This is a genomic window from Streptomyces longisporoflavus, from assembly GCF_014649775.1.
In the GTDB taxonomy this organism is placed as follows: domain Bacteria; phylum Actinomycetota; class Actinomycetes; order Streptomycetales; family Streptomycetaceae; genus Streptomyces; species Streptomyces longisporoflavus.
In genome coordinates, this window is record NZ_BMTR01000003.1 from 519,044 (window position 1) to 576,714 (window position 57,671).

The following is a 57,671-nucleotide window of genomic DNA, read 5'->3' on the forward strand; positions in this document are numbered from 1 at the left end:
TGCAGGCGCCGCGCCGCTTCACGGCCCGTGTCACCTCGCGCAGCGCCTCCAGGGCGGTGGGGCCGCCGCCGTCCAGGACGTCCGCGAGGCCGCGGGCCGCCGCGGGAAGGCCCAGATAGCAGGGGCCGCACTGGCCCGCGCTCTCGGCGGCCAGCCAGTTCGCCACGTGCAACGACTCCCCGAGCGGGCAGGTCGCCGGGCCGATCGGCAGGATCGCGCCCGCGCCGAGCGCACCGCCGCAGGCCTCCAGGGACGCGCGTGAGACGACCGCGTCATGAGCGGTGACCGCGTCGAGCCACTTGCCGTGATAGCCGCCCGTCAGGACGCCCTGGGGGAGCGGCGGGGCGCCGGCCAGTTGCAGGACGTACCGCAGGGGCACTCCCGTGGGGACCTCGACCACCATGGGCCGGGCGACGGCTCCGGAAACGGTGAGCAGGACCGTGCCGGGCTCCTCGCGCAGGCCGGTGCGGCAGTAGCGGTCGGGGCCGATCCGGGCGGCGATCGCGAGCTGGGCGAAGGTCTCCGCGTTGGAAAGCAGGGTGGGCGCGCCGCCCACTCCGGAGTCGGAGGTGCGCACCTTGCGCCCCGGAGGCACCGGCGGGCCGCCGTCCGCCGAGCGCACCAGGGCCGAGGACTCTCCGGTCACCATGCGCACCGGGTTGCGCTGCACGCGCGCGCGGATGCTCGATCCGCGCCGATTGGTCAGGCCGCGTTCGGAGAGCGCCGCGAGCATCGAGGACTCGGTGGAGTCCCGGGTCACGCCCACGACCAGCGTGCGGGCGCCCAGGGCCTCGGCGGCAAGGAGGGCGCCGTCGAGGATGAGGTGCGGGGCGCGGTTGATCAGGACGGTGTCCTTGCGGCAGGCGGGTTCGTCCTCGCTGCCGTTGACGACGACCACGGGGCGCACGCCCCGGCGTATCGCCGCGTCGGCGACCGCGCGCAGCTTCTTGGCGAAGGGGAAGCCCGCGCCGCCCCTGCCGCGCAGCGAGATCGCCTCGGAGAGGGAGGCGAGGGCTTCGCCCGCCATGGGTTCGAGCGGTCCGTGCACCTTGAGGTGCATCGCCAGGTCGAGACGCTCGACCAGATCGAAGCCCGAGGTCAGGAGCGGAAGCCCGACGACGCGGACTTCGGGGACGTCGGGCAGCGACGCGTTCACTTGGGGCCTCCGGTGGCGGCGTTCCAGGGCTCTCCCGAACTCGGCGCCTGGAAGGTGTGGGGCAGCGGTTCAGTGGCGGGGCCGCTGTCGTACGGGGCTTGGTGGGGAACTTCGTACGGAGGGTTGTGCGGGGGGTCGTACGGGGGGGCGTACGGGGGGTTGTGGGCCGCGTCGTACTGCGGGTCGTACGCGGCGTCGTGGGATCGGTAGGAGGTGGTCTCGGCGTCGTACGCGGTGGTGTGGGTGTCGTACGGGGTGGTGTCGTACGGGGTGGCGTTGTGCGAGGACGTGTCATACGCGGTGGTGTCGTACGGGATGTGGGGTGCCTCCGCCGGGGGAGGCGGGGACGGGGACGGCCAGCGGGGCGGCGGGTCGGTGCTCTGCACGACCTGCGTGGGCCGGTCCGTGGAGGCCAGGACGCGGTAGGCCGCGGCGATGCCGACCACCGGGGGGTCGGGCGCCGGGTCGGAGGCGCGGCCGGGAGAGGCGGCGGCCGTGCCGGGGAGCGGGGACTCGGCGGTGTCACGGCGGGCGGGCTCCCTGCCGCCCGCCCGGCCGTCCGGTTCGAGGAGCGCCAGAATCCGGGCGGCCACCTTCCGCTTCAGTGGCAGCGGGGCCGCGCGCAACGCGACCGCACCCGCGACGGCGACCAGGCACAGGCAGTACATGACGATCACCCACGGCTTGGGCGCGCGTCCCGCGTACAGACCGTGGACGAGCGCCGAACACCAGGCGGGGTAGGCGAGCATGTGCAGCGCCCGCCAGCGCGAGGCGACCTGGGCTGGCGAGGCGAAGGCGCTGCGCAGGGCCCCGGTGACGCCCGTGACCACCATCAGGAGCCCCGCGAGCGAGCCGAGGCCGATGAGGCCGTCGCTGCCCGAGAAGCCGAGCCCGAAGGGGATGAGGGCGCCGACCGGCGACACGTGATCGAGCGCGAGTTTGACGGTGACGTGGAGCAGCAGGAACCCGATGGAGGCGACGGCGGTGGCCCGGTGCACGGCCTGGGCGAGCAGTCGCTGACGGGAGTGCAGGAAGAGGCGGTCCGTGGCGACCAGGCCCCAGACGACGGCGGCGGTCAGGGAGACCAGGGACAGGACGCCGGTGGTGAAGTCGAGGGCGGCGCGGAACGCGTCGCTGCCGAGTATCACGATCAGGGGTATCAGCAGCAGCGCGGCGGTGGTCAGGACGCCGCGCGTGGTTCTGCTCGGTTCGGGGAAGGCTGCGAACGTACGGCTTTGGCGGCTGGTGCGGGCGGAGCTGTCGGTGCGGCTCTTGCGATGAGGATTCAGAGGGTTCATGGGGGCGACTCCGAAATGGCTCGATCGCCGCATGCTAAGTGGCCTCATACCAGTGAGTACGAGGTTTGAGTTATTGCGTTGTTATCCAATCGCGACTCGATCTTGGTGTTGCCCCGATAGCGGGCGGTACGCGGAGTAACCCTTGGCCAAAGGTGGAGCTCCGGGCCTTTCGCGGCTCGGCGAGCGGCGCGGCACCGTGCGGTGGAACCTCGTCGCGGGCCGCCTGAGCGCTGCGGTACCCTGACGCCATGCGTGCCGTACGCCTTCTGCTTAGCGGGCCGCGCTGATCAGTCCCGACCGCCGGAACATCGCGGTCGGCATCGGCGCGGCGTCCCCTCCTGTGTGAGGGGCTTTTTCATTTGGCCGGGACGGTCATTTCCGCAGGCAGAGACGATCGATGGAGCTTTGAGGATCATGAGCGAGACGAATTCTGCTGCCGCCTCCGAGGTGGCCGCACCGCACCGCTACACGGCCGCCCTGGCCGCCGAGATCGAGGCACGCTGGCAGGACTTCTGGGACGCCGACGGCACGTACGAGGCGCCCAACCCGAGCGGCGACCTGGCGCCGCGGGACGACGCGCAGGCGGCGCTGGCCGCCAAGCCCAAGCAGTTCATCATGGACATGTTCCCCTACCCCTCCGGAGCGGGCCTGCACGTCGGCCACCCCCTGGGGTACATCGCCACGGACGTCTACGCGCGCTTCCAGCGCATGACGGGCCACAACGTCCTGCACACCCTGGGCTTCGACGCCTTCGGCCTGCCCGCCGAGCAGTACGCCGTCCAGACGGGCACGCACCCGCGGGTCTCCACCGAGGCCAACATGGAGAACATGCGGACGCAGCTGCGCGCCCTGGGCCTGGGCCACGACAAGCGCCGCACCTTCGCGACGATCGACCCGGACTACTACAAGTGGACCCAGTGGATCTTCGTACAGATCTTCAACTCCTGGTACGACGCCGACGCCGCGAAGGCCCGCCCGATCGCCGACCTGGTCGCACAGTTCGACAGCGGTGAGCGTGCCGTACCGGGCACCACGCGCGCGTGGAGCGAGCTGGACGCCGCGGAGCGCGCGGAGGTGCTGAGCGACTACCGCCTGGCGTACGCCTCCGACGCCCCCGTCAACTGGTGTCCCGGCCTGGGCACCGTCCTGGCGAACGAGGAGGTCACCGCCGACGGCCGGTCCGAGCGCGGCAACTTCCCCGTCTTCAAGGCCAAGCTGCGCCAGTGGAACATGCGCATCACCGCGTACGCCGACCGCCTGCTGGACGACCTGGACGGTCTCGACTGGCCCGAGGCCATCAAGCTGCAGCAGCGCAACTGGATCGGCCGCTCCGAAGGCGCGCGCGTCGACTTCCCGGCCGGCTCCGAGGGCGATGCGATCACCGTCTTCACCACCCGCCAGGACACCCTGTTCGGCGCCACCTACATGGTCCTGGCGCCCGAGCACGAGCTGGTCGAGAAGCTGATCCCGGAGGCCTGGCCCGAGGGCACCCACGAGGTGTGGACCGGCGGGCACGCCACCCCCGCCGAGGCGGTCGCCAAGTACCGCGCGTTCGCAGCGTCCAAGTCCGACGTGGAGCGCCAGGCCGACGCCAAGGAGAAGACCGGCGTCTTCACCGGCGTCTACGCCACCAACCCGGTCAGCGGCGAGCAGGTCCCCGTCTTCATCGCCGACTACGTCCTGATGGGCTACGGCACCGGCGCGATCATGGCCGTCCCGGCCCACGACAGCCGCGACTTCGCCTTCGCGCGCGCCTTCAACCTGCCCATGCGCTGTGTGGTCGAGCCGTCCGACGACCGCGGCACCGACACGTCTACGTGGGACGACGCCTTCTCCTCGTACGAGGCGAAGCTGATCAACTCCACGAACCCGGAGATCTCGCTGGACGGTCTGGACGTCGCCGGCGCCAAGGCGCGCATCACCGGCTGGCTGGCCACCCGCGGCATCGGCGAGGGCACCGTCAACTTCCGCCTGCGCGACTGGCTGTTCAGCCGCCAGCGCTACTGGGGCGAGCCCTTCCCGATCGTCTACGACGAGGACGGCGTCGCCCACGCGCTGCCCGAGTCGATGCTGCCCCTGGAGCTGCCGGAGGTCGACGACTACTCCCCGCGCACCTTCGACCCGGACGACGCGGAGACCTCTCCGGAGACGCCGCTGTCCCGCAACGAGGACTGGGTCAACGTCACCCTGGACCTGGGCGACGGGCCCAGGAAGTACCGCCGCGAGACCAACACGATGCCCAACTGGGCCGGTTCGTGCTGGTACGAACTGCGCTACGTGGACCCGCACAACGACCAGAAGCTGGTCGACCCGGCCATCGAGCAGTACTGGATGGGCCCGCGTGAGGGCCAGCCGACGGGCGGCGTCGACCTGTACGTGGGCGGCGCCGAGCACGCCGTGCTGCACCTGCTGTACGCCCGTTTCTGGTCGAAGATCCTGTTCGACCTGGGGCACATCTCGTCCAGCGAGCCGTTCCACAAGCTGTTCAACCAGGGCATGATCCAGGCCTACGTCTACCGTGACAGCCGCGGCTTCCCGGTGCAGGCCACCGAGGTCGAGGAGCGCGACGGCAAGTACTTCTTCCAGGGCGAGCCGGTCAAGCGCGAGCTGGGCAAGATGGGCAAGTCCCTGAAGAACGCGGTCACTCCGGACGAGATCTGCGAGGAGTACGGCGCCGACACCCTGCGCCTGTACGAGATGGCGATGGGCCCGCTGGACGTCTCGCGGCCGTGGGACACGCGCGCGGTGGTCGGCCAGTACCGTCTGCTGCAGCGCCTGTGGCGACTGATCGTCGACGAGTCGACCGGTGAGGTCACGGTCGCCGACGTCGCGGAGTCCGACATCGCCGAGGGCACGCTGCGCGCCCTGCACAAGGCGATCGACGGCGTGCGCCAGGACCTGGACAACATGCGGTTCAACACCGGTATCGCCAAGATCACCGAGCTGAACAACTACCTGACCAAGGAGGGCGGCACGCTGCCGCGCTCGGTCGCCGAGCGCCTGGTGCTGCTGATCGCCCCGCTGGCCCCGCACGTCGGCGAGGAGCTGTGGCGCAAGCTGGGCCACACCGACTCGGTCGTCCACCAGGACTTCCCCGTGGCCGACCCGGCGTACGTCGTGGACGAGGCCGTGACCTGCGTCGTGCAGATCAAGGGCAAGGTCAGGGCGCGTCTGGAGGTCTCCCCGTCGATTTCGGACGAGGAGCTGGAGAAGGTGGCCCTGGGTGACGAGAGGGTGGTGGCGGCGCTGGACGGCGCCGGGATCCGCAAGGTCATCGTGCGCGCGCCGAAGCTGGTGAACATCGTTCCGGCCTGACGCCGGGCGCTGCACGCGTGCGAGGGGGCATGAGGGTAGTCCCCTACGGGCAGGTTGGGGGTTCCGCTGGAACCCTCGGCCTGCCCTTTGCGTTTACCGTTGAAGAGTCGATGCGGAACTAGCCGCAGGACCCGGGAGGAGCGTCATGGAGGCCGTGGGCGTGATCGTGGCGCTGCTTGTCGTGCTGTTTCTGGTTTTTGGTGTGTACATGACGGTGAAGGCGGTCGGTGCCGCCAAGCGGAGCGTGGACCGCACGATCTCGCAGGCCCGCCGGTCGGTGGAGGACACGACCCTGCGCGCGAAGAGCTTCGCGCAGGTGGGCCCGGCCGCCGAACTGGCCCAGCTGCGACTCTCGTTGCGTACGTCGATGCGGGCCACGCAGGACGCTTTGCAGGCAGGCGCGGTCGAAGACACCTCGCTCAAGGAGTCCCTGGGACTCTTCGAGCGGCTCAGCGCGCACGGGCACGAGCTGGACGGAGAGCTCCGGCGTCTTGAGCGGGACCCCGACAGGACGGCCCTGGCCGAGCGGCTGCCCGCACTGCGTGAGCGCACGGCGCAGATCACGAAGTCGGCGGACTCGCTGCGGTGGGTGGTGCGGGACCGGGCCCACCGTTTCGCGGACGACGACCTGGACTCGCTGAGCTCCCAGATCGACCTGGAGACGGGCGCGCTGCGGCACTGGACCAAGGAGCCCGCGCCCGCGCAGACCCCCGCCGCGTGGCCCGAGCCCGAGCAGGCTCCGGACGCGGGCAAGGCGGAGCAGACCTGGCCCGAGCCGTCGGCGCCGTCGGAGCAGCAGGGGCGGCCGGAGCAGGCGAAGCCGTCCGCATCGGAGGAGCGGCCCGCCATCACGCCGCCCGCTGCGCGGCCCTCGTACCCCTGGGAGAAGCGCGCCAGGCCCGAGAGCACGACGTGATGACGCGGGGGACCCGGCAGGCGATCCCGCAGGCGATCCGGCGGGCGGTCTGGCACGGCAGGGAGCGCGGCTGGCAGACTGGTCGGCACGAGACCGGGCTGCCGTCGGCCGCTCCCGGCAGGTAATCTCCACCGCATGTCCCGTCATGTCGCGATCGTCACGGATTCAACGGCCTATCTGCCGCAGCGGACGATGGAACGGCACGGCATCACAGCGGTACCCCTGACCGTGGTCCTCGGTGACCAGGCGCTCGAAGAGGGTACGGAGATCTCCGCCCGCTCCCTGGCCCTCGCGCTGCAGAAGCGGCGTTCCGTGACGACCTCTCGGCCGAGCCCGGAAGTCTTCGCGCAGACCTATCGCAGGGTCGCCGAGTCGGGCGCTTCGGCCATCGTCTCGCTGCATCTGTCCGCCGAGTTCTCGGGCACCTACGACGCGGCGGTCCTGGCGGCGAAGGACGCTCCGGTGCCGGTACGGGTCGTGGACACCGGAATGGTCGCGATGGCACTGGGCTTCTGCGCTCTCTCCGCGGCGGAGGCGGCCGAGGCCGGTGGTTCCGCGGACGAGGCGGTGACCGCGGCGGAGAAGCGGGCCGCGAACACGTCCGCGTACTTCTACGTCGACACGCTGGACTATCTCCGCCGGGGCGGCCGGATCGGCGCCGCACAGGCGCTGTTGGGCTCGGCGCTCGCGGTGAAGCCGCTGCTCGAGCTGGACGGCGGGCGCATCGAGATGCTGGAGAAGGTGCGGACCGCGTCCAAGGCGATCGCCCGCCTGGAGGAGATCGCGGTCGAGCGGGCCGGGTCGGACCGCGTCGACATCGCGGTGCATCATCTGTCCGCTCCCGAGCGGGCCTCGACCCTCGCGGACCGGCTCAGGGACCGGCTGCCCGACCTGGCGGAGCTGCACGTCAGCGAGGTCGGCGCGGTGATCGGGGCGCACACTGGGCCGGGGCTGCTGGGGGTTGTGGTTTCGCCTCGGTGAGGTGCGCCGGGCTTGCCTCGGTGAGGGGCGTGGGGCTCGTCTCGGGGTGAGGGGTGCCTTTCGGGTGATGGGGTTATCCACAACTGGTGGGTAATCCACGGTAATTGCCCAAGATCAACAACTTTCCGCCGTGGTGCCTAGCGTCGTCGGCATGACACTTCGATCTCTTCCACGCACACCTGCCGCAACGAGCGGACCGGGGCGCGGTCCGGCGTCCGACGGTCGCTCCTCCGATGGCCGCGAGCGATATCAGCGCGCCCGCAGGCGGGCGGCCCGGCGCAGACACACTGCGGGGGAGGCGCGGGCTTCGGGCGAGGCGCGGGCGCTGGCGTTGCGGCAGCGGGCGGAGGCGCTCTTCGCCGAGCCTGTACGGGGGGACGGCGGAGGGGGGTTGAGCCCGGGGGCGGCGCTGGGTGCTGGGGGGTCGGATGCCTCGGATGTGGGAGGTCAACCGCAGCCGATGTTGTCGGCTCGAAGCTCCGTTCCGGCTCAGGAGCCCGTGTCGAACGCGGACGGGGGTGAGCAGGCGCCGCCGTCGCGGGGGCGGGTGGGGCTTGCTGTGCGGGAGCGGTTGCCGTTGTGGCTGCAGACGCGTTGCGGACTCGAGAAGCGGAGCGTCGTCGCCCTCGTGGTGGTCATCGCCCTTGCCGGAGTCTTCGCCGTCCAGCATTTCTGGGCGGGGCGGACGCAGCCGGTGCGGGCGCCGGACGTGGTCGGTGCGGCGCCCGATCAGGGCGCGGAGCCGTCTGCGTCTCCCGGAGCCTCGCCTGTTCCAGGGGGCGGTGGTCAGGCGGTGGCCGGGGCGGGCGGCGAGGTCGTCGTGGACGTCAGCGGGAAAGTCCGTAGCCCGGGGATGCAGCGGCTGCCCGCGGGCTCCCGGGTCGCCGATGCGCTGAAGGCCGCGGGCGGGGTCCGTCCAGGTGTGGACACGGTCGGTCTCAACCGTGCTCGTCTGCTCGTCGACGGTGAACAGGTGGCGGTGGGCGCGCCGGCTGCGGATCCGGCTGCTCCGGCGGTGCCTGGCGGCGCGGGGTCGGCCGCCGGGTCGGCGGGGGCGAGTCCCGCCGCACAGGTCACCCTCAACACGGCCACCATCGACCAGCTCGACGAACTGCCCGGCGTGGGACCCGTGCTGGCCCAGCACATCATCGACTACCGCACGGAACACGGCGGTTTCCGCTCGGTGGACGAACTGCGCGAGGTCAATGGAATCGGCGACAAGCGCTATGCCGACCTGCAGAATCTTGTGCGGCCATGAGGTCGGGGCGGCGGAGGGCCGTGGGGACGGCCGGGGGTGCAACGCCGCCGGGTGCCGTCGCCGCTGACGGTTTGTCGGGGAATGGCGGTTCGTCGGGGGGTGACGGTTCGTCGGGACGCCCGCTCGGAGATTCCCAGCCCCGGCAGGAGGGCCCGCTGGACCTGCGTCTTGTTCCGCCCGCTCTGGCGGCTTGGGGAACGGCGGCGCTGGCCCTGGACGCCCCGCCCCGGTGGGTGATCGCCGCCGTGGTGGTCTGTGTGGTGGTGGCAGGCGCGCTGTTGGTGACGTGGACGGTGCGGGGGCGGTTGACGGGGGAGGGGGCGGGGAGCGGCCAGGGGCGTGCCCGACGAGATACCCGGCGGAGGGATGCGCCGGGGCCGGAGGGACTCCGGGGCGAGCGGCTCCTGGATGTGCGGCTCTCAGACGGGCGGCTTTCGGACGTGCGGCTCGCGGGCCGGCGGCCGTCCTGGAGGCGGGTTTCGGTGGCGGCCGCGCTGCTTTGTGCTGCGGCCGGAGGTGCCTCGGCTGCGCTGCACGGGGCCGACCTGCACAGGGGCCCGGTCCCTGAACTGGCCCGCGAGTACGCCCATGCGGAGGTCGAGGTGGAGGTGACTTCCGATCCCCGGCTCACGCGTCCCCGCGTCACGGGGGCCCATGCGGTGCCGCCCTCCGTCATGCTGGACGCGGAGATCGTCCGCGTTACGTCGGCCGAGGGCAAGACCGCGGTGACCCGCACGCCGGCGCTGCTCTTTGCGGAGGACGGAGACGGGGGTTCGGGCGACGCCCCCGCCCACAGGGGCCCCGCCCGTGAGGACACCGCCGACCCCTGGCCCAGGGAGCGCTGGCTCGGGCTCCTCCCCTCGACCAGGCTCCGGCTCCGGGCGGACCTCGCGCCTCCCCTGCCGCAGAGTGACCGCATCGCGGCGGTTGTCCGGGTGGCCGGAGGGCAGGCGCCGCGGGTGATCGAGGCGCCGTCAGGGCCGCAGCGCCTGGCGGGGCGATTGCGCAGCGGGTTGCGGGAGGCCACGAACGGGTTGCCGCCCGATGCCCGCGCGCTGTTGCCCGGTCTCGTGGTCGGGGACACCTCCCGCGTACCGCCCGATCTCGAGGAGGCCTTCAGGGCGACCGATCTGACCCACCTGCTCGCCGTCAGCGGGGCCAATCTCACGATCGTCCTCGCCCTGCTCATCGGCCCGCCCGGCCTTGCGCAACGTGCCGAGCGGCGGGGTATCGCACCCCGGCTCGGGATCTCGCTCCGGGCGACCGCGCTGATGGGCGGGGTGCTCACCCTCGGCTTCGTCATCGTCTGCCGTCCGGACCCGAGCGTGCTCCGTGCTGCGGCCTGCGGTCTCGTCGCGCTGCTCGCTCTCGGAACGGGGCGACGCCGGTCGCTGATCCCGGCCCTGGCCACGGCCGTACTGCTGCTGGTCCTGTACGACCCGTGGCTGGCCCGCAGCCCCGGCTTTCTGCTCTCCGTACTCGCCACCGGCGCCCTGCTCACCCTCGCTCCGGGGTGGAGCGCCGCCCTGCGACGGCGCGGGGTTCCGCCGCGCCTGGCCGAGGCGTTGGCCGCGGCGGGTGCGGCGCAGGCGGTGTGCGCGCCAGTCGTGGCCGTCCTCGCGGCGCGGGTGAGCCTGGTGGCGGTGCCCTGCAACCTCCTCGCGCAGGTCGCCGTCGCGCCCGCCACGGTCCTCGGCTTCGCCACGCTTGCCATCGCTCCGTTCGCGATGCCGGTGGCCAAGGTCTTCGCCTGGTGCGCGGGTTGGCCGGTCGCTTGGATCGCGGACATCGCCCGTACGGGGGCGGCTCTGCCGGGGAGCGGAGTCGACTGGCCCGGCGGATGGCACGGCGGTCTGCTGCTCGCCCTCGCCACGGTCGGCGTGGTCCTTGTCGGCCGCAGGCTCCTGCGGCACCCCTGGCTCAGTGCGGCCTGCGCCCTGCTGCTCCTCCTCGCCATCGTGCAGCCTGCGCCCCTTACCAGGGTGATCGCGGGGTGGCCGCCGCCGGGGTGGCGGTTCGCGATGTGTGACGTCGGCCAGGGAGACGCCACCGTGCTCGCCGCCGGTGACGGGGCGGGGGTGGTCGTCGACGCGGGCCCTGACCCGGTGCTCGTGGACCGCTGCCTGAGTTCGCTCGGGGTGACGCGCGTGCCGCTCGTCGTGCTGACCCACTTCCACGCGGACCATGTGGCGGGCCTGCCGGGGGTGCTGCGAGGGCGTTCGGTCGGGGCTATCCAGACGACGGGGTATCAAGAGCCGCCCGAACAGGTGCGGTTCGTACGTGAGCAGGCTGCCGTCCATCGCATTCCGGTGAGCCGTGCCGTGGCGGGGGAGCGGCGCCGCACGGGCGGGGGCGTTCTCGACTGGCAGGTGCTGTGGCCCGGGGCGGAGGGGCCGGGCGCGGTGTCGGCTCCCGAGGGGCCGAACGACGCCAGCGTCACCCTGCTCGTCCGCGCCCGGGGAGTGACCCTGCTCCTGCTCGGCGATCTGGAACCGCCGGCCCAGCGAGCCCTGTCGCGCACACCGGCAGTGGCGGCGTTGCCGCCCGTGGACGTGCTCAAGGTCGCCCATCACGGCTCGGCCTATCAGGACCCCGGCCTCCTGCGGCGGACCGCGCCACGCCTCGCCCTCATCTCCTGCGGCAGGGGTAACTCGTACGGGCATCCGGCGCCCCGTACGGTCGCGGCGTTGCGGGCCGGGGGAGCGGAGGTGCTGCGGACGGATACGAGCGGTGCGATCGCGGTGATCGGGCCGCCCGGCGGTTCGGCGGCCGGGTCGGCGGACGGAAAGGCTCCGACCCTGCGGGTGGCGACACGACCGCCCTAGGGGACGGTGAGCGGCGAGCGGCGAAGTGGCGAGCGCCGTATGAACCCACGAGCCGACGAGCCCATGAGCTCACGACCCCATGAGCCCACGAGCCCACGAGCGCATGAGCCCACGAGCCCACGAGCTGACGAGCCCACGAGCCCACGAGCCGACGAGCCCACGAACCTATGAGTCCACGAGCGCACGACCCCATGAGCCGACGAGCGCACGACCCCATGAGCGCACGAGCGCACGACCCCATGAGCGCACGAGCCGACGAACTCACCAGTCCATGAGCCCACAATCCGATGATCTGCCAAAACACCCTTCGCGGGCATCAATTCGGTTACTCGCGACACTTCAAGCGCTAGCGCTGTATTCCAGCGAAGTGGGTTCGTGTTGCATCGAATGCCGCAACGGTGATCGAATGCACCTTCGGGACAGGAGTTGTCAAGGTGCGCGGGGGTGTGTCGCATATGTTCGGCCGCTGGCTGAGAGACCGTACGGGCCGTGGCGGTCGGGCGAACCGAGCCGCTGGAGCGGGGCCGGCTGCCCGGCCGGTCCGGGCGGGCAGGACCGGAGGGCCCTTGTCCGCCGTGGCAGTTCCGCCTCGCGCGGGCGTGCTCAGTTGCCGGGTGCTCGACCCGGTCAACGAGCCGGTGCGGCACGCGGAGTTTTCGATCAGTGATGCCATGGGGCGCAAGGTCATCGGCGGGGGACTTGATCCGTTCGGCTCGTTCGTCGCGACCGTTCCGGCCGGGGACTACCGCTTGGCGGTCTCGGCGGAAGGGTTCACTCCGTACCGGGCGAACGCCACCGTCGGGGAGAGCGCGCACGCCTCGCTCGGCGACGTCATGCTCCAGATAGCGCCTGCCCTGCCGTTGCCCGAGTCCGGTGACTGGGAGATCGATCCGCTGCACTCGTCCGTCGCCTTCACCGCGCGGCACATCGGGCTTGCCCGTATTCACGGACGGTTCAACAGCTTCGCGGGCGCGGTACGGCTCGGGGAGCGCATGGAGGACTCCGCGATGCACGTCGTCATCGACGCCGCTTCCATCGATACCGCGGTGAAGATGCGCGACGACCACCTGCGGTCCGGCGACTTCCTCGACGTCGAGCGCTTCCCGACGATGGAGTTCTACAGCGACCGCTTTGTGCACAAGGGCGGCAGCCGCTGGGCGATCACGGGCGGCCTGACGCTGCACGGTGTGACGCGCACGGTCACGCTCGAGACGGAGTATCTCGGGGTGGGCCAGGGTCTTGAGGGCGAGACCCGTGTCGCCTGTCGTGCCTCCACCGAGTTGCACCGCGACGACTTCACGATCAACTGGCAGACGATGCTCGCCCGCGGTATCGCGGCGGTCGGGCCCAGCATCTCCATCGACCTCGACATACAGGTCCTGCCCAAGGGCTGACGCCGCGCCTCGGCGCGGGCAGGCGGGCGGTGCCCCGTCAGGGTGCCTCGAGCCAGCCCTCGTACTCCTCGGCCAGCTCGTCGAGTGCCGCGCGGTCGAGACGCCGCTCGGGGTCCTCGACCACGACCAGCCACTGGGCGTCCTCGGCGTCGTCCTCGCCGGCCAGGGCGTCACGGACGAGCTGAGGCTGCTCGCGCACGCCGAAACGGTCGGGGAGCTCTTCTGCCACTTCCTCCGCGGCATCGCGGTCGGGCAGCACCAGGACATGTCGTACGTCGGTCACCTGGCCATTCTCCGGTACGGGACGAGCCGCCGGGCAACCGGCCGTACGGACCGACGTACGGACCGACGTGCGGAACCGACGTGCGGAACCGGCTGTACGGGACGGGCTGTCAGTGCCGCGTGGGATGCTTTACCGCGATGGCCAGGAAGACAGATACCGCCGACCCGCTCGCTCCTCTCACGCTCGCCGTGGGCCAGGAGGACCTCCTTCTCGACCGCGCCGTGCAGCAGGTGGTCGCGGCCGCCCGTGCCGCCGACGCCGACACGGACGTGCGCGACCTCACCTCCGACAAGCTGCAGCCCGGCACGCTCGCCGAGCTGACCAGCCCCTCGCTCTTCGCCGAGCGCAAGGTCGTGGTCGTACGCAACGCGCAGGATCTGTCGGCGGACACCATCAAGGACGTGAAGGCGTATCTCGCGGCGCCGGCCGAGGAGATCACCCTCGTCCTGCTGCACGCGGGCGGGGCCAAGGGCAAGGGTCTGCTCGACGCCGCCCGCAAGGCGGGGGCCCGCGAGGTCGCGTGCCCCAAGATGACCAAGCCCGCGGACCGGCTCTCGTTCGTGCGCGGCGAGTTCCGCACCCTGGGGCGTTCGGCCACACCCGAGGCATGTCAGGCCCTGGTCGACTCCATCGGCAGCGATCTGCGGGAGCTCGCGTCGGCGGTGTCCCAGCTGGTCGCGGACATAGAGGGCACGATCGACGAGGCCATCGTCGGCCGCTATTACACGGGCCGCGCCGAAGCCTCCAGCTTCACCGTGGCCGACCGTGCCGTGGAGGGGCGGGCTGCCGAGGCTCTCGAAGCTCTGCGCTGGTCCCTGTCGACCGGCGTCGCCCCCGTTCTGATCACCAGCGCCCTTGCCCAGGCCGTGCGGGCCATCGGGAAGCTCTCCTCCGCGCGGGGCGGGCGTCCTGCTGACCTCGCCCGCGAGCTCGGCATGCCGCCCTGGAAGATCGACCGGGTCCGGCAGCAGATGCGGGGGTGGTCTCCCGACGGGGTGGCGGTGGCTCTGCGGGCCTGTGCGGAGGCTGACGCGGGGGTCAAGGGCGGGGGCGATGATCCTGAGTACGCCCTGGAGAAGGCCGTCGTCACCATCGCCCGTGCGGCGAGGTCCGGTCGCTGAGGTTCTCTTTCAGACCTAGGGCCACCGCCCCCGCCGGTTCGGAAGCCGCGGGTCCGTCGTGGCTGGTCGCGCAGTTCCCCGCGCCCCTGACGGGGCCCCTCAGCCCCCGGCACCCCCGCCCCCCATGGCAGAACCCCGTCCGGACACAGCAATGCCCCCGGAGTGGGCCGGGGGCATCGTCGCAGCGTGGCGTACTGCGTGGTCTGTCCGCGATTCGAGGTAGAGGGCTCGAATTACCCTCGCGGGAGGATTGATCAACGCCCCGGCGAGCCGGGGCAAGGGCTTCAGCCCTGGAGGGTCGCGACCTTCGAAGCAAGCGCCGACTTCTTGTTGGCGGCCTGGTTCTTGTGGATGACGCCCTTCGAGACGGCCTTGTCGAGCTGACGCGAAGCCTCGCGCGTCGCCTCGACGGCCTTCTGGGTGTCACCGGCGGCAACGGCCTCGCGGGCCTTGCGGATCGCGGTCTTCAGAGAAGACTTGACCGCCTTGTTGCGCTGACGCGCCTTCTCGTTGGTCTTGATCCGCTTCATCTGGGACTTGATGTTCGCCACGAAAGAGCCTTTTCAGGTTCAGGTACTGCAGAGGTACTGCAGATGGGTTTTTTGACATGTGCCCGCAGTGCCGAGAGGGCAAGGAGACACAGCTGCCCAGATTACCAGCCACCCCACGGAGGACCCAATCCGGGCCCAGCACCTCACCCCGACCGGCCCAAACCGGGCCCAGTGCCCCACCCGTGGGACGATGGAATCTACGTATAGATCCGACCCGAGGCGACAGGCGCCTCAAGAGACAGGACCCTGCGTGCCCGCGACCCCTAAAAATGTGCCCGAGCCGAGCCGTACCGACCCGGCTCTGATCCGTAATTTCTGCATCATCGCGCACATCGACCACGGCAAGTCCACGCTCGCCGACCGGATGCTCCAGCTGACCGGTGTGGTCGAGCAGCGGCAGATGCGTGCTCAGTACCTCGACCGCATGGACATCGAGCGCGAGCGCGGCATCACGATCAAGTCCCAGGCGGTGCGTCTGCCCTGGGCCCCCTCGGAGGGCCCCGAGCAGAGCAAGACCCACATCCTCAACATGATCGACACCCCGGGTCACGTGGACTTCACGTACGAGGTGTCGCGCTCGCTGGCGGCCTGTGAGGGCACGATCCTCCTGGTCGACGCGGCGCAGGGGATCGAGGCGCAGACTCTCGCCAACCTCTACCTGGCGATGGAGAACGACCTCAAGATCGTTCCGGTGCTCAACAAGATCGACCTGCCGGCCGCCCAGCCGGAGAAGTTCTCCGAGGAGCTCGCCAACCTCATCGGTTGCGACCCGGAGGACGTGCTGAAGGTCTCCGCGAAGACCGGTATGGGCGTCGAGGCGCTGCTCGACAAGGTCGTCGCCGAGGTCCCGCCGCCGGTCGGCGTCGCCGACGCGCCCGCGCGCGCGATGATCTTCGACTCGGTGTACGACTCGTACCGGGGCGTCGTGACGTACGTCCGTGTGGTCGACGGCCAGCTCAACAAGCGTGAGCGGATCCGGATGATGTCCACCGGCGCCACGCACGAGCTGCTCGAGATCGGTGTGTCGTCCCCCGAGATGACCCCGGCCGACGGCATCGGCGTCGGCGAGGTGGGCTACATCATCACCGGCGTGAAGGACGTCCGTCAGTCCAAGGTCGGTGACACGATCACCTCCCTGCACAAGGGCGCGACCGAGGCCCTCGGCGGCTACAAGGACCCGAAGCCGATGGTCTTCTCGGGTCTGTATCCGCTGGACGGCTCGGAGTACCCCGACCTGCGCGAGGCCCTGGACAAGCTGCAGCTCAACGACGCCGCGCTCGTGTACGAGCCCGAGACGTCGGCGGCGCTCGGCTTCGGCTTCCGTGTCGGTTTCCTCGGTCTGCTGCACCTCGACGTGATCCGTGAGCGGCTGGAGCGCGAGTTCGGGCTCGACCTCATCGCCACCGCTCCGAACGTGGTCTACCGCGTGATCATGGAGGACGGGACCGAGCACACGGTCACGAACCCGAGCGAGTTCCCCGAAGGCAAGATCGACCAGGTCTACGAGCCCGTCGTACGCGCCACGATCCTCGCCCCGAGCGAGTTCATCGGTTCGATCATGGAGCTGTGCCAGAACCGGCGCGGCGTCCTGCTCGGCATGGACTACCTCTCCGAGGACCGCGTGGAGATCCGCTACACGCTGCCGCTCGCCGAGATCGTCTTCGACTTCTTCGACCAGCTGAAGTCCAAGACGCGCGGTTACGCCTCTCTGGACTACGAGCCCACGGGCGAGCAGTCCGCCCAGCTCGTCAAGGTCGACATCCTGCTGCACGGCGACAAGGTCGACGCCTTCTCGGCGGTCACGCACAAGGACCAGGCGTACGCGTACGGCGTGCGGCTCGTCGCCAAGCTGCGCGAGCTCATCCCGCGCCAGGCCTTCGAGGTGCCCGTCCAGGCCGCGATCGGCTCCCGGGTCATCGCCCGCGAGACCATCCGCGCCATCCGCAAGGACGTCCTCGCCAAGTGCTACGGCGGTGACATCTCCCGTAAGCGCAAGCTCCTGGAGAAGCAGAAGGAGGGCAAGAAGCGCATGAAGATGGTCGGCTCCGTCGAGGTGCCGCAGGAAGCCTTCATCGCGGTGCTCTCCAGTGACGACAGCGGTCCGGGCAAGGCGAAGAAGTAGCCCCGCCGCAACCGCGGCCCCGTCGGGCACGGGCGTCACGCAGGCATCACAGCGGGTCCGTCGCGCTCTTGCGCGGCGGACCCGTTCTTGTATGAAGTGACAGGCAGAAGCCCCTTACGTGGCGGGCTTCAGCGCTCTACTCTGATCACTGCTCGTAGGTTACTCGCAAGTTAAACAAGACCAGCAGCCGCCAGCCAGTCGCCGCATAGTCGCGGGTCCGGAGGATGTCGTGAGCGACACACAGACCTTGATCGAGAACCGTCCGCCTTCCGTGGCCCACCTCTTCCTTGAGCGCGTGGCGGCCACGCCCGGTGCCGAGGCCTACCGCTATCCGGTGCCGGCCGCCTCCGGCGAGGGCCCCGACGAATGGAAGTCGCTGAGCTGGGCGCAGGCGGCCGAGCGGGTCTACGCCATCGCGGCGGGCCTGATCGAGCTCGGCCTCGCGCCCGAGGACCGGGTGGCGCTCGCCTCGTCCACGCGGGTCGAGTGGATCCTCGCCGACCTCGGCATCCTCTGCGCGGGCGCGGCCACCACCACGGTGTATCCGCAGACCAACGCCGAGGAAGCCACCTACATCCTCTCCGACTCCGGCAGCCGGGTGCTCATCGCCGAGAACGCCGAGCAGCTCGCCAAGGCGCGCGAGAAGCGGGCCGAGCTGCCCGATCTGCGGCATGTCGTGGTGATCGACTCCGAGGGCGCGGGGACCGCCGAAGGCGACCCCGAGGGCTGGGTGCTCTCGCTCGCCGATCTGGAGGCGCGCGGCGCCGCCCACCTGGAGAAGAACCCCGAGGCCGTCAAGGAGCGGATCGCGGCGATCACCAAGGACCAGCTCGCCACGATCATCTACACCTCCGGCACCACCGGTAGGCCCAAGGGCGTGCGTCTGCCGCAGGACAACTGGTCGTACATGGCCAAGGCCATCGCGGCGACCGGTCTCCTCGGCGCGGACGACGTGCAGTACCTGTGGCTGCCGCTCGCACACGTCTTCGGCAAGGTGCTGACCTCGGGCCAGATCGAGCTGGGCCACGTCACCGCCGTCGACGGCCGCGTGGACAAGATCATCGAGAACCTGCCGGTGGTGCAGCCGACGTACATGGCCGCGGTGCCGCGCATCTTCGAGAAGGTCTACAACGGCGTCGCGGCCAAGGCGCGGGCCGGCGGCGGAGCCAAGTACAAGATCTTCCTGTGGGCCGCGGGGGTCTCCCGCGAGTACGCGAAGGTCAGCCAGGACAACTTCCGCAGGACCGGCTCCGCGTCGGTGCCCTTCGGGCTCGGCGCCAAGCACAAGGTCGCCGACGCGCTCGTCTACTCCAAGCTGCGCGAGGCCTTCGGCGGCCGGCTGCGCGCCGCCGTCTCCGGCTCGGCCGCGCTCGCGCCCGACATCGGCTACTTCTTCGCCGGCGCGGGCATCCACATCCTGGAGGGCTACGGCCTCACCGAGTCCTCCGCGGCCTCCTTCGTCAACCCCGGCGAGGCCTACCGCACCGGCACCGTCGGCAAGCCGCTGCCCGGCACCGAGGTCCGGATCGCGGACGACGGCGAGATCCTGCTGCGCGGCCCCGGCATCATGGAGGGCTACCACGGCCTCGACGACAAGACGGCCGAGGTCCTGGAGTCCGACGGGTGGTTCCACACCGGGGACATCGGCGAGCTGTCCGCGGACGGCTATCTGCGGATCACCGACCGCAAGAAGGACCTGATCAAGACGTCCGGCGGCAAGTACATCGCGCCCGCCGAGGTCGAGGGCCAGTTCAAGGCCGTCTGCCCGTACGTCTCGAACATCCTGGTGCACGGCGCCGACCGGAACTTCTGCACCGCCCTGATCGCGCTCGACGAGCCGGCCATCCTGGCCTGGGCCAAGGACAACGGCCTGGAAGGCAAGAGCTACGCGGACGTGGTCGCGGCTCCGGCGACGGTCGAGCTCGTGGAGGGTTACGTCAAGCAGCTCAACGAAGGCCTGCAGCGCTGGCAGACCGTCAAGAAGTTCAAGCTGCTGCCCCGCGATCTGGACATCGAGCACGGCGAACTGACGCCGAGCCTGAAGCTGAAGCGACCGGTCGTCGAGCGGGAGTACCAGCACCTGATCGACGAGATGTACGCGGGCTCGCGCGAGGCCTGAGTCTGCCGGATGCGTACGCGGGCGGGGGCCGGGCCGGACCCGGTCAGACGCCCCGCCCGCGCCGCATCTCCTTCACGAGCTCCTCCATGTGCGCCACCTGATGACGCAGTTCGAGGACGTCCTTGAGGCCGCTGGCCGCCATGTGCGACTCGATCGCGGAGAGGCGGACGGCAAGTTCGTCGAACTGCTGCTGCTCGCGCGCCAGCATCTTCTCCAACTGCCGGTTCTTGCGGTGCAGTTCGAGGAACACGGTGACCTTGGCGCGCAGCACCCAGGGGTCGAACGGCTTGGTCATGTAGTCCGCGGCGCCCGTGGCATAGCCCCGGAAGGCGTAGCCCGAGTCGTTGTCGGTGCCCGTCAGGAAGATGATGGGCACGTCCTTGGTCTGGTCGAGCCGTTTGATGTTCGACGCGGTCTCGAAGCCGTCCATCCCCGGCATGCGTACATCCAGGAGGATCACGGCGAATCGTTGCCTCAGCAGGGCCTTCATCGCCTCCTCACCCGAACGAGCGCGCACCAGAGGCTCGTTGAGTGACCCCAGGACGGCTTCGAGCGCCATCAGGTTGTCCTCCATGTCATCGACCAGGAGGATGCTTGCGCGGTTGTCGGTCATGACCTCTGTGCTCATGGTGACAGTGCCTCACTCGGACGTCGGCGGAACAGCGGCCTCCCCGTGAGCGCCTGCCGGTTCCACTGCAACGGGTTTCTCTTGGGTCGTGGGTGTGTCGGGCTCTTCCGTTTCGCCGCTCTCGGGGGCAAGGAGGGCACAGGCGACGGTGAGCAGTTGGTCGACGTCCACAGGTTTGGGTACGTAGTCGGTCGCACCTTGTTCGATGGCCTTCTCGCGGTCGCCGGGCATCGCCTTGGCGGTCAGCGCGATGATGGGCAGCCCGCTCCAGCGCGGTGTGCGGCGGATCGCGGCGATCGTTTCATAGCCGTCCATCTCCGGCATCATGATGTCCATCAGGATGAGGTCGGTGTCGGGGTTGCGCTCCAGGGTCTCGATTCCTTCGCGCCCGTTCTCCGCGTAGAGGACGGGCATGCCGACGCGGCTCAGTACATGGGTGAGCGCGAAGACGTTGCGGATGTCGTCGTCCACGATCAGGACGCGGCGCCCGCGCAGTATCCGGCCGGCCGCTCCCGCGCGGTACTCCTCCAGTTTCGTGGGGGTGGGCCAGCTGTCGTTCTGTTCGTGGAAGGTGTGCGGGGCCATGGTGACCCGCTCGTCGTGGTGCTCCGGCGTCGTCAGCGCCCTGGTCGCCGCGTACGCGGCGGCGGCCGGCCCATGGCCGGGGTGCACCACGGGGACGTACAGCGTGAAGGTGGAGCCCTGGCCCGGGCTGCTCTCCGCGGTGATACGGCCGCCGAGGAGTCCGGCGATCTCGCGGCTGATGGAGAGGCCGAGGCCGGTGCCGCCGTACTTGCGGTTGGTGGTGCCGTCGGCCTGCTGGAACGCCTCGAAGATGGCGGGCAGCTGGTCGGCCGGGATGCCGATGCCGGTGTCCTTGACGGCGAAGCAGAGCCGGTCGCCGCCGCCGTCGTGGGGCAGCATGTCGCCGGTGTTCTTGACCCGGCTCACGCGGAGCTCGACGCGGCCGCTCGCGGTGAACTTGACCGCGTTCGACAGGAGGTTGCGCAGGATCTGCTGGAGCCGCTGTTCGTCCGAGAACATCTCGCGCGGCACGTCATCGCCGACCGACACCTCGAAGGCGAGCCCGCGGTCGAGGGTGAGCGGGCGGAACGTCGCGTGGACGTAGTCGAGGACCTTGATCAGGGGGAGCTTCTTGGGCCGTACGTCCATCCGGCCTGCCTCGATCTTCGACAGGTCCAGGATGTCGTTGATGAGTTGCAGGAGATCGGACCCCGAGCGGTGGATCGTCGTCGCGAACTGCACTTCCTGGTCGGAGAGGTGGTTGTCGGGGTTGTCGGAGAGCAGCCTGGCCAGGATGAGCAGGGAGTTCAGCGGGGTGCGCAGTTCGTGCGACATGTTCGCCAGGAACTCCGACTTGTACTGCGACGACGTGGCGAGCAGCGCCGCCTTCTCCTCAAGCTCCGCGTTCGAGCGCTGCAACTCGGCCTGTTGGAGCTGGAGTTCGTCCGAACGGTCCTGGAGCTGGGTGGCGAGCCGCTGGGACTCGCTGAGCAGTGATTCAGTACGGGAGTTGGCGATGATGGTGTTGATCGCGACGCCGATGGTGCTCACGAACTGGTCGAAGAACGCCAGGTGCACGTCCGAGAAGCGGGAGAACGTGGCCAGCTCGATGACGCCGAGCAGCTTGTCCTCGAAGAGGATGGGGATGATCACCAGGCTGGCCGGCGCAGCGTCCCCGAGCCCCGAAGTGATCTTGATGTAGTCGGGCGGCACCTCGTCGACGAGGATCCGCTTCTTCTCCAGGGCCGCCTGGCGCACCAGGCCGTGCGCGGGCATCGCGCCCGTGTCGACGACCGAGCTCTGTGCGGAGCCGTACCCGGCGATGAAGGCAAGCCCCTTGACCGGCGGAGTCTGCAGCGTCGTGGCGTCCCCGGCCTCCGGGTCGGCCAGGAAGAAGGCGCCGTACTGGGCGTTCACCAGCGGCGTCAGCTCGCGCAGGATCAGGTCGGCGACCTCCATCAGGTCGCGGTGGCCCTGCATCAGGCCCGCGAGACGGGCGAGGTTCGACTCAAGCCAGTCCTTGGCGCGGGTGGTCTCGCGGAGGTTGGAGACCATGACGTTGATGTTGTTCTTGAGCTCGGAGACCTCGCCCCGCGTCTCCACGGTGATGGAGCGGGTCATGTCGCCCTGGGCCACCGCCGAGGCGACCTCGGCGATCGCGCGGACCTGGGTGGTGAGGTTCAGGGCGAGTTCGTTGACGTTCGTCGTCAGGCGCTTCCACGTGCCGTAGACGCCCTCGACCCGTGCCTGGCCGCCCAGCTGGCCCTCGGAGCCGACCTCGCGGGCCACCCGGGTGACCTCGGAGGAGAAGGAGGACAGGGTGTCCACCATGGTGTTGATGGTGGTCTTCAGCTCCAGGATCTCGCCGCGCGCGTCCACGTCGATCTTCTTGGAGAGGTCGCCCTGGGCCACCGCGGTCGCGACCTGGGCGATGTTGCGGACCTGGCCCGTGAGGTTGTCCGCCATGTAGTTGACGTTGTCGGTGAGGTCCTTCCACACGCCCGAGACGCCGAGCACCTGGGCACGGCCGCCGAGCCGGCCGTCCGTGCCGACCTCGCGGGCCACACGGGTCACCTCGTCCGCGAACGCCCGCAGCTGCTCCACCATCGTGTTGACGGTGTCCTTCAGCTCCAGGATCTCGCCGCGCGCCGTCACCGTGATCATCTTGGACAGGTCGCCGTTGGCTACGGCCGTGGTGACCTGGGCGATGTTGCGCACCTGGGAGGTGAGGTTCAGCGCCATGAAGTTGACGTTGTCCGTGAGGTCCTTCCACACGCCGGACACGCCGCGCACCTGGGCCTGACCGCCGAGGTTGCCTTCCGTGCCGACCTCGCGGGCGACGCGGGTCACCTCGTCGGCGAACGCCGAGAGCTGGTCCACCATCGTGTTGATGGTGGACTTCAGTTCGAGGATCTCGCCCTTCGCCTCGACCGTGATCTTCTTGCCGAGGTCGCCCTGGGCGACGGCCGTCGACACGAGGGCGATGTTGCGCACCTGGGAGGTGAGGTTGTCGGCCATGAAGTTCACGTTGTCGGTGAGGTCCTTCCAGACCCCCGACACCCCGCGCACCTGAGCCCGGCCGCCGAGGTTGCCTTCCGTGCCGACCTCGCGGGCGACACGGGTCACCTCGTCCGCGAACGCCGAGAGCTGGTCCACCATCGTGTTGACCGTCGACTTCAGCTCCAGGATCTCGCCCCGGGCGTCAACGGTGATCTTCTGGCTCAGGTCGCCGTTGGCTACGGCCGTGGTGACCTGGGCGATGTTGCGCACCTGGGAGGTGAGGTTCGACGCCATGAAGTTGACGTTGTCCGTGAGGTCCTTCCAGACCCCCGACACGCCGCGGGCCTGCGCCCGGCCGCCCAGCTGGCCCTCGGTGCCGACCTCGCGCGCCACGCGTGTCACCTCTGCCGCGAAGGCGGAGAGCTGGTCGACCATCGTGTTGACGGTCAGCTTCAGTTCGAGCAGCTCGCCCGTCGCCTCGACGGTGACCGTCCGTGTCAGGTCGCCCTGCGCCACGGCCGTCGTCACCAGGGCGATGTCACGCACCTGGGCGGTGAGCCGGGCCGCCATCGTGTTGACGGCCTCCGTCACGTCACGCCAGCTGCCGGACAGACCACGCACTTTGGCGCGCCCGCCGAGCCGCCCCTCCGTGCCGACCTCGCGCGCGACGCGGGTCACCTCGCCCGTGAAGAGCGAGAGCTGGTCGACCATCGTGTTCACCGCGCGGCCCAGGCGCCGCAGGTCACCCCGCAGTTCGCGGGAGCCGTCGTGCAGGTCCACGCGCTGAGTGAGGTCACCGCCCGCGACCGCGTTCAGGACCCGGGTGGCGTTGGCCGCCGGAGCCACCAGCGAATCGAGCAGGGAGTTGACGTTCTGGACGCGGGTGGCCCAGCTGCCCTGCCCCGGACTCGCCGAGAATCGCTCGTCGAGGTGACCGTGCCGGATGATCTCCCGGCGCACCCGGGCGAGCTCGCCGTCGAAGTGCAGGGAGCGGTCCAGCATTTCGTTGAACACGGTGTGCAGCTCGGCCGTCAGGCCGTGGCCGGTCACCGCGACCTTGGTGAAGTCCCCGTCCCGCGCCGCCCGCATGGCGGCGAGCAGCGGGCGCAGGTCGGAGACGGCGTCCGGAACTGACGCCGGGGCGGTCTCCGCGGCCGTGTCCGGACCGGGTCCGGAAACAGGGGGAGGTGTCGGAGTAGGTTTTGGTGCCGGAATCCGACCGTAATCGAGCGCGGGCATAGCACTGTTCTCACTCATAGCGGCCCACTTCAGTAACTCGGTGCTTATGGGCGTGGCCAGTCTGTCACTCTGTCGGTGTCGCCTGAGGCGTATTCGACCGAACTGCTCAGGAGCCGAAACGTGGGGTCCATTCCGATGCAACGGGAGACCACTTTCCGTGCGTCCGCCCAGCCGGGGCACCAGCCCGGCCCGCCGGCGGTGGTGTGTACATCACTGCCCGGCAACCCGTTGGCGCCCGCCGCCGCACGAAGGTTTGTGCGCGCCGCGCTCGCCGACTGGAGCGAACTCTCGGTGCCCGCCGCCGCGGGCGTCACCGACCGGCTCACGGACGATGCCGTGCTGCTGGTCAGCGAGCTCGTCACGAACGCCGTCGTGCACGCGGGCACCAACGTCGAGCTGCTGTGCCGGCTCGACGAGGCGGGCCTGGGCGAGAGCACCGACTCCCTGGTCATCGAGGTGTCCGACCACCACCCCGCCCGCGCGGTCCGCAGCGAGCCCGCGCCCCAGCTGCCGGGCATGCCCGAGTACGGCCGGGGTCTGCAGCTCGTCGCGGCACTCTCCGAGTCCTGGGGCATCACCTACCGCACCGGCACCAAGTCCGTCTGGGCCCGCCTGCCGGTCGAGGGCGTGCAGGCGCCCCAGGAGATCGAGACGTACGCGAGCGAGCAGGCGATACAGCGCGGGCTGCGCGGCATCGACATCCTCGCGCCGATGCCCCGGCGCGTCACGCACGACACCGAGTGGGTCAACCGCGGAGCGCTCACCTTCCTCGCCGAGGCGTCTGATCTGCTCGCCGGGCAGTTCGACGAGGAACTGGTGGCCGCCCTCGCCGGGCAGCTGCTCGTGCCGCGGCTCGCGGACTGGTGTGCCGTGTGGCTCGACGACGAGGCGGAGGCCGCGCCTCGCGGCGACGGGAGCAGCGGCAGCGCGAGCCGGCTCGCCCGCGTCTGGCACGCCAGCGAGCAGCGCATGGAGGAACTGCGCCGCAACCTGGAGAAGAACCCGCCCCAGCTGTCCGCGTCGGCGGGCTCCGGAGCCGTCCCCGTGCCGTGGCCCGGCGAGGCGATGACCGGCGAGGAGACCGGCACGGCCCTGGCGTACCGCCTGACGGCGGGCGGGGGCACGCTGGGCACGCTCGTCATCGGGCGGGCCGGGCTGATCCGCTTCGCCGACGAAGTCACGGGCCTCATCGAGGACTTCGGCCGCCGCGTCGCGCTCGCCATCAGCGCGGCGCGGCGCTACCAGCGCCAGGCCACCATCAGCCAGGTCCTGCAGCGCGGCCTCCTTCCGAGTTCCGTCGCGGACATCCCCGGCGTGCACAGCGGTGTGGTGTACGAGCCGCGGGACAAGGGCGGTCCCGGCGGCGACTTCTACGACGTGTTCCAGGCGGGCAAGGACCGCTGGTGCTTCGCGCTCGGCGACGTACAGGGCAAGGGCGTCGAGGCGGCCGTCGTGATCGGCCTGGCCAGACCGTGGCTGCGGCTGCTCGCCCGCGAGGGGTACGAAGTCGCGGAGGTCCTCGACCGCCTCAACCAGCTCCTCCTCGACGACGCCACCGAGGCGGCCGACGCGGCGGCGGCGGTGATCGCGGTCGCGGGCGGCCAGGGCCTGCCGCCCGACGGAGCCACCTCCCGGTTCCTCTCCCTCCTCTACGGCGAGCTGGTGCCCATGGACGGCGGCGGCGTCCGCTGCACGGTGGCGAGCGCCGGCCACCCCCTGCCGCTCCTTCTCTCCCCCGACGGGAAGGTCCGGGACGCGGCCACGCCGCAGCTCCTGCTCGGGGTCGACGACGCGACGTACATCAGCGAGACCTTCGAGCTGGAGACGGGCGACACGCTGCTCTGCGTCACGGACGGCGTGACGGAGCGGCGCTCGGGACGCCGGATGTTCGACGACGGCGACGGCCTCGCGACGGCGCTCGCGAGCTGCGCGGGCCTCGACGCGGGTCTGGTGGCGGAACGGATCAAGAGGCTGGTGCACGAGTTCTCGGAGAGGCCGCCGGACGACGATCTGGCGGTGCTGGTGCTCCAGGCGCAGTAGCGACAGCAGTAGCAGCAGGGGTGCGCGGGCGGCCCGGCGGCATGCGGCTTTCCGCCCGGCGTTCGCTTCGCCCGCGGTGCGGGACAATCGAAGGTATGCCTTCCGCACTGCCCGATGGTGAGCCCATGCCCGAAGACGGCGCGCTGCCCGCGTCCGCTCTGCAGGGAGCGGGTGCCCGCCCGCTCGGCTTCTACCTCCACGTCCCGTACTGCGCCACGCGCTGCGGCTACTGCGACTTCAACACCTACACGGCGACGGAGCTGCGCGGCTCCGGCGGCGTGCTCGCCTCGCGCGACAACTACGCGGACACCCTGATCGACGAGGTGCGGCTCGCACGGAAGGTGCTCGGCGACGACCCGCGCCCGGTCCGGACCGTTTTCGTGGGGGGCGGTACGCCGACGCTCCTGGCCGCGGCCGATCTCGTACGCATGCTGGGCGCGGTCCGCGACGAGTTCGGGCTCGCGGACGACGCGGAGATCACCACCGAGGCGAACCCGGAGTCCGTCGATCCGGCCTACCTGAGCGAGCTGCGGGAGGGCGGCTTCAACCGCGTCTCCTTCGGGATGCAGAGCGCGAAGCAGCACGTACTGAAGGTGCTCGACCGTACGCATACCCCCGGCCGGCCCGAGGCGTGCGTGGCCGAGGCGCGGGCGGCGGGCTTCGAGCACGTCAACCTCGACCTCATCTACGGCACACCGGGGGAGACGGACGACGACTGGCGGGCCACCCTCGACGCGGCGATCGGAGCCGGGCCCGACCACGTCAGCGCCTATGCCCTGATCGTCGAGGAGGGCACGCAACTGGCGCGGCGGATCCGGCGCGGGGAAGTGCCGATGACGGACGACGACGTGCACGCGGACCGGTACCTGATCGCCGACGAGGTGCTCGGGGGCGCGGGCTTCTCCTGGTACGAGGTGTCCAACTGGGCCACTTCCGAGGCGGGGCGGTGCCTGCACAACGAGCTGTACTGGCGGGGGGCCGACTGGTGGGGGGCCGGGCCGGGGGCCCACAGCCATGTGGGGGGCGTCCGGTGGTGGAACGTCAAGCATCCCGGGGCCTACGCGGGGGCGCTTGCCGCGGGGCGGTCGCCGGGGGCGGGGCGGGAGGTTCTCGCCGCGGAGGATCGCCGGGTGGAGCGGATTCTGCTGGAGCTGCGGCTGCTCGAGGGCTGCCCGTTGTCGTTGCTGCGGCCCGCGGGGCTTGCGGCTTCGCGCCGGGCGTTGGGGGAGGGGCTGCTTGAGGGCGGGCCCTACGAGGAGGGGCGGGCGGTGTTGACGCTGCGGGGGCGGTTGCTGGCCGATGCGGTTGTGCGGGACCTGGTGGACTGAGGTTCGGTCGGTCCCTGCGGGGCTCTCCCCAACCCCGCCCCTTCCCGAAACTGGGGCTCCGCCCCAGACCCCGCTCCTCAAACGCCGGAGGGGCTGAAAAGCGAACGCGCGGCCCCGACAGCCGGGTGGGCGGGCTAGTCCTCCGTCCCCGTGACGAAGTCGATCAGTTCCTCCACGCGGCCCAGGAGCGCCGGTTCCAGGTCCCGGTAGCTGTGGACCGAGCCCAGGATCCGTTGCCACGCGGCGCCCGTGTTCGGGGGCCAGCCGAGTGCCGTGCAGACGCCCGTCTTCCAGTCCTGCCCGCGCGGGACACGGGGCCACGCCTCGATCCCCACCGACGACGGCTTCACCGCCTCCCACACGTCGATATAGGGGTGCCCCACCACCAGTGCGGAGGAGGAACTCACCTCCGCCGCGATCCGTGACTCCTTGGAGCCGGGCACCAAGTGGTCCACCAGAACGCCCAGGCGGGCGTCGGGTCCGGGGGAGAACTCCGCGACGATCGCCGGGAGGTCGTCGATGCCCTCCAGGTACTCGACGACCACGCCCTCGATCCGCAGGTCGTCGCCCCAGACCCGCTCGACGAGCTCCGCGTCGTGCCGCCCCTCGACGTAGATCCGCCCGGCGCGTGCCACGCGGGCCCGCGCCCCGGGGACGGCCACCGAACCGGAGGCGGTGCGCGTGGGACGTACGAGAGGCGCGGCCGCCGACGGGCGGACCAGGGTGACCGTGCGGCCCTCCAGGGCGAAGCCCCCCGGCGTCATCGGGAAGACGCGGTGCTTGCCGAAGCGGTCCTCCAGGGTCACCGTCGGGCCCTCCGCCGTCTTCTCGCAGCGGATCACCGCCCCGCAGAAACCGGTGCTCAGCTCCTCCACCACGAGATCCGCCTCCGCGGCGACCTCGGGCACGGGCTTCGGCTTCTTCCAGGGCGGCGTTAGGTCGGCGGAGTACTGGCGCATTCGCATGACGATAAGAGAAGCGGCGTGCGCAGGGTTACGACACGCCGAAGCGCGCCGCCAGTGTGGCGCGTTGCGCACGGACAAAAGCCGCATCGACCACCGCGCCGTGCCCCGGCACGTACAGCGCGTCCTGCCCGCCCAGATCGAGGAGCCGGTCGAGCGCCGCCGGCCACCGCTCCGGTACCGCGTCGTCGCCCGCCTGCGGCTCGCCCGACTCCTCGACCAGGTCGCCGCAGAAGACGATCTCCGGGCTGTCGGGGCCCGCCGGGACCAGGACCGCGAGGTCGTGGGCCGTATGGCCGGGGCCGACGTTCGCGAGCAGGACCTGCACCCCGCCGCCCAGGTCGAGCGTCCACTCCCCGCACACCGCATGACGCGGGCGGACGAGCAGGTCGGCGGCCTCCGCGGCGGCGTCCGGAGCGACCCCGTGCCCTACCGCCGACGCGCGCAGCTCCTCGCGGCCCTCCGCGAGGAGCCTGTCGAGGCCGACCGCGCCGTACACCTCCACGCCCGCGAACGCCGCCGCGCCGAGCACGTGGTCGAAGTGCGGGTGCGTCAGGGCGAGGTGCGTGACCCGGCGCCCTCCGCCGAGAATGCCGCGGGCCTGGGTGCGCAGCTCCGCGCCCTCGCGCAGGGTCGCCCCCGCCTCGATCATCAGCGCCGCGTCCCCGCCGACGACAAGTCCCGCCGTGCAGTCCCAGACAGGGAGGCGCCGCCGCCCCACATGCGGCGCGAGCCGCTCCCAGCCCGCCTCGTCCCAAGCCAGTGCCACGTCCATACGCCGACGCTAGCCCCACGGCGGGCGCCCGGCAGCCGCTGCCCTTGCCGGGTCCGTACCTCACGGCCGTACACTGGGCGCGGCGCAGGCTGGCACTCGCCGGTGGGGAGTGCCAGGCAGAGCCGCAAGGCAGGCAGGTTTCAGGGCAAAATGGTGGAGGTGTGCGCGGATGCTCAGTGAACGCAGGCTCGAGGTGCTGCGTGCCATCGTCCACGACTATGTCGGCACCGAGGAGCCCGTCGGCTCCAAGGCGCTCACCGAGCGGCACAGCCTCGGGGTCTCACCGGCCACCGTCCGCAACGACATGGCGGCACTGGAGGAGGAAGGGTTCATCGCCCAGCCTCACACGAGTGCGGGGCGCATCCCGACCGACAAGGGGTACCGCCTCTTCGTCGACAAGCTCGCGGGCGTCAAGCCGATGGCGGCGCCGGAGCGCAGGGCCATCCAGAACTTCCTCGACGGCGCCGTCGACCTCGACGACGTCGTGGCGCGCACGGTGCGGCTGCTCGCGCAGCTGACCAGGCAGGTCGCGGTCGTGCAGTACCCGTCGCTCACGCGCTCGACGGTGCGGCACGTGGAGCTGCTCTCGCTGGCTCCCGCCCGCCTGATGCTCGTCCTGATCACGGACACCGGCCGGGTCGAGCAGCGCATGATCGACTGCCCCGCCCCCTTCGGCGAGACCTCGCTCGCCGATCTGCGGGCGCGGCTCAACAGCAGGGTCGCGGGCCGCCGCTTCGCGGACGTGCCGCAGCTGGTGCAGGACATGACGGAGTCCTTCGACGCGGAGGACAGGGGCACGGTGGCGACAGTGCTCTCCACGCTCCTCGAAACCCTCGTCGAAGAGACCGAAGAGCGGCTGATGATCGGCGGAACGGCCAATCTCACCCGCTTCGGACATGATTTTCCCCTCACCATCAGGCCCGTCCTCGAGGCCCTCGAGGAGCAGGTCGTCCTGCTCAAGTTGCTTGGCGAGGCCACCGATTCGGGCATGACCGTACGGATCGGTCATGAGAACGCCCATGAGGGACTCAGCTCTACGTCAGTGGTCTCCGTCGGCTACGGTTCGGGCAGCGAGGCAGTAGCCAAACTCGGCGTGGTCGGCCCGACCCGCATGGACTATCCGGGAACGATGGGAGCAGTACGCGCAGTGGCACGTTACGTCGGACAGATCCTGGCGGAGTCGTAAGTGGCCACGGACTACTACGCCGTACTAGGCGTGCGCCGCGACGCTTCCCAGGACGAAATCAAGAAGGCCTTCCGGAGGCTTGCGCGAGAGCTTCACCCGGACGTGAATCCGGATCCGAAGACTCAGGAGCGCTTCAAGGAGATCAACGCCGCGTACGAGGTGTTGTCGGACCCGCAGAAGAAGCAGGTCTACGACCTCGGCGGCGACCCGCTTTCCCAGGCGGGCGGCGGCGGTGGCGCGGGCGGTTTCGGAGCCGGTGGCTTCGGCAACTTCTCGGACATCATGGACGCGTTCTTCGGGACGGCGTCGCAGCGCGGCCCCCGGTCGCGCACGCGCCGTGGCCAGGACGCCATGATCCGGCTCGAGATCGACCTGGACGAGGCGGCCTTCGGGACCACCAAGGACATACAGGTCGACACGGCGGTCGTCTGTACGACCTGCAGCGGTGAAGGCGCCGCGCCGGGGACGTCCGCCCAGACGTGTGACATGTGCCGCGGTCGCGGTGAGGTGTCGCAGGTCACGCGGTCCTTCCTCGGCCAGGTCATGACCTCCCGTCCCTGCCCGCAGTGTCAGGGCTTCGGCACGGTCGTGCCCACCCCGTGCCCGGAGTGCGCCGGTGACGGCCGCATCCGGTCGCGGCGGACGCTCACCGTGAAGATCCCCGCCGGTGTAGACAACGGCACCCGGATCCAGCTCGCGGGCGAGGGCGAGGTCGGCCCCGGCGGCGGCCCCGCCGGTGACCTGTACGTGGAGATCCACGAGCTGCCGCACGCCGTGTTCCAGCGGCGCGGGGACGATCTGCACTGCACGGTCACCATTCCGATGACCGCGGCGGCTCTCGGCACGAAGGTGCCGTTGGAGACGCTGGACGGCCTGGAGGAGGTCGACATCCGGCCGGGCACGCAGTCCGGTCAGTCGGTGCCTCTGCACGGCCGCGGCATCACGCATCTGCGGGGCGGCGGACGGGGTGACCTCATCGTGCACGTCGAGGTCCTCACGCCGACCAAGCTGGACGCGGAGCAGGAGCGGGTCCTGCGGGAGCTTGCGCAGCTGCGCGGCGAGGAGCGGCCCACGGGGCAGTTCCAGCCGGGGCAGCAGGGTCTGTTCTCGCGCCTCAAGGACGCGTTCAACGGGCGGTAGCGCCTTGAGCGGCTTCTCTTTGTGCCCCCGGTAGCGGATACCCGCCGCCGGGGGTGCTTTGTTGTCTTCGGCCGCGGGACGTCCGTGGTTGCTCGCGCCCCGCGGCGGAGCCGCATATGTCACAGCCCCGCGCCCCTTCGGGGCGCGATTCGGTTGCCCACAAAAGGCATGGCACGATGCGTTCATGTCCTCCGCACTGACCGATCTCTGCCGCCTTCCGATCGTGCAGGCCCCCATGGCGGGCGGCGCTTCGTGCCCCCAGCTCGCCGCGGCCGTCTGCGAGGCCGGAGGGCTCGGTTTCCTCGCCGCCGGGTACAAAACGGCCGACGGGATGTACCAGGAGATCAAACAGCTGCGCGGGCTCACGAGCAGGCCGTTCGGCGTGAACCTCTTCATGCCGCAGCCCGAGTACGCCGACGCCGCCGCCGTCGACGTCTACCGCAACCAGCTCGCCGGTGAGGCCGCCTGGTACGAGACGCAGCTCGGAGACCCGGACAGCGGGCGCGACGACGGCTACGACGCCAAGCTCGCGATCCTCGTGGAAGACCCGGTGCCGCTGGTGTCGTTCACCTTCGGCTGCCCCACCCGCGACGTCTTCGACGCCTTCGCGCGCGTCGGCACCATCACCGTCGTCACCGTCACCACGCCCGAAGAGGCGCAGACGGCCCAGTGGTCCGGCGCCGACGCCGTGTGCGTCCAGGGCATCGAGGCGGGCGGCCACCAGGGCACGCACCGCGACAACCCCGAGACGGACGGCGCCGGGCTCGGCCTCCTCTCGCTCATCGCGCAGGTCCGCGAGACCGTGCAGATCCCGGTCGTCGCGGCCGGCGGTCTGATGCGCGGCTCGCAGATCGCCGCGGTGCTCGCCGCCGGCGCCGACGCCGCGCAGCTCGGCACCGCCTTCCTGGTCTGCCCCGAGTCGGGCGCGAACGCCCTGCACAAGCAGGCCATGACCAACCCGCTGTTCACCAGGACCGAGCTGACCCGTGCCTTCTCCGGCCGCCCCGCACGCGGCCTGGTCAACCGCTTCATGCGCGAGCACGGTCCGTACGCCCCCGCCGCCTACCCCCAGGTCCACCACCTGACCAGCGGCCTGCGCAAGGCCGCCGCCAAGGCCGGTGACGCGCAGGGCATGGCGCTGTGGGCGGGACAGGGACACCGCATGTCGCGTGATCTCGCGGCCGGGCAGCTGGTGGAGGTGCTCGCGGCCGAACTGGCCGAGGCGCAGGCCGCGTCGGCGCCCGCCGGGGAGCAGGGAACGCGCTCCGGCGGTCAGGCATGACCGCGCCGGTCTTCGTCGTGGAGACCTTCGAGAACGCCGGCGCGGGCGACGGCGGACGGTTCGTACTCGACGGTCCCGAAGGGCGGCACGCCGTCTCCGTGAAGCGGCTGCACGCCGGTGAGGACGTCGTCCTGACCGACGGGGCCGGGCGCTGGGCCGACTGCGTGGTGACGGACACCGAGGGCAAGGACCGGCTGATCCTGCGGATGGACTCCGTACGGGACGAGGCGCCGCAGGAGCCCCGGATCACCGTCGTACAGGCGCTGCCCAAGGGCGACCGCGGCGAACTCGCCGTCGAGACCATGACCGAGACCGGCGTCGACGCGATCGTGCCCTGGTCCGCGGCACGCTGCATCACGCAGTGGAAGGGCGAGCGCGGCCTCAAGGCGCTCGGCAAGTGGCGCGCGACGGCGCGCGAGGCGGGCAAGCAGTCCCGCCGGGTGCGCTTCCCCGACGTCGCGGAGGCCGCCTCGACCAAGCAGGTGGCGGCGCTGCTCGCCGGGGCCGACTTCGCCGCGGTCCTGCACGAGGAGGGCAGCGAGCCGCTGGCCACGGCCGATCTCCCGGCGGCCGGGCACATCGTCCTGGTGGTCGGCCCCGAGGGCGGCGTCTCCCCGGACGAGCTCGCCGCGTTCGCCGACGCGGGCGCGAAGCCGTACCGCCTGGGGCGTAGCGTGTTGCGTACGTCGACCGCGGGGACGGCGGCGGCCGCCCTGCTGCTCGGGCGCACCGGCCGCTGGTCCTGAACTCCCGCTCCGGACAAAGGGGATGCCGTGGAACTCGCCCAAGTGCGCCTGCTCGTATCGGACTTCGGGGCCTGCTACCGCTTCTACGCCGAAACCCTGGGCCTCAGGCCGCAGTCGGGGGCGACGGACGGACCGTACGAGAAATTCAGCCCGGCGACCGGCTCCGCGGGGATCGCGCTCCAGGACCGCTCGATGATGGCCGGGTTCCTCGACGAGCTGGAGGAGCCCGCGACCGGACACCGCTCGCTGGTGGTGCTGCGCGTCGACGACCTCGACGCGTACTGCGCACAGATCACCGAGCGCGGCGGAGCCGTCGTCCACGGCCCCGCACCGCTGACGGAACGCATGCGCGTCGCCCACCTCAGGGACCCGGAAGGCAACGTGGTGGAGTTGCAGGAGTGGCTGCTGCTGCGCGGCTGAGGGCGCCGGCGAAGAGCGGTCGGACGGACCCCGGCTCGTAGAGGTTGAGCCACTTCCCGTCGTGTTCCGGTCGTCCTCCCGTCGCCCTCTGCCGGTCACGTCCACTGGCCGGCCGTTCGCCCGGACCTCCTCCGGTGTTGTCGTGGCGGCGTTGGAGCTGCCGCAGGTCGTCGACGGCGAGGTGCCGGGTTCGGCGGTGGTTTCCCGCCCGGGGCGGCCGCGGGCGGGGCGGGCGTCCGGCACGTCATGTCCCCGGAATGTCCCCGGAGCCCCGCGTCCGCCGGTGGCCGAAGCCGTCCGGAGTGGACGCAAAGGGGACTATCGTCAGGCGGCTCGCAGTGGCACTCTGCCGCCTATGGGGGCATTGAGGCGCATACGTGATCGTGCGGCGGACGTCAGCGGACGGCGTCGGCGGGTGCTGTACGCCGTCGGGTTCGCGGGGGCGGCGGTGATCGGCGTCGCCGCGTGCGACCCGGTCGACGGGTCGACGAACACCGCTGCCGTCGCGATCACCACCGACGAGATGGCCACGAAGGAGCTGGAGCGGCAGAACCTCGACGTGCTGTGGATCAGCTGCACGGCCCGCTTCAAGGACAAGGTCACACCCTCCAGCGGTGATCCGGAGCAGAAGGCCGACGTCACCGTGGACTGCCAGGGACAGGCCCGGAAGGGGTCCGACGACACCAGCAACATCACCGTCAAGGGCACGGTCTGGTCCGTCGTCGACGGACACTGCGTCCGCGGCAGCCTGACCGCCAAGGTCGACGGCAAGGAGTGGTTCCAGGTAGAGGTGCTCGGCGACTGCTCCGGCGGCGACGAACCCACCGACGACGGCGGCTGGGACGACGGCGACGACCACAGCGGCGACACACCCGACGAGCCGGACCAGCCGCCCGCCGCGACCGTCACGGTGACCGTCCCCGGCACACCGGATCCCACGTGCTCCTGCTTCAAGGGCAAGTGAACACCGGCGACTTGACCGCGTGCGCGGGCAAGTGATCCAAAACGCTCTCCGGCTCCGCCGCGGCTGCTTAGGCTGGCTTGGTGACACTGACTGGACACTCTGCGTATCTCCGGTATCCGCATCTGCGCGGCGAGTTGGTCGCCTTCACCGCTGAGGACGACGTCTGGGTCGCGCCCCTCGACGGCGGCCGGGCATGGCGCGTCAGCGCCGACAACATGCCCGTGAACCACCCCCGCATCTCCCCGGACGGCACGACCGTGGCCTGGACGTCCACCCGCGACGGCGCCCCCGAGGTGCACGTCGCGCCGGTCGACGGCGGCCCCTCCAAGCGGCTCACATACTGGGGGAACACGCGTACGGCGGTGCGGGGCTGGACCCCGGACGGACAGGTCCTCGCGGTCAGTGCGTACGGCCAGGCCTCGCTGCGCCGCAGCTGGGCGCGGGCCGTCCCGCTGGACGGCGGGCCCGCGGAAACCCTGCCGTACGGCGTCGTGGGCGACGTCGCCCACGGCCCCGGGGAGGGCCAGGCCCTGCTGCTCACCGCGCCGATGGGCCGCGAGGCCGCCTGGTGGAAGCGCTACCGCGGCGGCACGGCGGGCAAACTCTGGATCCGGCGCGGCGGTACCGGCGGCGCGGGCAGTGCGGGCGGTGAGGACCGCTTCGTACGGGTCCACGAAGAGCTCGACGGGAACATCGAGTACCCGCTGTGGGTGGGCGAGCGCATCGCCTTCCTCTCCGATCACGAAGGCGTCGGCGCCCTCTACTCCTCCCTGCCCGACGGCTCCGACCTGCGCAGGCATACCGGCATCGACGGCTTCTACGCCCGCCACGCCGCCACCGACGGCACCCGCGCCGTGTACGCGTCCGCGGGCGAACTCCTGCTCCTCGACGACCTGTCGGACACCGCCGAGCCGCGCCGCGTCGACGTGCGCCTCGGCGGCCAGCGCACCGACCTCCAGCCGTTCCCGGTGAGCGCGGCGCGCTGGTTCGGTGCCGCCGCCCCCGACCACACGGGGCGCGGCAGCGCCGTCTCCGTGCGCGGCGGCGTGCACTGGGTGACCCATCGCGAGGGGCCCGCCCGTGCGCTCGCCGTCGAGCACGGGGTGCGCGCACGGCTGCCGCGGACCTTCCGGGTCGACGGCGAGGAACACGTCGTCTGGGTGACGGACGCGGAGGGCGACGACGCGCTCCAGTTCGCGCCCGCCACCGGGCTCGCGCCGGGCGCCACGCCGCGCAGGATCGCCGCCGGGCAGCTGGGCCGGGTGCTCGGACTCGCCATGGCGCCCGACGGCAGCAGGGCCGCCGTCGCCTCGCACGACGGGCGGGTGCTGCTCGTGGAGCGCGAGAGCGGGGAGGTGCGTGAGGTCGACCGCGGGGAGCACGGGGACGCCACAGGGCTCGTCTTCTCGCCCGACTCGGCCTGGCTCGCGTGGTCGCATCCGGGGCCGCGCCCGCTGCGGCAGCTGAAGCTGGCGAACACGGCCGACCTCTCGGTGTCCGAGGCGACGCCGCTGCGCTTCCGCGATTACGCGCCCGCGTTCACCCTCGACGGCAAGCACCTGGCGTTCCTGTCGGCCCGGGCCTTCGACCCCGTCTACGACGAGCACGTCTTCGATCTCGCCTTCGTCGGCGGATCGCGCCCCTACCTCATCACGCTGGCCGCCACCACGCCCTCGCCCTTCGGGCCGCAGCGGCACGGGCGGCCCTTCGAGACGCCCGACAAGGACGAGACCCCGGACAGCGAGGGGTCGCCCGTCACCCGCATCGACCTCGACGGGCTCGCCGACCGCATCGTGCCGTTCCCGGTCGAGGCCGCCCGCTACTCCACCCTGCGGGCCGCCAAGGACGGCGTCCTGTGGCTGCGGCACCCCGTGCGGGGCGTCCTCGGTGCGTCCAGGGCCACCCCCTCGGACCCCGATCCGCGGACCGAGCTCGAACGGTACGACCTCGTGCAGCAGCACATCGATGAACTGGCCTCCGACGCCGACCACTTCTCCGTCAGCGGTGACGGCAAGCGGGTGCTGCTGTGGGCCGACGGCAAGCTGAAGGTCGTGCCGAGCGACCGGCGTGCCTCCGGCGAGGAGGGCTCCGACTCGAACATCAGCGTCGACCTCACACGGGTCAGGCAGACCGTCGATCCGGCCGCCGAATGGCGCCAGATGTACGACGAGGCCGGGCGGCTGATGCGGGACAACTTCTGGCGGCCCGACCTGGGCGGGGTCGACTGGGACGGCGTCCTCGACCGCTACCGTCCCGTCCTCGACCGCGTGGCCACGCACGGCGATCTCGTGGACCTGCTGTGGGAGGTCGCGGGTGAGCTCGGCACCTCGCACGCGTACGTCATGGGGGGCGGGTCCTGGGGGAGCCCGGCGGTGCGGCAGGGGCTGCTCGGCGCGGATCTCTCGCGGGGCGAGGACGGGGCGTGGCGGATCGACCGCATCCTCCCCTCCGAGACGTCGGACCCGTCCGCCCGCTCACCGCTCGCCGCGCCGGGGGTGGCCGTCCGTGCCGGGGACGCGTTGCTGGCGGTCGCGGGCCGGCCGGTCGATCCGGTGACGGGTCCCGGTCCGCTCCTCGTCGGCACGGCGGGGAAGCCGGTGGAGCTCACGGTGTCGCCGGCGGGCGGCGGCGACCCCCGGCACGCCGTGGTGATCCCCGTCGACGACGAGGAGCCGCTGCGCTACCACGCCTGGGTCGCGGACCGGCGCGCGTACGTCCACGAGCGGTCCGGGGGGCGGCTCGGATATCTGCACGTGCCGGACATGCAGGCGCCCGGCTGGGCGCAGATCCACCGGGACCTGCGGGTGGAGGTGGCGCGGGACGGTCTCGTGGTGGACGTCCGCGAGAACCGCGGCGGGCACACGTCGCAGCTGGTGGTGGAGAAGCTGGCCCGCAAGATCGTGGGCTGGGACCTGCCGCGGGGCGCACAGCCGTTCAGCTATCCGTCGGACGCGCCCCGGGGACCCGTCGTCGCCGTCGCCAACGAGTTCTCCGGTTCGGACGGGGACATCGTGAACGCGGCGATCAAGGCCCTTGGCATCGGGCCCGTCGTGGGGACGCGCACGTGGGGCGGCGTGATCGGCATAGACAGCCGGTACCGCCTGGTGGACGGGACGCTGGTGACGCAGCCGAAGTACGCGTTCTGGCTCGAGGGATACGGGTGGGGGGTCGAGAACTACGGGGTGGACCCGGACGTGGAGGTGGTGACGACCCCGGAGGACTACGCGTCGGGCCGAGACCCCCAACTGGACGAGGCGGTCCGCCTGGCCCTGTCCGCCCTGGAAACCACCCCACCGAAATCGGCGCCGGGGCTGCCGGGGGCCTGAGGGAGTCGATGGGCGACGCGGGGCAACCGGGCGGGTGGGCGGGTGGGCGGGAAAGGCCTGTCCGGGAATCCAGGGGCACCGGGGACCCCGGGCCACAGGGGAGGGGCTTGGCAAGGGCGCAGCCCGGATAGCATGCGGGGACAAGACACACCGCGAGGACCGGAGGCGCCGCATGGCGGGAGAACCGCAGGCAGACTGCCTGTTCTGCAAGATCGTCGCGGGCGATGTGCCCGCCACCGTCGTCAGGGAGACGGAGACGACCGTGGCCTTCCGGGACATCAACCCGCAGGCCCCCACCCACATCCTGGTCATCCCCAAGGTGCACTACCCGGACGCGGCCGGCCTCGCCGCCGCCGAACCCGCCGTCGCGGCCGACGTCCTCCGGGAAGCCGGCGAGGTCGCCGCCGAGGAGAAGGCGGAGAGCTACCGCATCGTCTTCAACACCGGCACCGGCGCCGGCCAGACCGTCTTCCACGCGCACGCCCACGTCCTCGGCGGACGCGGCCTGCAGTGGCCTCCGGGATAACGGGACAGCGGGATAACTCACCTTGTCCGTACGTGAACTCGTCGTCCTCGGCACCGCCAGCCAGGTACCGACCCGGCACCGCAACCACAACGGGTACGTCCTGCTCTGGGACGGGCAGGGCATCCTTTTCGACCCCGGCGAGGGCACGCAGCGCCAGATGCTGCGTGCCGGGGTCGCCGCTCACGACCTGCACCGGATCTGTGTCACGCACTTCCACGGCGACCACTCGCTGGGGCTGCCCGGCGTCATCCAGCGGATCAACCTGGACCGTGTCCCGCACGACGTGACCGTGCACTTCCCGCGCTCCGGGCAGCATTTCTTCGACCGGCTGCGGTACGCGACCGCCTATCGCGAGACCGTCCAGCTCGTCGTGGAACCGGTCGCGGACAGCACAAGGCTGGCCGACACGCCCGCCTTCGCCCTCGACGCCGTCAAGCTGTCCCACCCCGTCGAGTCCTTCGGCTACCGCATCACCGAACCCGACGGCCGCCGCATACTCCCTCGGCTGCTCGCCGCGCGCGGCATCGCGGGGCCCGACGTGGGGCGCCTCCAGCGCGAGGGCGAGGTGCGGGGCGTCACGCTCGACGAGGTCAGCACGGTGCGGCGCGGACAGCGGTTCGCCTTTGTGATGGACACCCGGCTGTGCGACGGCGTCCACGCCCTCGCCGAGGGCTGCGACATGCTCGTCATCGAGTCCACCTTCCTGAATGAAGACGAGCAACTTGCCCTCGACCACGGCCACTTGACCGTGGGCCAAGCCGCCCGCGTCGCCATGGAATCCGGCGTCCGGCATCTCGTGCTGACCCACTTCAGCCAGCGCTACCCCGACCCCGGCGTATTCGAGCAGCAGGCCCGGGAAGCGGGATTCGACGGTGAACTCACCGTCGCACAAGACCTGTTGCGTGTACCTCTGCCCAAACGAACCACCTGAATGAGCCGCCGCAATGCCCCTCCCCAAAGCCGAACTCCACCTCCACATCGAGGGGACGCTCGAACCCGAGCTGGCCTTCGCCCTCGCCGCCCGCAACGGCATCACCCTGCCGTACGAGGACACCGAAGCGCTGCGCAAGGCCTATCTCTTCGACGACCTCCAGTCCTTCCTTGACCTGTACTACGGACTGATGGCCGTTCTGCTCACCGAGGAGGACTTCGAGGAGCTCGCCGACGCCTATCTGGCGCGCGCCGCCGAACAGGGCGTGCGGCACGCCGAGATCTTCTTCGACCCGCAGGCCCACATGGTGCGCGGCGTCGGCATCGGCACCGTCATCGAAGGGCTCGGCCGCGCCCTGGACCGCAGCGAGGAGCGGCACGGGATCTCGACCCGGCTCATCATGTGCTTCCTGCGGGACCAGTCCGCCGAGTCGGCCCTGGAGACGTTGGAGGCCGCGAAGCCGTACCTGGACCGGATCATCGGCATCGGACTCGACTCGGCCGAGGTCGGCCACCCGCCCGCCAAGTTCCGCGAGGTCTACGAAGCCGCTGCCGCGCTCGGCCTGCGCCGGGTCGCGCACGCGGGCGAGGAGGGGCCGCCCGCGTACATCACGGAGGCCCTCGACGTCCTCGGTGTCGAGCGCATCGACCACGGACTGCGCTGCATGGAGGACGCGCAGCTGGTGGAGCGTCTGGTGAGCGAGCGGGTGCCGCTCACGCTGTGCCCGCTGTCCAACGTCCGGCTGCGCGCCGTCGACGTACTCGAAGAGCATCCCCTCGCGCGGATGATGGACGCCGGTCTGCTGTGCACGGTCAACTCCGACGACCCCGCGTACTTCGGCGGGTACGTCGACGACACCTTTCACGCCGTACGGGAAGCCCTCGGGCTCGACCGGGAGCGGTTGCGGGAGCTGGCGCGCAACTCGTTCGAGGCGTCCTTCCTCGACGGGAGCGCGCGGGACGAGGAGCTGCGGGCGCGGTATCTCGCCGAGGTCGCGGAATATTCGTTCGACTGATCGCGATGGGCGGAGATATGGTCCGCCCCATGGATTCCTGCGTTCAGCTCTACGGCTGACACGGCCCTCATAGGCCCGAGCGCCCCCGCCGAGCAGCGGTTGTGGCGCCGGGCCGCCGTGTCCTGATCCGTAGCAGTCGAATCACGTGAAGGAAGCCCATCCATGCATCGTCGAACCTCCCGTCGCCGTGCCCACATCGCCATGGTCGGTGTCCCGATGGTCAGCCATGTGCTGCCCTCTTTGGAGATCATCCGTGAGCTGGTGGCGCGCGGCCACCGGGTGACGTACGCGAACGACCCGGCGACCCGCGGCCTCATCGAGCCCACCGGGGCCGAACTCGTCCCGTGCACATCAAAGTTGCCGTTCAAGGACAACGTCTGGCCCGAGGACCCGATCGCCGCGAGCGGCCTCTTCCTGGACGACGCGATGTCGGTACTTCCGCGACTGCGCTCGTTCTACGACGAGGACCCCGCCGACCTGTATCTGTACGACATCGGCGCGTACGTGGCCCGCGCGCTCGCCGAGGGGCAGCAGCGGCCGTTCATGCAGCTGTCGCCCACCTTCGTCTCCTGGGACGGCTATCAGGAGGAGGTCGGTGCGCAGCTCCGGCAGCTGCCGGGGGCCGCCGACCTGGAGGCCCGGTTCGGGGAGTGGCTCTCGGAATGCGGGGCCACGACCCTGGATGTCGCCGCCTTCTCGGGGACGCCCGACCGCGCCGTCGCGACGATCCCGCGCGCCATGCAGCTCAACGCCGACCGGGTCGACCCGAAGCGCGTCGATTTCGTCGGGCCCTGCTTCGGGGACCGGTCGGCACAGGGGGAGTGGCGGCGGCCGGAGGGCGCGGAGAAGGTGCTGCTGGTTTCGCTCGGCTCCGCCTACACCCAGCAGCCCGGGTTCTACCGCCAGTGCGTGAGTGCCTTCGGCGGACTCGCGGGGTGGCACGTGGTGCTCCAGATCGGCAAGCACGTGGATCCCGCGGAGCTCGGGGAGGTGCCGCAGAACGTGGAAGTACGTTCGTGGGTGCCGCAGTTGGCGATCCTGGAGCAGGCCGACGCGTTCGTCACCCACGCGGGGATGGGGAGCAGCAGCGAGGGGCTGTACTGCGGGGTGCCGATGATCGCCGTCCCGCAGGGGGCCGAGCAGCCGCTCAACGCCGACCGCTTGGTCGAGTTGGGGGTTGCCCGGCGCATTGACACGGCTGACGCGACTGCCGGTGCGCTGCGGGCTGCTCTTCTCCGGCTGACGGCTGATCCCGACGTCGCGCTGCGGGCGGCCCGGCTCAAGGCCGAGGTGCGGGGCGAGGGCGGTACCGCCCGGGCCGCCGATCTCGTGGAGGCGGAGCTCGGGGGCTAACCGGTGGGGGCGGGGCCTCTTCATTTTCCCCGGCCCCGCCCCTTCCCCTGTATCACCGGCTTCGCCGGGTTCGTCCTCAAACGCCGGACGGGCTGATAAGCCCGTCCGGGCTTCTTCCGTTACGTTGCCTGCATGGTCGTACCTCTCAAACCCAGCATCGACCCGCTCAAGGCAGCCCGCAGAGCAGGCGATCCGCCCTGTGACGTCTTTCTCACCGGCACGGTGTTCCTCGACATCATCTTCACCGGGCTCGATTCCGCGCCCGTGCGCGGGACCGAGTCCTGGGCGCGCGGGATGGGGTCGAGTCCGGGCGGCGTGGCCAACATGGCGACGGCCCTCGCCCGGCTCGGGCTGCACACCTCGCTCGCGGCCGCCTTCGGGGACGACCACTACGGGGAGTACTGCTGGGACGCGCTCGAACAGGGCGAGGGCATCGACCTCACGACATCACGCACCGTGCCCGGCTGGCACTCCCCGGTGACCGTCTCGATGGCGTACGAGGGCGAGCGGACCATGGTCAGCCACGGGCACGAACCGCCCCCGGACGCCGATTCCCCGGACGGCGGCGCTCCGGAGTGCCCGCCACGCGCGCGTGCCGCCGTCGCCTCCCTGACGCCGGGCACCCGCGCCCCGTGGATCGCCCGGGCCGCGCGCTCGGGCACGCGGATCTTCGCCGACGTCGGATGGGACGACACCGGGCGCTGGGATCTGGCGGGGCTCGCGGACCTGGAGCATTGCGAGGCGTTCCTGCCGAACGCCGAGGAAGCCATGCGGTACACCCGTACGCAATGCCCCAGGGCCGCCGCCCGTGCGCTGACCGAGTACGTGCCGCTCGCGGTGGTGACCCTGGGCGCGGACGGTGCGTACGCGGTGGACGGGCGGACCGGCGAGACCGCCGAGGTTCCGGCCATCGCGGTCGAGGCGCTCGATCCCACGGGGGCCGGTGATGTCTTCGTGGCGGGCTTCGTGACCGGCACCCTCGCCGGCTGGCCCCTCGCCGACCGGCTCGCCTTCGCGGGCCTGACGGCGGCGCTCTCGGTGCAGGAGTTCGGCGGGTCCCTGTCGGCGCCGGGCTGGGCCGAGGTCGCCACCTGGTGGCGGACCGTGCGGGAGGTCGACGACCAGGACCCGGTGGCGCTGCGGCGGTACGGCTTCCTGGAGAGCCTGCTGCCGGAAGCCACGCGTCCGTGGCCGCTACGGCGGGCCGTGCCCACGATCGGGTTCAGATCGGCGTAGGGGACCGTAAGCCGTGCGTGACCGGAGTGGAAAAGCCCTACGGCGGTGACAGTGGGGCGTCGTACCCTTGGCAGTGCAAGGCTGTCGAGCGGCCACCAAGCCCCGCATGAGGAGGATGAGCAGGCCATAGTGCCGGCCCATGACTCAGACACCCACAGCTCGTACCCCTGCCGAGGGCCAGTCGCGAGCACACTTCACCGTTCCGGCGAACCACCCGATGGTGACGGTGCTCGGTTCCGGAGACGCCCTGTTGCGCGTGATCGAGAAGGCCTTCCCGGCGGCCGACATCCATGTCCGGGGCAATGAGATCAGCGCTGTCGGAGACGCCCGTGAAGTGGCTCTCATCCAGCGGCTTTTCGACGAGATGATGCTGGTGCTCCGCACCGGTCAGCCGATGACGGAGGACGCAGTGGAACGCTCGATCGCCATGCTGAGGGCGGACGAGGCAGGCGAGGGCGAGGGCCGGGAGACCCCGGCCGAGGTCCTCACGCAGAACATCCTCTCGTCCCGGGGCCGCACGATCCGCCCCAAGACGCTCAACCAGAAGCGCTACGTCGACGCCATCGACAAGAACACCGTCGTCTTCGGCATCGGCCCCGCGGGCACCGGCAAGACGTACCTCGCCATGGCCAAGGCCGTGCAGGCGCTCCAGGCCAAGCAGGTCAACCGCATCATCCTGACCCGCCCCGCCGTCGAGGCCGGCGAGCGGCTCGGCTTCCTGCCCGGCACGCTCTACGAAAAGATCGACCCGTATCTCCGGCCGCTGTACGACGCGCTGCACGACATGCTCGACCCCGACTCGATCCCGCGCCTGATGGCGGCGGGCACGATCGAGGTCGCCCCGCTGGCGTACATGCGCGGCCGTACGCTCAACGACGCGTTCATCATCCTGGACGAGGCGCAGAACACCAGCGTCGAGCAGATGAAGATGTTCCTCACCCGCCTCGGCTTCGAGTCGAAGATCGTGATCACGGGCGACGTCACCCAGGTCGACCTGCCGAACGGCACCAAGTCGGGCCTGCGCCAGGTCCAGGACATCCTGGACGGCATCGACGACGTGCACTTCTCCCGGCTCACGTCCCACGATGTCGTACGGCACAAGCTGGTCGGCCGTATCGTCGACGCGTACGAGAAGTACGACGACAGCCAGCAGAACCAGAAAAACGGGAAGTAGCGGAAGCCGCACCATGTCGATCGACGTCAACAACGAATCCGGAACCGAGGTCGACGAGCAGGCGATCCTCGACATCGCCCGCCACGCCCTCGCGCGGATGCGCATCCACCCGCTCTCCGAGCTCTCGGTGATCGTCGTGGACGCCGACGCCATGGAGCAGCTCCACATCCAGTGGATGGACCTGCCGGGACCGACGGACGTCATGTCGTTCCCGATGGACGAGCTGCGTCCGCCCGCCAAGGACGAGGAGGAGCCCCCGCAGGGCCTTCTCGGCGACATCGTGCTCTGCCCCGAGGTCGCACTCAGGCAGGGCAAGGAAGCGCCCACGGAGCACTCCATGGACGAGGAGCTGCAGCTGCTCACCGTCCACGGCGTCCTCCACCTGCTCGGGTACGACCACGAGGAGCCGGACGAGAAGGCCGAGATGTTCGGCCTCCAGGCGGCCATCGTCGACGGCTGGCGTGCCGAGAACGGCCTGACCGGGCCGTCTCCGGCGCCCACCGTCTCGTAGGCGGCCATGAGTTTCCAGCTGATCGCGGGCGCCGTCGCCCTGGTCGTCGTCGCCTGGCTCGCCGCCTGCGCCGAGGCGGGCCTCGCCCGCGTCTCCAGCTTCCGGGCGGAGGAGGCGGCCCGCTCCGGGCGGCGCGGCAGCGCCAAGCTCGCGCAGGTCGCCGCCGACCCCACCCGGTATCTGAACGTGGCGCTGCTCGTCCGCGTCGCGTGCGAGATGGCCGCCGCGTCCCTGGTGACCTACGCCTGCCTGAACGAGTTCCCGGAGACCTGGGAGGCGCTGGCCGTCGCCATCGCGGTGATGGTCCTCGTGTCGTACGTCGCGGTGGGGGTCTCGCCCCGCACCATCGGCCGCCAGCACCCGCTGAACACCGCGACCGCCGCCGCGTACGTCCTGCTGCCGCTGGCCCGCATCATGGGCCCCATCCCGCCGCTCCTGATCCTCATCGGCAACGCCCTCACGCCCGGCAAGGGCTTCCGGCGCGGCCCGTTCGCCTCCGAGGCCGAGCTGCGCGCGATGGTCGACCTCGCCGAGAAGGAATCCCTCATCGAGGACGAGGAGCGCCGCATGGTGCACTCCGTCTTCGAGCTCGGCGACACCCTCGTGCGCGAAGTCATGGTGCCCCGGACGGACTTGGTCGCCATCGAGCGCTTCAAGACGATCCGGCAGGCGCTCACCCTCGCCCTCCGCTCCGGTTTCTCGCGCATCCCGGTGACGGGCGAGAGCGAGGACGACGTCGTCGGCATGGTCTATCTCAAGGACCTGGCCCGCAAGACGCACATCAACCGCGACAGCGAGTCGGACCTCGTCTCGACGGCGATGCGCCCGGCGACGTTCGTGCCCGACACGAAGAACGCGGGCGACCTGCTGCGCGAGATGCAGCAGCAGCGCAACCACGTCGCCGTCGTCATCGACGAGTACGGCGGCACGGCCGGCATCGTCACCATCGAGGACATCCTCGAGGAGATCGTCGGCGAGATCACCGACGAGTACGACCGTGAACTGCCGCCCGTCGAGGAGCTGGACGCCGGCTGTTACCGCGTCACCGCGCGCCTCGACATCGGCGATCTCGGCGAGCTCTTCGGGCTCGACGAGTTCGACGACGAGGACGTCGAGACGGTCGGCGGCCTCCTCGCCAAGGCGCTCGGCCGGGTGCCGATCGCCGACGCGTCGGCCCTGGTGCCGCTGCCGGACGGCCGCGAACTGAAGCTCACCGCGGAGTCCGCGGCCGGGCGGCGGAACAAGATCGTGACGGTGCTCGTCGAGCCGGTCGCTCCGCAGGGCGCGGAGAAGGAGACATCAGGGTGACCCCGCAGGAGCTGCGCACGTTCTGCCTGTCCTTCAACGACGCGTTGGAGGAGTTCCCGTTCGGGCCCGACATCTCGGTGTTCAAGGTCGCGGGCAAGATGTTCGCGCTGAGCTTCCTGGACGCACGGCCGCTGACGGTCAACCTCAAGTGCGATCCGGACCTCGCGGTCCAGCTGCGGGCCGCGCACCCCGAGATCGTGCCGGGGTGGCACATGAACAAGCGGCACTGGAACACCGTGACGGTCGACGCACAGCTCCCGGACCAGCAGGTCCGGGAGCTCGTCGAGGACTCGTACGACCTGGTGGTCGCCGGGCTGCCGAAGGCCGTGCGGCTTCGGCTCGACCGGCCCTGAGCCGTCAGCCGTTGCGCCTGGCGCGCAGGCCCGCGCCCACCAGGGCCGCCGTCACGGGGGGGCGATGTACCCGGTGGCGGGGTAGGGGCCTGCGCTCCGTATGCTCGGCGTATGACCGAGAGTGCTGCGCTTGACGCTGAGGACCGGAAGATCGTGACGCTGGCTCGTTCGGCGCGGGCGCGGAACGGGGTGGCCGAGGGGGCCGCTGTGCGGGACGAGACGGGGCGTACGTATGTCGCCGGGACGGTTTCGCTCGACTCCCTGAAGCTTTCCGCTCTGAGGACTGCTGTCGCGATGGCTGTCGCTTCCGGTGCGGAGTCGCTTGAGGCGGCGGCGGTCGTCTCCTCCGAGGAGGCGCTTTCCGCCGAGGACCTTTCCGCCGTGCGGGACCTTGGCGGGGCCGGGACGCCGGTGTTCCTTGCGGGGACCGATGGGGAGATTCGGGCGCGGGTTCAAGCGAACTGACCTTTCCCCAACCCCGCCCCGGGCCCCGTACAAGATGTCCTCGATCGCCGGACGGGCTGGAAATCCAGCCCGTCCGGCGATCGAGGACGAACTCGGCGGAGCCGGTGATGGCGGTGCGCACAAGGCCCCCGCGCCAGTTACACCGCGTCCGGGCCCCGCTCCCCCGTCCGTACCCGCACCACCGTCTCCACCGGGACCGCCCACACCTTGCCGTCGCCGATCTTTCCCGTGGCCGCCGAGCGGACGATCGCGTCGATGGCGGGGTCCGCGTCGGCGTCGTCGACGACGACCTCCAGGCGGACCTTCGGGACCAGGTCCACCTGGTACTCCGCGCCCCGGTACACCTCGGTGTGCCCCCGCTGGCGCCCGTACCCGCTCGCCTCGGTGACCGTGAGGCCGTTGACGCCCAGCTCCTGGAGCGCGGTCTTCACCTCGTCCAGGCGGAACGGCTTGATGACCGCGGTGATGAGCTTCATGAGGCGTTGCTCCCCTTCATCGGGCTGACCAGGACGCCGTGATCGTAGGCGGTCTCCGCGTGGTGCGTCTGGTCGAGGCCGGTCTGCTCGTCCTCGGCCGACGCCCTGAAGCCCATGAGCTTGTCGATCGCCTTGCCGATGCCGTACGTCACGGCGAACGTGTACGCCGCCACGACAAGGACCGCCACCGTCTGCTTGCCCAACTGGGCGAGCCCGCCCCCGTAGAAGAGGCCCTCCGCGCCCTCCGTCATCGTGGCCGTCGCGAACAGGCCGATCAGGAGTGTGCCGACGACGCCGCCGACCAGGTGGACGCCCACGACGTCGAGCGAGTCGTCGTAGTCGAAGCGGAACTTCCACGCCACCGCGTACGAGCAGACCACGCCCGCCGCGAGACCCACCACCGCGGCGCCGAGCACCCCGACGACCCCGCACGCGGGGGTGATGGCGACCAGGCCCGCCACCGCGCCCGACGCCGCGCCGAAGGTGGTGGGGTGACCGTCGCGCCGCTGCTCCACGAAGAGCCAGCCGAGCAGGCCCGTGCAGCCCGCGAGGAGGGTGTTCAGGAGGGAGGCCGCCGCGAGGCCGTTCGCGCCGAGGGCCGAGCCGCCGTTGAAGCCGAGCCAGCCGAACCAGAGCAGGCCCGCGCCCATCAGGACCATCGGCAGGTTGTGCGGGCGCATCGCGTCCTTCTTGAAGCCGATGCGCGGGCCGATGACCAGGACGAGCGCCAGACCGGACGCTCCGGACGCGATCTCCACGACCAGGCCGCCCGCGAAGTCCAGGGCGCCGAGCGACGAGGAGATCCAGCCGTCCGGGCCCCAGACCCAGTGCGCCACGGGAACGTATACGAGCAGCGCCCACACCGGCACGAAGACCAGCCACGCCGCGAACTTCGTGCGGTCCGCGATCGCGCCGCTGATCAGCGCCGTGGTGAGGATCGCGAAGGTCAGCTGGAAGGTGGTGAAGAGGAGGGTGGGGACCGTCCCGGTGAGCGTCTGCGGGCCGATGCCCGCCAGGCCGAGGTGGTCGAAGCCGCCGATCAGGCCCGCGAACGCGTCGTCCCCGAACGCGAGCGAGTAGCCGGCGAGCAGCCACACCACCGTGACCAGGGCGATCGAGACGAAGGACATCAACAGCATGTTCAGGACGCTCTTCGTGCGGACCATGCCGCCGTAGAACAGCGCGAGGCCCGGCGTCATCAGGAGGACCAGGGCGGTGGCCGCGAGGAGCCAGGCGGTGTCACCGGTGTCGGGGCCCTCGGCTGCGGCCAGGGTGGCGGTGAGGGGAGCCGACGAGTACAGGGTCAGCACGGGGAATCTCTCCTCCGGGTGGGGCAGAGTGAGGTGGGGGCAGAGGGAGAGCGTCACCGCCCGGCGTTTCGGAACGGGCACCCCGGCGTTTCCGCCATGTTTCGTGTTGCGTGAGAGTTTCCGGGGGCTCACCGATACCCAATCGGTGCCTCGGCGTGCTGCGGCCCTCCGGCGATCAGGGAGAATGGGCGCCATGAGCGTTCGTACCGAGTCATCCGAGCCGTCAGAATCGTCGGGGGCACCCCACCGCGCCGGCTTCGCCTGTTTCGTGGGCCGCCCCAACGCGGGCAAGTCCACCCTCACGAATGCTCTGGTCGGCCAGAAGGTGGCGATCACCGCGAACCAGCCGCAGACCACGCGGCACACGGTGCGCGGCATCGTGCACCGGGACGACGCCCAGCTGATCCTGGTGGACACCCCGGGGCTCCACAAGCCGCGCACGCTCCTCGGCGAGCGGCTCAACGACGTGGTGCGCACGACGTGGGCCGAGGTCGACGTCATCGGGTTCTGTCTGCCCGCGAACGAGAAGCTCGGCCCCGGCGACCGGTTCATCGCCAAGGAACTGGCCGGCATCAAGAAGACGCCGAAGATCGCGGTCGTGACGAAGACCGACCTCGTCGACAGCAAGACCCTCGCCGAGCAGCTCATCGCCATCGACCAGCTCGGCAAGGAGCTCGGCTTCGAGTGGGCGCAGATCGTGCCGGTGTCGGCGGTCGGCGACAAGCAGGTCCAGCTGCTCGCCGACCTGATCGTCCCGATGCTCCCGAAGAGCCCGCCGCTCTACCCCGAGGGCGACCTCACGGACGAGCCCGAGCAGGTCATGGTCGCCGAGCTGATCCGCGAGGCCGCGCTCGAAGGCGTACGGGACGAGCTGCCGCACTCCATCGCCGTGGTGGTGGAGGAGATGCTGCCGCGCCAGGACCGCCCCGCGGACAAGCCGATGCTCGACATCCACGCGAACGTATACATCGAGCGCCCCAGCCAGAAGGGCATCATCATCGGCCCGAAGGGCAAGCGCCTCAAGGAGGTCGGGATCAAGTCCCGCCAGCAGATCGAGGCGCTCCTCGGTACGCCCGTCTTCCTGGACCTGCACGTGAAGGTCGCCAAGGACTGGCAGCGCGACCCCAAGCAGTTGCGCAAGCTGGGCTTCTGAGGGGTGGTCGCTCCCGCTACTCCACGCCCCTGATCCGCGTCACCAGGAGCGCCCCCGCCAACCCGATCCCCGCCGCCACCAGGTACAGCACCCGGTAGCCGCCCAAGTGCGTCACGAGCGGGGCCGCCAGGGCGGGGGCCGCGACCTGCGGCAGGGAGTTGGCGATGTTGATGACGCCCATGTCCTTGCCGCGGTCCATGGCCTTCGGCAGGACGTCCGTCATCAGGGCGAAGTCCACCGACGTGAAGACGCCGAAGCCCACGCCGAGCACCGCCGCCGCGACGATCGCGCCCGGCCACGTCTGCCAGCCGGACAGCAGCGCCGTGGCCACCGCCATCAGGACGCCCGACCAGAGCACGAACGGCTTGCGGCGGCCCACGCGGTCCGACCAGACGCCGCCCACGACCACCGTCGCGAGGAGCGTCACGCCGTTCACCGCCGTGAGGATGAGTACGCCCTCGTCGGGGTCGGGGTAGTGCAGGCGGTCGCGCAGGTAGTAGAGGAGATAGAGCAGGACCAGGGCGTTGCTGAGGTTGATCAGGAAGCGGGTCAGCCAGGCCCAGCCGAGGTCCGGGTAGCGGCGCGGGCTCAGCCAGAAGGAGCCCGCGAACGACCGCCACGCGAACGGCGGCCTGTCCCGGGGCGCGAGGCGCGGGTCCCGGTGGCGCAGGACGTACGGCAGGACCCCCGCAAGGGTGAACACCGCGCACGCGGCATACCCCGCCCCCACACCCCCGGCGGCCGTCGCGAGTCCCGTCCCCACCACCACGCCCAGGATCTGCGCCGCCCCGAGCCAGCCGCCCACCGCGCCCCGCTGGAGCCGCGGCACCCGGTCCGGCACGGCAGCCGTGACCGCGGCGAACGCGGCGTTCAGGGTGAGCTGGACCAGGCACCAGCCCGCCGCCATCCACCACACGGACCCCGCGGCCGAGAGCAGCAGGAGCGCCGCCGCGCCGCCCGCCGTGCCCGCCACGATCCACGGCGTGCGCCGCCCGAAGCGCGACACCGTCCGGTCCGAGAGCGCGCCGAAGAGCGGGTTAGACGCGAGGGACACCACGGCCCCCACGCCCGTCACCCACGCCAGCACCGTCTCCTTCGACGTGCCGGCCGGTGCGAGGTCCTCCGCCTGCAGCGCGAGGAGGATCTGCAGCGGGCCGTACCAGCCGACCCAGATCGCCCCGTTGGCGAGCGAGAGCGCGGCCGTCCAGCTCCGCCCGACCCGCCCGGCCGGCTCGCTCAGCGCGTCGTCGACCGGCGTCGCCGTCATGCCCGTTGCGCCCGCAGCGCCTCGCGCAGCCACTTGTACGAGGCTTTCGGTGTGCGCGTGAGGGTCGTGCGGTCGACATGGACGAGACCGAAGCGCTGCCGGTATCCCTCGGCCCACTCGAAGTTGTCCATCAGGGACCAGACGAAGTAGCCGCGCACGTCCACGCCTTCCGTCAGCGCCCGGTGCACGGCACGGACATGCCCGTCGAGGTAGTCGATCCGCCGCTGGTCGTCGAGCCCCTCGTACGAGCAGCCGTTCTCGGTGATGACAAGGGGCGGCAGCCGGTCGCCGTAACGGTCGCGGAAGCCGGTCAGCAGCTCGGTGAGCGATTCCGGGACCACCGGCCAGCCGAAGTCCGTCACCGGCCGGCCCTCGATCTCCCGCACGGAAAAGGGGAGTTCGGGCGGGAGCGTGAGTCCGGAGAACTCCGTCGGCGCGGTCGTCGCGGGGAGCGGCGCGCCCACTTTCGTCGGTTGGTAGAAGTTGATCCCGTACCAGTCGACCGGCTCCGCGATGATCTTCAGATCAGCCTCGACGTCGCCTTCGCCCGCCAGCAACTCCGCGATCACGTCCGGGTACCGGCCCAGAATCAGCGGGTCGGCGAACAGGCGGTTGAGCAGGACGTCGTAGAAGTCCGCGGCCTGAGTGTCATCGGGCGAGGCCGACGCCGGCCAGGTGGGGCCGTGCGAGTTGGCGATGCCGATGTCCGTGACGCCGGCCGCGCGCAGTGCCCGTACGGCCAGGCCGTGGGCGAGGAGCTGGTGGTGCGCCGCCGGAAGGGCGCCGAACATGAGCTGCTCGCCCGGCGCGTGCTGACCGAGCGCGTGACCGAGGAGAGTGTGCTCGGCGGGTTCGTTGAGAGTGATCCACTTCTTGGCGCGGTCACCGATGCGGTCGGCGACCACGGCCGCGTAGTCGGCGAACCGCCCGGCGGTGTCCCGCCGCAGCCAGCCGCCCTCGTCGGCGAGCGCGAGCGGCGTGTCCCAGTGGAAGAGCGTGGGGACGGGGCTCACCCCCGCCGCGCACAGCTCGTCGACAAGACGGTCGTAGAAGTCCAGGCCCGCGGAGCTGACCTCGCCCGCCCCGCTCGGCAGCACCCGCGGCCACGACACCGAGAAGCGGTACGCGTCCGCCCCCAACTCCCGGACGAGCGCGACGTCTTCGCGGTAGCGGTGGTAGTGGTCGCAGGCGACGGCGGCCGTCGTGCCGTCCTTCACCCTGCCGGGCACCGCGGTGAACGCGTCCCAGACCGAAGGCCCGCGCTCGTCGACGGCCCCCTCGATCTGGTGAGCCGATGTGGACACCCCCCACAGGAAGCCGCGGGGGAACTTGGGTAGTGGTTCGCGCGCGTCGCTCGCTGCCATGGGCGCGATCTTCCGTACGGGCGCGCACGGAAGTCAATGGGCGTGCCTCAGAAAAGGTGAACACCGCTCAAGTTTTTTTACGCGCCCTCCGTCAGCCGCTAAGCGCCCTCCTTCAGTACACGCGTGATCAGCTTCCGCTGCGGATCGGTGAGCCGCGGATCCGAGCAGTACACCGTGTGTCCGTCGACGGTGAGCTGGTAGTTGAAGCCGTCCGGCACCCCTATCGGCGGCGTGCTGCGGCCCTCGGCCACGGCCTCTTCGGCCAGGGCCTGCCACTCGTGGGCATCGGGCAGTCCCGAGGTGTCGATCTCGGCGTGCCGCTCGATGCCCGCGAATCCTCCCGTGCGCTTCACCTGGATACGCATGGATCCTGTCTACTCCATGGGGAGGCCGGTGGGTAGGTCAGTTTGTGGGCACCCCGACCTGGGACCACGCCTTCAGGACGGCTCCGTGCTCCTCGCCCTCGCCGTACTTGTCGCGCGCCGCGGCCACCGTCAGCTTCGCGAAGTCCGCGAAGGAGGCGTCCTGCGCCAGCCGGCCGCCGGTCAGGACGGCGTACCAGATCTGTCCGGCCCGCTCCCACGCGTTGCCGCCGAGCGCCTCGGCGAGCAGGTAGAAGGCGTGGTTGGGGATGCCGGAGTTGATGTGCACGCCGCCGTTGTCGCGGCCCGTGCGGACGTAGTGGTCCATGTCGGCGGGCTGCGGGTCCTTGCCGAGCACGTCGTCGTCGTAGGCCGTGCCGGGGGCCTTCATGGAGCGCAGCGCCTTGCCCGTGACCCGCGGGGCGAGCAGCCCCGCGCCGATCAGCCAGTCGGCGTCGGCGGCGGTCTGGCCGAGCGTGTACTGCTTGATGAGCGAGCCGAAGACGTCGGCGAACGACTCGTTCAGGGCGCCGGGCTGGCCGAAGTAGGTGAGGTTCGCCGTGTACTGCACGACCCCGTGCGTCAACTCGTGGCCGATGACGTCCACGGGAATGGTGAAGTCGAGGAAGATCTCGCCGTCACCGTCGCCGAACACCATCTGTTCGCCGTTCCAGAACGCGTTCCCGTACTTCTCGCCGTAGTGGACCGTCGCGTTCATCGGCAGACCGCTGCCGTCGATGGAGTTGCGCCGGTACGTCTTCAGGTACAGCTCGAAGGTCGCGCCGAGGCCCGCGTACGCGCGGTTGACGGTCGCGTCCTTGCCGGGGCGCTCGCCCTCGCCGCGGACCTTGCGGCCCGGCAGCTCGGTCTTGTGCTTCGCGTCGTAGATCGTGCGGTGCGGTTTGTCCTGCGCCGCTTCCTTGGGCAGCGAGACTGCCGGGGCGCCGATGACCGTGGTCAGCCGGCGGCGGGTGCGCTCGATCGAGTCGCGCTCAAGGGTGCGCCGAGCGGGACCTGCGAGCGTGGCGTCGTCACTCTGGGCCAGAGTGTCGAGCACGTGAGGCGGAATGATGGTGCAGAAGACAGGCTCGAAGCCTGGATTGGCGGTCATGGCGGCAATGTGGCACTGGGTCATGCCGCTGTCACTACCTGCCACCATGATTAGTGAAATAGAGGTATTGAACACCTCTTACCCGTTACCTGAAGACGATCCCGCATACTGATACGGAACCGCGCGGACAGCGCGGCTCGGCTAGGCTTCGGAGCATCATGCGTTACGGGCTGCTTCTCCTTAGCTGCCGCGGCGAGGGCCTGTAGTCGAGGCCGACCCCCTCCCCGCGGAGTTCGGTGTTGCTCGCACAGCGACCGTCGGCCGTCCTTAAGGACACTCCCGAGGAGCCCCCGCATTATGGCGATCAAGCCCAATCTGCAGCGTGCCACTTCCATGCCGGTCCACAAGTACGGCCAGTACGACCAGGTCGACATCCCCGACCGCACGTGGCCGGACAACCGCATCACGGTCGCTCCCCGCTGGCTCTCCACGGACCTGCGTGACGGCAACCAGGCGCTGATCGACCCCATGTCCCCGGCGCGCAAGCGCGAGATGTTCGACCTGCTCGTCCGCATGGGCTACAAGGAGATCGAGGTCGGTTTCCCCTCCTCGGGCCAGACGGACTTCGATTTCGTACGGTCGATCATCGAGGACGGCGCGATCCCGGACGACGTGACGATCTCCGTGCTGACGCAGGCCCGTGAGGAGCTGATCGCCCGCACCGTCGAGTCGCTGGTCGGCGCCAAGCGCGCGACCGTCCACCTGTACAACGCGACCGCGCCCGTCTGGCGCGAGGTCGTCTTCCGCGGCTCGAAGGACGCGGTCAAGCAGATCGCCGTCGACGGCACGCGCCTGGTCATGGAGTACGCCGAGAAGCTGCTGGGCCCCGAGACGGTCTTCGGCTACCAGTACAGCCCCGAGATCTTCACGGACACGGAGCTGGACTTCGCCCTGGAGGTCTGCGAGGCCGTCTGTGACGTATGGCAGCCCGCCGAGGGCCGCGAGATCATCCTCAACCTGCCCGCCACGGTCGAGCGCTCGACGCCCTCCACCCACGCGGACCGCTTCGAGTGGATGTCCCGGAACCTGACCCGGCGCGAGCACGTGTGCCTGTCCGTCCACCCGCACAACGACCGCGGCACCGCCGTCGCCGCCGCCGAACTGGCCATCATGGCCGGCGCCGACCGCATCGAGGGCTGCCTGTTCGGCCAGGGCGAGCGCACCGGCAACGTCGACCTGGTCACGCTGGGCATGAACCTCTTCTCGCAGGGGGTCGACCCGCAGATCGACTTCTCGGACATCGACGAGATCCGCCGCACCGCCGAGTACTGCAACCAGATGGAGATCCACCCCCGCCACCCGTACGCGGGCGACCTCGTCTACACCGCCTTCTCCGGCTCCCACCAGGACGCCATCAAGAAGGGCTTCGAGGCCATGGGCATCCGGGCCGAGCAGCAGGGCAAGACGGTCGACGAGATCGAGTGGGCCGTCCCGTACCTGCCCATCGACCCCAAGGACGTCGGCCGTTCGTACGAGGCCGTGATCCGCGTCAACTCGCAGTCCGGCAAGGGCGGCATCGCCTACGTCCTGCAGAACGACCACAGCCTGGACCTGCCGCGCCGCATGCAGGTCGAGTTCTCCAAGATCATCCAGACGAAGACCGACACCGAGGGCGGCGAGGTCACGCCGGACGCGATCTGGGACATCTTCCAGGACGAGTACCTGCCCAACCCCGCCAACCCGTGGGGCCGCATCCAGGTCAAGAACGGCCAGACGACCACCGACAAGGACGGCACGGACACGCTGACCGTCGAGGCGACGGTCGACGGCCAGGACACGGTCCTGACCGGCACCGGCAACGGCCCGATCTCGGCGTTCTTCCACGCCCTGCAGGGCATCGGCATCGACGTACGGCTCCTGGACTACCAGGAGCACACGATGAGCGAGGGAGCCTCCGCGCAGGCCGCGTCGTACATCGAGTGCGCGATCGGCGACAAGGTGCTGTGGGGCATCGGTATCGACGCGAATACGACACGGGCGTCGCTGAAGGCCGCTGTTTCCGCGGTCAACCGCGCGGCTCGCTGACCAGCGCCGCACGCCGGAAACACGCACCGCGCAAGCGCCGGACGGGCTCGAATGGGTCCGTTCGGCGCTTTTGCGTGCCCCCGTGTCCAGGACGTCTACCGGCCATCTCTGGCCCGGGGTGCTGACGTCACATCAACAATGTGGCTAACATCACGCCCAACACGGCAATGTCGCCGGGGCGTTACGGAGGTGCGTGGTGCTGCCAGATCGGGAACGAAACGGCCGGGAATCCCGCATTTTCGCCACGCCCGTTTCGCGCGGGCGAGTCCTGCGAAGGCGTGTGATCGGCGTGCATACGGCCTGGACCACCGTCGGGGACGGCGAGTTCTTCTGCCCCGGCTGCGGCGGTGACCGCAACTACCAGCGCCGGACCGGCCGTCGCCGCTTCGTCCTGCTCGGTCTCCCGGTCCTGCCGCGCGGCGCCGCCGGACCGATCGTCGAGTGCGCCGCCTGCGGCGACCACTTCGGCACGGACGTCCTCGACCACCCGACGACCACGCGGCTTTCGGCCATGGTGCGCGATGCCGTGCACACCGTCGTGCTCGCGATCCTCGCCGCGGGCGGCACCTCCTCGCGCACGACGCTCGACGCGGCCGTCGGCGCCCTGCGCGGCGCCGGCTTCGACGACGCCTGCGAGGAACAGCTCGTCGCGCTCGTCGAGGCGCTCGCCGCCGACACCGGCCGCGCGACCGTGCCGGACTGCGGGCCCGGGCTCGCCATAGAGCTGCACGAGGCGCTCGGCCCGCTGGCCCCGCACCTCGCCCCGGCCGGACGTGAGGCGCTGCTCATCCAGGGCGCGCGGATCGCGCTCGCCGACGGCCCGTACACCCCCGCCGAGCGCGAGGTGCTCGCCACCGCGGGCGACGCGCTGACCATCGGCGCCGACGAGGTGACGCGGCTGATGGTGGCGGCACGGACCACGCACTTCTGACCGCCGCCGGGTCCCGGGCGGGCCGCATCGCCGTACTCCCGCGGGAGTAACGCGGCCCCCTCGCCTCCCCGCGTCGTACGCGACAACTCGCCCTCGCGCCCGACGGCTCGCGCGGCCCCCTCCGGAAGGGTTGGCACCGAACCTGCCAGCCTGCCGGAAGGAGGCCCGTCATGCGGGCCGAACAGACCACCGCACGACGGCGACGAGCCGTGCCCTGGGTGTTCCTCGCCCTGTGGATCGGCGTCATCGCGCTCGCCGGGCCCTTCGCGTCGAAATTCGAGGACGCCCAGCAGGACCGCGTCGTCGACTACCTCCCCGCGAGCGCCGACTCCACCCAAGTGGCCGAGATACAGGACCGGTTGCCGGGCGGCGAGGCCACCGAGCTGGTGCTCGTCTACCAC

At 70.8% G+C, this 57,671-nt stretch carries 46 protein-coding genes (2 of these 46 running past the window's edge); 32 read left to right on the forward strand and 14 right to left on the reverse strand.

The genetic code is table 11. The features are described 5' to 3' along the window. A protein-coding gene (locus IE226_RS08905; protein ID WP_190080474.1) for an NADH-quinone oxidoreductase subunit NuoF family protein crosses the window boundary here: on the reverse strand, positions 1 to 1,156 show its 5' portion. The gene continues 434 nt to the left of window position 1, outside the view; the window shows 1,156 of its 1,590 coding nt (coding positions 1-1,156); it begins with the start codon at positions 1,154 to 1,156; its stop codon lies off the left edge, out of view. Beyond that, positions 1,153 to 2,454: a ferric reductase-like transmembrane domain-containing protein gene (locus tag IE226_RS08910; protein ID WP_308429443.1), complete on the reverse strand. Its 1,302-nt coding sequence runs from the start codon at positions 2,452 to 2,454 to the stop codon at positions 1,153 to 1,155. Before IE226_RS08910 ends, IE226_RS08905 begins: the two co-directional genes overlap by 4 nt. Positions 2,455 to 2,868: 414 nt before the next feature. On the opposite strand from IE226_RS08910, the gene leuS reads away from it, so the two are divergent. From leuS to IE226_RS08940, 6 genes are all read left to right on the forward strand, one after another. Further along, a complete protein-coding gene (gene leuS / locus IE226_RS08915; RefSeq protein ID WP_190080475.1) occupies positions 2,869 to 5,769 on the forward strand; it encodes a leucine--tRNA ligase in 2,901 nt (966 codons plus the stop codon). Between the two features lie 145 nt (positions 5,770 to 5,914). After that, positions 5,915 to 6,685: a hypothetical protein gene (locus IE226_RS08920; protein ID WP_190080476.1), complete on the forward strand. Its 771-nt coding sequence runs from the start codon at positions 5,915 to 5,917 to the stop codon at positions 6,683 to 6,685. 135 nt (positions 6,686 to 6,820) lie between these two features. Beyond that, positions 6,821 to 7,666: a DegV family protein gene (locus tag IE226_RS08925; protein ID WP_190080477.1), complete on the forward strand. Its 846-nt coding sequence runs from the start codon at positions 6,821 to 6,823 to the stop codon at positions 7,664 to 7,666. 499 nt (positions 7,667 to 8,165) lie between these two features. Continuing rightward, the gene (locus tag IE226_RS08930; protein WP_308429444.1) at positions 8,166 to 8,924 is read left to right on the forward strand and encodes a ComEA family DNA-binding protein; all 759 of its coding nucleotides are present in this window, start codon (positions 8,166 to 8,168) and stop codon (positions 8,922 to 8,924) included. Then, positions 8,921 to 11,749 (forward strand): ComEC/Rec2 family competence protein, encoded by a 2,829-nt coding sequence (locus IE226_RS08935; protein WP_190080479.1) that lies wholly within the window; start codon positions 8,921 to 8,923, stop codon positions 11,747 to 11,749. The genes IE226_RS08930 and IE226_RS08935 overlap by 4 nt, the downstream gene beginning before the upstream one ends. A gap of 455 nt (positions 11,750 to 12,204) precedes the next feature. Continuing rightward, positions 12,205 to 13,143: a YceI family protein gene (locus IE226_RS08940; protein WP_190080571.1), complete on the forward strand. Its 939-nt coding sequence runs from the start codon at positions 12,205 to 12,207 to the stop codon at positions 13,141 to 13,143. A gap of 37 nt (positions 13,144 to 13,180) precedes the next feature. Here the strand turns inward: IE226_RS08940 and IE226_RS08945 are convergent, their stop codons facing one another. Next, positions 13,181 to 13,426, reverse strand: coding sequence for a hypothetical protein (locus IE226_RS08945; RefSeq protein ID WP_190080480.1), 246 nt, complete (start codon positions 13,424 to 13,426; stop codon positions 13,181 to 13,183). 137 nt (positions 13,427 to 13,563) lie between these two features. Between IE226_RS08945 and holA the strand changes: the two genes are divergently transcribed. Continuing rightward, complete coding sequence (holA, locus tag IE226_RS08950; protein WP_190080481.1) at positions 13,564 to 14,547, forward strand: DNA polymerase III subunit delta; 984 nt, start codon at positions 13,564 to 13,566, stop codon at positions 14,545 to 14,547. Positions 14,548 to 14,831: 284 nt separating this feature from the next. Here holA and rpsT read toward each other — a convergent pair whose 3' ends face one another. After that, positions 14,832 to 15,098 carry a 30S ribosomal protein S20 gene (rpsT, locus tag IE226_RS08955; RefSeq protein ID WP_190080482.1) on the reverse strand — a complete coding sequence of 89 codons (267 nt, stop codon included), beginning with the start codon at positions 15,096 to 15,098 and terminating at the stop codon, positions 14,832 to 14,834. Between the two features lie 250 nt (positions 15,099 to 15,348). Here rpsT and lepA point away from each other — a divergent pair, with 250 nt between their 5' ends. Together lepA and IE226_RS08965 are read left to right on the forward strand one after the other, a co-directional pair. Further along, a complete protein-coding gene (gene lepA / locus IE226_RS08960) occupies positions 15,349 to 17,220 on the forward strand; it encodes a translation elongation factor 4 (RefSeq protein WP_190080483.1) in 1,872 nt (623 codons plus the stop codon). Between the two features lie 229 nt (positions 17,221 to 17,449). After that, entirely contained in the window at positions 17,450 to 19,339 is a 1,890-nt protein-coding gene (locus IE226_RS08965) for an AMP-dependent synthetase/ligase (RefSeq protein ID WP_190080484.1), read from the forward strand. Positions 19,340 to 19,382: 43 nt separating this feature from the next. Here IE226_RS08965 and IE226_RS08970 read toward each other — a convergent pair whose 3' ends face one another. Together IE226_RS08970 and IE226_RS08975 are read right to left on the reverse strand one after the other, a co-directional pair. After that, positions 19,383 to 19,967 (reverse strand): response regulator, encoded by a 585-nt coding sequence (locus tag IE226_RS08970; protein ID WP_190080485.1) that lies wholly within the window; start codon positions 19,965 to 19,967, stop codon positions 19,383 to 19,385. Positions 19,968 to 19,979: 12 nt separating this feature from the next. Then, positions 19,980 to 24,080, reverse strand: coding sequence for a HAMP domain-containing protein (locus IE226_RS08975; RefSeq protein ID WP_190080572.1), 4,101 nt, complete (start codon positions 24,078 to 24,080; stop codon positions 19,980 to 19,982). 270 nt (positions 24,081 to 24,350) lie between these two features. On the opposite strand from IE226_RS08975, the gene IE226_RS08980 reads away from it, so the two are divergent. Both IE226_RS08980 and hemW read left to right on the forward strand, forming a co-directional pair. Beyond that, positions 24,351 to 26,270, forward strand: coding sequence for a SpoIIE family protein phosphatase (locus tag IE226_RS08980; RefSeq protein WP_229870653.1), 1,920 nt, complete (start codon positions 24,351 to 24,353; stop codon positions 26,268 to 26,270). Positions 26,271 to 26,365: 95 nt separating this feature from the next. Next, on the forward strand, positions 26,366 to 27,598 hold the full coding sequence (gene hemW / locus IE226_RS08985) for a radical SAM family heme chaperone HemW (RefSeq protein WP_190080486.1): 1,233 nt from the start codon (positions 26,366 to 26,368) through the stop codon (positions 27,596 to 27,598). A gap of 134 nt (positions 27,599 to 27,732) precedes the next feature. Here hemW and IE226_RS08990 read toward each other — a convergent pair whose 3' ends face one another. After that, positions 27,733 to 28,557 (reverse strand): DUF3097 domain-containing protein, encoded by an 825-nt coding sequence (locus IE226_RS08990; protein WP_190080487.1) that lies wholly within the window; start codon positions 28,555 to 28,557, stop codon positions 27,733 to 27,735. A gap of 34 nt (positions 28,558 to 28,591) precedes the next feature. Further along, positions 28,592 to 29,335, reverse strand: a complete 744-nt coding sequence (locus IE226_RS08995) for an MBL fold metallo-hydrolase (protein ID WP_190080488.1) — start codon at positions 29,333 to 29,335, stop codon at positions 28,592 to 28,594. A 169-nt stretch (positions 29,336 to 29,504) separates the two neighbouring features. Here IE226_RS08995 and hrcA point away from each other — a divergent pair, with 169 nt between their 5' ends. The 17 genes from hrcA to IE226_RS09080 all read left to right on the forward strand — a co-directional run bounded on the left by hrcA (position 29,505) and on the right by IE226_RS09080 (position 47,271). Next, positions 29,505 to 30,521, forward strand: a complete 1,017-nt coding sequence (gene hrcA / locus IE226_RS09000; RefSeq protein WP_190080489.1) for a heat-inducible transcriptional repressor HrcA — start codon at positions 29,505 to 29,507, stop codon at positions 30,519 to 30,521. After that, positions 30,522 to 31,661, forward strand: coding sequence for a molecular chaperone DnaJ (gene dnaJ, locus IE226_RS09005; protein WP_190080490.1), 1,140 nt, complete (start codon positions 30,522 to 30,524; stop codon positions 31,659 to 31,661). A 184-nt stretch (positions 31,662 to 31,845) separates the two neighbouring features. Next, entirely contained in the window at positions 31,846 to 32,943 is a 1,098-nt protein-coding gene (locus IE226_RS09010; protein WP_190080491.1) for a nitronate monooxygenase, read from the forward strand. Further along, on the forward strand, positions 32,940 to 33,689 hold the full coding sequence (locus IE226_RS09015; RefSeq protein WP_190080492.1) for a 16S rRNA (uracil(1498)-N(3))-methyltransferase: 750 nt from the start codon (positions 32,940 to 32,942) through the stop codon (positions 33,687 to 33,689). The genes IE226_RS09010 and IE226_RS09015 overlap by 4 nt, the downstream gene beginning before the upstream one ends. Before the next feature lie 27 nt (positions 33,690 to 33,716). Continuing rightward, a complete protein-coding gene (locus IE226_RS09020; RefSeq protein ID WP_190080493.1) occupies positions 33,717 to 34,109 on the forward strand; it encodes a VOC family protein in 393 nt (130 codons plus the stop codon). Between the two features lie 355 nt (positions 34,110 to 34,464). After that, positions 34,465 to 35,073, forward strand: coding sequence for a hypothetical protein (locus IE226_RS09025; protein ID WP_229870654.1), 609 nt, complete (start codon positions 34,465 to 34,467; stop codon positions 35,071 to 35,073). 86 nt (positions 35,074 to 35,159) lie between these two features. Next, entirely contained in the window at positions 35,160 to 38,399 is a 3,240-nt protein-coding gene (locus tag IE226_RS09030; protein WP_190080575.1) for a S41 family peptidase, read from the forward strand. A 172-nt stretch (positions 38,400 to 38,571) separates the two neighbouring features. After that, positions 38,572 to 38,925 (forward strand): histidine triad nucleotide-binding protein, encoded by a 354-nt coding sequence (locus IE226_RS09035; RefSeq protein ID WP_190080494.1) that lies wholly within the window; start codon positions 38,572 to 38,574, stop codon positions 38,923 to 38,925. A 22-nt stretch (positions 38,926 to 38,947) separates the two neighbouring features. Then, a complete protein-coding gene (locus IE226_RS09040; RefSeq protein ID WP_190080495.1) occupies positions 38,948 to 39,856 on the forward strand; it encodes a ribonuclease Z in 909 nt (302 codons plus the stop codon). Between the two features lie 13 nt (positions 39,857 to 39,869). Further along, positions 39,870 to 40,871 (forward strand): adenosine deaminase, encoded by a 1,002-nt coding sequence (locus tag IE226_RS09045; protein ID WP_190080496.1) that lies wholly within the window; start codon positions 39,870 to 39,872, stop codon positions 40,869 to 40,871. 162 nt (positions 40,872 to 41,033) lie between these two features. Then, positions 41,034 to 42,224 carry a macrolide family glycosyltransferase gene (locus IE226_RS09050; protein WP_229870655.1) on the forward strand — a complete coding sequence of 397 codons (1,191 nt, stop codon included), beginning with the start codon at positions 41,034 to 41,036 and terminating at the stop codon, positions 42,222 to 42,224. Between the two features lie 132 nt (positions 42,225 to 42,356). Further along, positions 42,357 to 43,460 carry a carbohydrate kinase family protein gene (locus IE226_RS09055; protein ID WP_190080497.1) on the forward strand — a complete coding sequence of 368 codons (1,104 nt, stop codon included), beginning with the start codon at positions 42,357 to 42,359 and terminating at the stop codon, positions 43,458 to 43,460. A 139-nt stretch (positions 43,461 to 43,599) separates the two neighbouring features. After that, positions 43,600 to 44,634, forward strand: a complete 1,035-nt coding sequence (locus tag IE226_RS09060) for a PhoH family protein (RefSeq protein WP_190080498.1) — start codon at positions 43,600 to 43,602, stop codon at positions 44,632 to 44,634. Between the two features lie 13 nt (positions 44,635 to 44,647). Further along, the gene (gene ybeY / locus IE226_RS09065) at positions 44,648 to 45,145 is read left to right on the forward strand and encodes an rRNA maturation RNase YbeY (RefSeq protein ID WP_190080499.1); all 498 of its coding nucleotides are present in this window, start codon (positions 44,648 to 44,650) and stop codon (positions 45,143 to 45,145) included. A 6-nt stretch (positions 45,146 to 45,151) separates the two neighbouring features. After that, positions 45,152 to 46,453 (forward strand): hemolysin family protein, encoded by a 1,302-nt coding sequence (locus IE226_RS09070; protein ID WP_190080500.1) that lies wholly within the window; start codon positions 45,152 to 45,154, stop codon positions 46,451 to 46,453. Beyond that, positions 46,450 to 46,806 carry an MmcQ/YjbR family DNA-binding protein gene (locus IE226_RS09075; RefSeq protein WP_190080501.1) on the forward strand — a complete coding sequence of 119 codons (357 nt, stop codon included), beginning with the start codon at positions 46,450 to 46,452 and terminating at the stop codon, positions 46,804 to 46,806. The genes IE226_RS09070 and IE226_RS09075 overlap by 4 nt, the downstream gene beginning before the upstream one ends. Before the next feature lie 111 nt (positions 46,807 to 46,917). Beyond that, entirely contained in the window at positions 46,918 to 47,271 is a 354-nt protein-coding gene (locus IE226_RS09080) for a cytidine deaminase-like protein (RefSeq protein ID WP_190080502.1), read from the forward strand. Positions 47,272 to 47,408: 137 nt separating this feature from the next. Here IE226_RS09080 and IE226_RS09085 read toward each other — a convergent pair whose 3' ends face one another. Then, entirely contained in the window at positions 47,409 to 47,747 is a 339-nt protein-coding gene (locus IE226_RS09085; protein WP_190080503.1) for a P-II family nitrogen regulator, read from the reverse strand. Next, entirely contained in the window at positions 47,744 to 49,054 is a 1,311-nt protein-coding gene (locus tag IE226_RS09090) for an ammonium transporter (protein ID WP_190080577.1), read from the reverse strand. Before IE226_RS09090 ends, IE226_RS09085 begins: the two co-directional genes overlap by 4 nt. Positions 49,055 to 49,241: 187 nt before the next feature. Here IE226_RS09090 and era point away from each other — a divergent pair, with 187 nt between their 5' ends. Beyond that, positions 49,242 to 50,210 carry a GTPase Era gene (era, locus tag IE226_RS09095; protein ID WP_190080504.1) on the forward strand — a complete coding sequence of 323 codons (969 nt, stop codon included), beginning with the start codon at positions 49,242 to 49,244 and terminating at the stop codon, positions 50,208 to 50,210. Between the two features lie 16 nt (positions 50,211 to 50,226). Here the strand turns inward: era and IE226_RS09100 are convergent, their stop codons facing one another. From IE226_RS09100 to IE226_RS09115, 4 genes are all read right to left on the reverse strand, one after another. Next, a complete protein-coding gene (locus tag IE226_RS09100) occupies positions 50,227 to 51,477 on the reverse strand; it encodes an MFS transporter (protein ID WP_190080505.1) in 1,251 nt (416 codons plus the stop codon). Further along, a complete protein-coding gene (locus IE226_RS09105) occupies positions 51,474 to 52,841 on the reverse strand; it encodes a GH1 family beta-glucosidase (protein ID WP_190080506.1) in 1,368 nt (455 codons plus the stop codon). Before IE226_RS09105 ends, IE226_RS09100 begins: the two co-directional genes overlap by 4 nt. Before the next feature lie 98 nt (positions 52,842 to 52,939). Next, positions 52,940 to 53,206, reverse strand: a complete 267-nt coding sequence (locus IE226_RS09110; protein WP_190080507.1) for a protealysin inhibitor emfourin — start codon at positions 53,204 to 53,206, stop codon at positions 52,940 to 52,942. 37 nt (positions 53,207 to 53,243) lie between these two features. Beyond that, positions 53,244 to 54,314, reverse strand: a complete 1,071-nt coding sequence (locus IE226_RS09115; RefSeq protein WP_190080508.1) for a M4 family metallopeptidase — start codon at positions 54,312 to 54,314, stop codon at positions 53,244 to 53,246. 297 nt (positions 54,315 to 54,611) lie between these two features. On the opposite strand from IE226_RS09115, the gene leuA reads away from it, so the two are divergent. From leuA to IE226_RS09130, 3 genes are all read left to right on the forward strand, one after another. Continuing rightward, positions 54,612 to 56,339, forward strand: coding sequence for a 2-isopropylmalate synthase (gene leuA, locus IE226_RS09120; protein ID WP_190080509.1), 1,728 nt, complete (start codon positions 54,612 to 54,614; stop codon positions 56,337 to 56,339). Positions 56,340 to 56,535: 196 nt separating this feature from the next. Further along, positions 56,536 to 57,270, forward strand: a complete 735-nt coding sequence (locus IE226_RS09125; RefSeq protein WP_190080578.1) for a TerB family tellurite resistance protein — start codon at positions 56,536 to 56,538, stop codon at positions 57,268 to 57,270. A 170-nt stretch (positions 57,271 to 57,440) separates the two neighbouring features. Continuing rightward, a protein-coding gene (locus tag IE226_RS09130; protein ID WP_190080510.1) for an MMPL family transporter crosses the window boundary here: on the forward strand, positions 57,441 to 57,671 show its 5' end (the start). The gene runs 1,857 nt beyond the window's last position; only the first 231 of its 2,088 coding nucleotides appear in the window; it begins with the start codon at positions 57,441 to 57,443; its stop codon lies beyond the right edge, outside the window.

Bases quoted from the DNA above. Each gene is read 5' to 3' on its own strand.
- IE226_RS09110 (WP_190080507.1), bottom strand. From the start codon at position 53,206: ATGCGTATCCAGGTGAAGCGCACGGGAGGATTCGCGGGCATCGAGCGG.
- IE226_RS09100 (WP_190080505.1), bottom strand. From the start codon at position 51,477: ATGACGGCGACGCCGGTCGACGACGCGCTGAGCGAGCCGGCCGGGCGG.
- IE226_RS09015 (WP_190080492.1), top strand. From the start codon at position 32,940: ATGACCGCGCCGGTCTTCGTCGTGGAGACCTTCGAGAACGCCGGCGCG.
- holA (WP_190080481.1), top strand. From the start codon at position 13,564: ATGGCCAGGAAGACAGATACCGCCGACCCGCTCGCTCCTCTCACGCTC.
- IE226_RS09055 (WP_190080497.1), top strand. From the start codon at position 42,357: ATGGTCGTACCTCTCAAACCCAGCATCGACCCGCTCAAGGCAGCCCGC.
- IE226_RS09025 (WP_229870654.1), top strand. From the start codon at position 34,465: ATGGGGGCATTGAGGCGCATACGTGATCGTGCGGCGGACGTCAGCGGA.
- leuA (WP_190080509.1), top strand. From the start codon at position 54,612: ATGGCGATCAAGCCCAATCTGCAGCGTGCCACTTCCATGCCGGTCCAC.
- IE226_RS08970 (WP_190080485.1), bottom strand. From the start codon at position 19,967: ATGAGCACAGAGGTCATGACCGACAACCGCGCAAGCATCCTCCTGGTC.
- ybeY (WP_190080499.1), top strand. From the start codon at position 44,648: ATGTCGATCGACGTCAACAACGAATCCGGAACCGAGGTCGACGAGCAG.
- IE226_RS08935 (WP_190080479.1), top strand. From the start codon at position 8,921: ATGAGGTCGGGGCGGCGGAGGGCCGTGGGGACGGCCGGGGGTGCAACG.
- IE226_RS09070 (WP_190080500.1), top strand. From the start codon at position 45,152: ATGAGTTTCCAGCTGATCGCGGGCGCCGTCGCCCTGGTCGTCGTCGCC.
- IE226_RS09105 (WP_190080506.1), bottom strand. From the start codon at position 52,841: ATGGCAGCGAGCGACGCGCGCGAACCACTACCCAAGTTCCCCCGCGGC.
- IE226_RS09050 (WP_229870655.1), top strand. From the start codon at position 41,034: ATGCATCGTCGAACCTCCCGTCGCCGTGCCCACATCGCCATGGTCGGT.
- IE226_RS09035 (WP_190080494.1), top strand. From the start codon at position 38,572: ATGGCGGGAGAACCGCAGGCAGACTGCCTGTTCTGCAAGATCGTCGCG.
- IE226_RS08990 (WP_190080487.1), bottom strand. From the start codon at position 28,557: ATGCGCCAGTACTCCGCCGACCTAACGCCGCCCTGGAAGAAGCCGAAG.
- hrcA (WP_190080489.1), top strand. From the start codon at position 29,505: ATGCTCAGTGAACGCAGGCTCGAGGTGCTGCGTGCCATCGTCCACGAC.
- IE226_RS09115 (WP_190080508.1), bottom strand. From the start codon at position 54,314: ATGACCGCCAATCCAGGCTTCGAGCCTGTCTTCTGCACCATCATTCCG.
- IE226_RS09060 (WP_190080498.1), top strand. From the start codon at position 43,600: ATGACTCAGACACCCACAGCTCGTACCCCTGCCGAGGGCCAGTCGCGA.
- era (WP_190080504.1), top strand. From the start codon at position 49,242: ATGGGCGCCATGAGCGTTCGTACCGAGTCATCCGAGCCGTCAGAATCG.
- IE226_RS09085 (WP_190080503.1), bottom strand. From the start codon at position 47,747: ATGAAGCTCATCACCGCGGTCATCAAGCCGTTCCGCCTGGACGAGGTG.
- leuS (WP_190080475.1), top strand. From the start codon at position 2,869: ATGAGCGAGACGAATTCTGCTGCCGCCTCCGAGGTGGCCGCACCGCAC.
- IE226_RS09045 (WP_190080496.1), top strand. From the start codon at position 39,870: ATGCCCCTCCCCAAAGCCGAACTCCACCTCCACATCGAGGGGACGCTC.
- IE226_RS08995 (WP_190080488.1), bottom strand. From the start codon at position 29,335: ATGGACGTGGCACTGGCTTGGGACGAGGCGGGCTGGGAGCGGCTCGCG.
- IE226_RS08920 (WP_190080476.1), top strand. From the start codon at position 5,915: ATGGAGGCCGTGGGCGTGATCGTGGCGCTGCTTGTCGTGCTGTTTCTG.
- IE226_RS08925 (WP_190080477.1), top strand. From the start codon at position 6,821: ATGTCCCGTCATGTCGCGATCGTCACGGATTCAACGGCCTATCTGCCG.
- IE226_RS09010 (WP_190080491.1), top strand. From the start codon at position 31,846: ATGTCCTCCGCACTGACCGATCTCTGCCGCCTTCCGATCGTGCAGGCC.
- IE226_RS09080 (WP_190080502.1), top strand. From the start codon at position 46,918: ATGACCGAGAGTGCTGCGCTTGACGCTGAGGACCGGAAGATCGTGACG.
- IE226_RS08940 (WP_190080571.1), top strand. From the start codon at position 12,205: ATGTTCGGCCGCTGGCTGAGAGACCGTACGGGCCGTGGCGGTCGGGCG.
- IE226_RS08975 (WP_190080572.1), bottom strand. From the start codon at position 24,080: ATGCGGGCGGCGCGGGACGGGGACTTCACCAAGGTCGCGGTGACCGGC.
- hemW (WP_190080486.1), top strand. From the start codon at position 26,366: ATGCCTTCCGCACTGCCCGATGGTGAGCCCATGCCCGAAGACGGCGCG.
- IE226_RS08910 (WP_308429443.1), bottom strand. From the start codon at position 2,454: ATGAACCCTCTGAATCCTCATCGCAAGAGCCGCACCGACAGCTCCGCC.